We start from the raw sequence: 54421 nt of genomic DNA, 5'->3' as shown, positions 1-54421 counted from the left end.
GTTGCTGGATAACCGGCCGACCGATCGCTTGGTGTGCGATCTCGAACGCGTGGCGGAAGCGCCGACGGGCGACGGCTTGAGCGTCGGCGGCTGCCAGTTCCGCGGCGAACATATCGTCGACGGTCTGTACCATCTCTACTTCGCCGGCGAGTGGTTCAGCCTGCTCTCCTACGCGCACAAACCGGCGGGCGGGCGCGGTTCGGACACCACCTTTTTTGTCGAGCGGGTCGAGCCGCAAGACGGCGGCGTATTCGTGATTGAATGGGATGCCTACAGCGTGGGGCCCGACGGGCGTGCGCCGCGCGTAGCGGCGCCGCCGGTATTGGTTATCGCAGTAAGCTGGCAGGACGCGCCGCTGCGGCTGCCCACGGCCAATAACCGCGTGACCGTGCGCTTGCCCAACGCCACGGCGTAAGGCTTAAGGCAGCACCCTGACTTCGCCGTTGTGCAAGGTCAGCACGGCGATCGGGCTGCCGGGGAAGCACTCTCTAAAGATCCAGTCGCTGGGCCGAAACGCCGCCGCAGGCAGCCCGGCCTGCCACTCTTCCCACTGCGGGGCCGGCTTATCCGGTGGTAAAGAGAAAGAGACCAGCCAACCCGCTTCGCAGCGTACCCTTTGGCCGCTCGGGCGGGTGAAGGTGTGCGCGCTCGCCAGCTCCATTACCGGCGGTAAAACCTCGAAGGCAATGATCGGCACGCCGGCCACGCTCTGCGGCCGAGGAAAACGCACGGCGGTCACGCCGTCCATCGTGATGGGGCTGTTTTCGGTGCCGGGCAGGCGCGGTTCCTGCCGGTTTACCCAGCTGCCTTTCGTCAGCGTGATTTCTCCGAGCGGTTTGGCTTCGTCGAGCGTCAGGTAGCTGCGCCGATTCCAGCGTTCTTCCGCCTGCTGGCTCTTGAGATCCTGGATGGCGATGTCGATAAGCATCAGCACGAACGCCACCGGGTAGATCGCCAGCGCCGAGGCCAGCAGATAGCCGCCCCAGGAAAGCGGCGGGTGTGGGCGGCCGCAGCGGGCAGAAGCGTAGCGCCAGCCCCACCAGGCGAGCAGGATGCCGGCGAGCAGCAGCGCCAACAACAGCGCCACCAGCCCTGCAACGCCGGCGCCATAACCTAACAGCATGGCAAGTTCCTCATGTTCACGGCGTGGTGGAACGATAGCGAACGAAGTAGGGCAGCGCCGGGGGCTCCCCGTCATCGCCATAGTGGCTTTCCGGTTCGATCACGGTTTGGCGTGCGTCGTCGCGCCCGTTGTAGCGGTACTCCAACGGCTGGCGGTAGCGCACGTCGGATGAGCGCAGATCGAAAATCAGCGAAAGGCGCGCATCGCCGTTATCCGTTTGGGCGACCAGCTTGTCGTTGCCTGCCCACAGCTGATACAGCGATTTATCGCCGGTCTCCAGCAGCACCTTCAACTGCCCGTCGGATTGATAACGCAGGAGCTGATACAGCCCTCTTTCCAGCGTCTGTGCGATCAGGTAGATGCCGCCATCCGGGGCCTGCGCGCTTTCCGTCACGCGCACCGTGAGCCAATGCGGTTCGGCCACCTCGCCGGTTTTGCCGTTAACGGCGATGTGCAAGGCGCCGGAGCCGAGCACCGGATTCATCCAGAACAGCACGCGATCGCCGTCAACGGCGGTAAAGATCTCGGGTATGGATTTGCGCTTGCCGGAGGCGTAAGCCGTCGGTGAGTCCTCCTCGCCGCGCTCAAAACCCAGCAGCTGTCGCGCTTCCAACAGCGCCGGCAGATTCAGCGTTTGCCGCCAATGGGCGCCAAAGTCCGGGCTGTAGAATACGCCTTCGGTGCTGATGAGATACAGCGCGCGTTTACCCGGCAGCGCCACCAGTTTGCCGCCGATAAAGGAAGGCCGGTTGTCGTCGCCCTCCGGCCAAGGGATCAGCGCTCCGATGGTGCCCTGTTTCACATCGACCAGCCGGCGCCCCTTGGACAGAAAAAGCACGCACTCTTGCCCGCCGCAAACCGCATTGTGGATAGACTCGTCGAGTTCCCCCAGCATCTGCAATCCCTGCGGGCCGCTGAACAACACCTGGCTGAGATAGTTGGCCGCCCAGCCGTAAAAGCTATTGTAGGCCCCGCGCTCACTCCTTTTGCTGATGAGCAGCAGGGCGCCGTCCTGCGCCGGGTAGCTGTCGATGAGATCGTAATGGGCTATCGTCGGCAATGCTTCGTCGCTCTGGGTCCATTGCCACTGCGCATAGCGTTGTTCAGGGGCGAGGAAATAGACGCCCAGCGCGCTGGCCAAAAACAGCGTCAGGATAATAAGGGGTCTTTTATAAAGCGCTAACGTCATCATTTCAGCTCCGTCACCTGATCCTGCCGCCATAACCTGCGGCGCAGATTGCGCAGGTATTTAAACGTTTTAAACGTGCGGTGCTGGTCAAAAGAGTAAAGGCGGCAGATCTGGGCGAAGCCCTCGATCAACAGCGCGAGGCCGCTGACCATCAGCATCATTAAGAGAAGAATCGGTGGCAATTCGCTGCCGAGACGCTGCAGGGTCCAGGCATCCAGGTAAAAGCCCGCCGGGGTATCGGCGTTATCCGCCACCGCCAGGCCGAGCACAAAGCACGTCACGATCGCGCCGAGAATGAAGACAACGCGCGCGCACAGGTTAAGGCCGGATTCGGTGAAGTAGCGGCGGCCGCCGATGAGGTAGGTCTGGCGATCGCGGTGGTTGATGATCCCACGCACCGTAGGCAACTCGGGGACGGTGTCGTTCTCGCAATACAGCACCTGCAACGGATCGCCTTTGGCGATGAAAAGCGGATGTTGCCGACGAAATACCGGATGCAGTTTGGTATTGGGGACGTTGAGCGCGCGGGTCGTCAACGCGAAGTGCGTCTCCTTCTGGCGCCACGCATAGGTGTCCAAATACTGCACCTGGCGCGGGATCTCATAGTGGCGGAGTTCGTAGCTCAGGGCGTTGACCGTCTCGATGCCGGAGGCCTCGACGCCGTCGGGGAGAGGGACGTCGGTTTGCTGCGCTGCGGGCACTGACGCGGCGTCTGCACTGACGGCCCGGTATTTGATGCCGGGGATTTTCAGGCTGAGCGATCCGGGCGGCGTGGTGTCTTGCCCTTGCAGCACGCGATCCAGCGCCTTGAGCAGGCGCCTGCGGCCGCGATGCCCGATCAGCAGCAGCTCAGAACCGACGAACAGCACCATGCCGATGCCGACAAGGCCGGCGATTACGGCGATAAAGAACAGAACGATGGTCAGCCAGGAATCTTCCCCGTCCATGATGAAAAAGGCTGCCGGAAAACCGCCGGCCAGCGCCGCGCCCAGCATCAGCAGGGCGAAGTATTTCAGCTTGTATTTCAGCGTTCTGTCGGGCTCCAGCCGGCCTTTTGTCTCGTGCAGCAGCCAGTGCAGCCAGTAGCTGCCGTCCTGCAGGCGATGGGCGCCGATCTTCACCCGATCGCCGGCGGCGAGCGTGGCCAGCAGATTTTCGCTGTCGCTGAAGTCGTCACGGTAAAAAAAGAACGTTTGGCCGGCGGCGATGATCCTCACCAGATTGTCGGGCGCCGTCTGTTGGCAGGCACATTGTTCGACGGTCACATTAAAAAATTGGGTTTGCATGTCATTCCCTGTCGGCGGGCGTGGCCCGAAAATTCATCCCTGGCGCCAAATTATTCAGCGCTTTTTCATCAACGGCAGCATGCGCACCAGCGCATTGTCCTTGACGATATAGTGGTGGAACAGCGCGGCGGCGGCATGCAGGCCGATCAGCCAGTAGCCGAACGACGCCAGCGTTTTGTGCCAGCCGATAATCGTCCGCGCCTGCGGCCGATCGGCCACGTCGGCGAACGGCATCGGCAGGCCGAACAGATACCACTCCTTGCCGCCCAGATAGCGCGAATACACCCCCAGCACCGGCAGCGTCAACAGCAGCAGGTAAATCAGGGTGTGCGTCAGGTGCGCCAGGCCGGTTTGCCACTTAGGCGGTTTGGGCGCGATGGCGGGCGAAGGGTGGCGCCAGCGCAGGAACAGGCGGGCGATCATCAGCGCAAACACCGTTACGCCGCAGCTGAAGTGGGTGACAACCAGCACGTACCAGGGGGCGCTGCCCGGTTCGGCAAAGCCGCGCAGCTCGATGGTGACGCAGGTGATGACCAGCAGGATCGCCACCAGCCAGTGCAGGCGAATTTGCCACGGCATGTAGGTGTTCTGCACCGGGTTGCCTTTTGATGTTAAAGGGTCTGTGCGCCGATGGTAACGAAATGTTACAGGTGAGGAAAGCGCCCGTGTGCAGTTTAAGCAAAATGCCAGGGGTTAAACCGCTTATTAAGCTATGAATTTAGTGGGCTAAGTGTTTGGCGGCAGAGGAGGCAGTTGGCATCGTAAGTTGTGAAGCTAATGGACGATAGATTCAGAGGCTGGCAGCTTAATAAGTGGCGAAGCAAATAGCGCCGCAGCCCTCGCCGCGGCGCCCGGGATCAGTTCAATTTGGCCTTGGCGAAATCGCTGCCGTTCACGTCCACCACATAGCCGCTCAGGTTGCTGCGGGTGGCGTAGAACACTTTGCCGGTGGCCAGCGGCAGCCACGGCGCCTGTTTGGCGAAGATCACCTGCGCCTGTTGATACAGCTTGGCGCGCGCCTGTGGCTGGTTCTCCAGAATCGCCTGCTGGATCAGCCGGTCATAATCCTTATCGCACCAGCGCGCCACGTTGGCGCCGCTCTGCACCCCGGCGCAGCCGAGCAGGGTGGCGAAGTTGTCCGGATCGCCGTTGTCCGACACCCAACCGTACAGCGCGCTCTGCTGTTCGCCTTTGCGCAGCCCGGCCAGATACTGGCCCCACTCCCAGGTGACGATCTTGGCCTTCACGCCCACCTTCGCCCAGTCGCTCTGGATCATCTCGGCGATGCGCTTCGAGTTCGGATTGTAGGGGCGCTGTACCGGCATCGACCAGATATCGGTCTCAAAGCCCTGCTCCAGCCCGGCCTGCTTCAGCAGCTCGCGCGCCTTCTGCGGATCGTAGGCGTATTCCGGCAGTTGACCGTTGTAGCCCAGCATGCCCGGCGGCAGCAGCGAGTTGGCCGGCGTGCCGCTGTCTTTGAACACCGCGGCGACGATCGCTTTCTTGTCCACCGCATAGCTCAGCGCCTGGCGCACCAGCAGGTTGTCGAACGGCTTTTTCTGGGTGTTGAACGCCAGATAGCCGACGTTCAGCCCGGTGATGTCGTGCAGCTGCAGGTTGCCGTCGGCCTTGATGGCGGCGAACTGTTCCGGCAGCGGCGCGGGGATAATCTGGCATTCATTGGTTTTCAGTTTGGCCAGCCGGGTTTGCGGATCAGGCGTAATCGAGAAGATCAGGTGCTTGCTGGCCACTTCGCCCTGCCAGTAGTGCGGATTGGCGATGTAGCGGATCAGCGAATCCTGTTTGTACTGCTGCAGCGCGAACGGCCCGGTGCCGATCGGCCAGTTGTCGACGTATTCCGGCGTGCCCTTTTTCAGCATCGCGTCGGCGTACTCGGCGGACAGGATCGAGGCGAAATCCATCGCCCAGTCGGCGACGAAGGCGGCGTTGGGCTGGCTCAGCGTGAAGCGCACGTGATGCTCGTCCACCGCTTCCACCTTGGCGATCAGCTTGTCCAGGCCCATGTCGGTGAAGTATTCATAGTTGCCGCCGGAGACCTTGTGATACGGGTTAGCGGGATCCTTCTGCCGTATCACGGTGAACACCACGTCTTCGGCGTTGAAGTCGCGTGTTGGGGTGAAGTATTTATTGCTGTTGAATTTCACGCCCTGGCGCAGGGTAAAGGTGTAGGTCTTGCCGTCCGGGCTGACGCTCCACTCGGTGGCCAGCGAAGGGGCGGGGGTTTTATCGCTTTCGCGCAGCGTCACCAAGCGGTTGTACAGCACCTGTGAGGTGGCGATAAAGGTCGGCCCGGAGCTGGCGAGCTGCGGGTTGAACGATTCCGGCGAGGCGACGGTGCAGTACACCAGCGCATCGGAAGCGGCCAGCGCGCCGCCCGCCGACAACAGGCCGCAGCCAGCCAGCACCAATCCGGCGATAGGGTGTTTTAAAAACGTCAAGGCAAGATCCTCAGGTGGGGGAGCCGTTAGCGGCGAATTGATTTAACTATAGATAACGGATGGCGCGACGGGTAACAAGCACCTCAGCTGCGCATTCTGTGCGCCGCGCGTTGCCAGGCAAACCGCTTTAATCGGCCGAGCGCTTGCGGTCTGCATCATAGCGCTCGCGGGCGGCGTCCAACTCGGGGAAATGGTATTCCGCCCATCGGTCGAGCGCCGTCAGCGTCTCGACCAGCGAGCAGGCGACGGCGCTGAGCCGGTATTCCACATGCGCCTGATTCCTTTCACTTAAATCCAAGCGTTCGAGCAACCCGTTGCGTTCCAACTGGCGCAGCGTTTGCGTCAGCACCTTCTGTGAAATGCCGTCGATGCGGCGCAGCAGTTCGCCGTTGCGCATCGGCCGCTGCGCCAGCGCGGGCAGGATCAGCATCACCCACTTGCCGGAAATCAGCGCCAGCGCATCGCGCGCGGAGCATTTACTCGAATAGACGTCGCCGGGATAGGCCATGGGGGGTTACCTTCAGGTGCGTAATTGCCAAGGGTGCGATAAAGCCACAGCATAGCAGCACCACCTTACAGCGGGAGACACAGGATGAACGTGCTGATTGTGCTGGCTCACCCCGAGCCGCATTCTTTCAATGCCCATTTGGCCGAACAGGCGCGGCAGGCCTGGCTGGCGCAGGGGCACCAGGTGAAGACGGTTGATCTGTATCAGGAGGGGTTTGATCCGCGTGAAGGCGCAGACCATTACCCCAGCAGAAAGCAGGCGGACAGATTTGATGCGATGCAGGAGCAGCGCCATCACTGGACGACTCAGGCGCTGCCGGCGGAGATCCGGCGGCATATCGAGCTGCTGCGCTGGGCGGACACGCTGGTGCTGCAGTTCCCTTTCTGGTGGTTCGGTGCGCCGGCCATCCTCAAGGGCTGGATGGATCGGGTGTTCGTTTACGGCGGGATCTACGACAGTCGCCACCGCCATGAAAACGGCGTGATGCGCGGCAAACGGGCGCTGCTGACCGTCACCGCCGGCGCCTCCGCTCAGGCCTGCGCGCCGAACGGGCGCGACGGCGATATGCGGCTGATGCTGTGGCCGATCATGCATGCGCTGCACTATATCGGCTTTAGCGTGCTGGAGCCGTTCCTGGTTTATGGCGTGCGCGGCGGGCTGACGGGCGAGGCGCTGCAGGCGCAGAACGCCGCTTTGGCGCAGGTGACGCAGGCGTATCGGGCTGGCTTAGGCGATCTTGCCGCCTGGCCGGCGGTGCGGTTCAATCGCAATGACGATTTTGACGCCGATCTGGCGCTGAAGCCCGGTGCGCCGGTCTACAGCCCGTTCGTGCGGCACCGCGATCCGGTTTAGAAACCGGCCTTCAGCAGTTCCTCGCGCAAGTCGTCGATAATCGCCGGTTCGATGTCGGGGAACTGCTGCTGAATATCGGCGATGGCTTCGGCCACGCTCGGGCCGGCAAAGGTGCCGGAGAAGGGCAGCAGCGGCAGATTGGCGTCGCTGTCCGGCAGCTCGCCGCGGATAGTGCCGGTGATCATGCCCGCTTTTTTTTCCGCCGTGAGGTCGTACTCCCCCACGTTTTTGTCGATCGGTTTCATTGGCCGCCTCGCTGTCGGTGAGTGTTTACCCTGTTAGGTTAAAGCATAGTGTTTCAGGCAATGAATACCAATCAATGTATATAATATTAATATAAAACAATGTGATGCGTATTTTGTCGTTTGACGTTTACCGGGGGCCGGCGCTATGCTCTTGGCGCTAAAGGAACCTTCCTCACTGACAGGGACAGACGACATGAAAAGACTGAAAAGCGCGGCGCTGTTGTTGCCGCTGTTGGCGCTCAGCGCCTGCACCCACCACCTCAGCAGCGCGGAGCGGCATGCCAAGCATTACGTTTATCAAACGCGCGACGACTTCGACCCGCAATTCCGCACCGATGTGAACGGCAGCATTAAAAACGCCGTGCCGATGTTCGAACAGTTCTACCAGCAGGGGAAAAAGGATCGCGCGGCGGGCGTGGCGCGCAGCGAGGCGCAGAAAAAGGCCGATTATCTGGCCAGCCCGGAATTCCTGCAGAACATGGAACACAAAACCATTTTCATCAATCGCGCCTACAGCGGCTCCGACAATCCTAAACGCCGTCAGGTGCTGTCGCAGGAAGCGGTGGGCGCCTACTGGGACGGTTACGAAGGCCGTTGATTGAATCCCACATAAACAGAAGGTAATAAAAACTGGCCTTCTGCCGGTTATTTGATTATAAAAACCGCCGCTAAGGACGATGTTCATAATCGAAACCAGGAGTGTTTATGTTGGCAAACGTTAAGCGTTCGTTCGCCGCCGCCGTCGTATTGATGTTGGCGCTGCCCGCGGTTCAGGCCGCGGATTACCGTGCGGGCGAGCAATACACCCGGCTGGATAAGCCGGTAGCCGCCGCGCCTGCGGTGGTGGAGTTCTTCTCCTTCTACTGCGGCCCTTGCTATCAGTTCGCCGAGACCTACCGGGTAGGCAGCACCGTGGCGCAGGCGCTGCCCGCCGGTGAGAAAGTCACCAAGTATCACGTCAGCCTGATGGGCAAATTGGGCAATGAGCTGACCGAAGCCTGGGCGGTGGCGACGGTGCTGGGCGTGGAAGACAAGATTGAAGGGGCGATGTTCGACGCGGTGCAGAAACAGCGCGCCGTCAATAGCGCCGAAGATATTCAGCGGGTGTTCACGGCGGCCGGCATCGATGCCGCCACCTATGAAAACGCGCGCCACAGCCTGCTGGTCAAAGGGTTGATCGCCAAGCAGAACGAAGCGGTGAAGGCGTTCGAGGTGCGCGGCACCCCGTCGTTCTACGTAGCCGGCAAATACAAGATAGACAATGCCGGCATGGCCAGCACCAGCGTTGAAGGCTACGCCAAAGAGTACGCGGCGGTGGTGCGGCATCTGTTGGATACGCAGCCTTAAGGCGATTCCTCCTCCGGCGCCCGATGATCTGTGATCGCGGCGCCAAATCCCCGGCTCGCCATTGATTGTGTGTTAACGGATTGTTATGGTGGTTTTCTGTTCAACGGCGCAGCACCGCTGCTGTTTGAAGGGAGAGATCATGACGGCATTGGCAACGCTCCGGGACGTCGGCTTCGAAGAGTGGCTGGGGAAAATCAACACCGCCTGCGGCAGATTCTGCGCAAAAACGCTGGGGCCGGGCTTCAGCGGTGCGATGCAGGAATTCCGCGCCCATGCGCTGCGCCTGAGCGTGGTCGACGTGTCTCAAGCCCGGCTGTACCGCACGCCGCGCGAGATCGCCCGCAGCGACGGCGCGCACTTTTTTACCGTCTTCCAGCTGCGCGGCAGCGCGTTGATGGAGCAGGGCGAGAGCCAGACGGTGCTCTCTCCCGGCGACATCACGCTGATCGACGCCTCACGGCCCAGCAGCTTCACCTTCCAGCGCGATTCGCGCCAAATCTCCCTGTTGTTGCCGCGCGGCTGCCTGCCGGTGCCGCCGCCTTGCGCCCAGCGTCTCGGAGCAGAGCTCAGCGCGGTGCGCCTCAGCCGCCAGCTGGTGCTGAGCAGCATGCAGGATCCTCAACTTGCCGCGGCGGAAAGCGAGGCGGTGCTGAATGCGCTGGCGGCGCTGCTGCGCCCGGCGCGGGCGCTCGAACAGGCGCGCCCGGAGGGGCAACAGCCGGTTTTCGACAAGGCGCTGGCGTTGATCGACAGGCATATTCAGTCGCCGCAGCTGCGCCCGGAATGGGTGGCGGCCGAGTTGGGGGTGTCACTGCGCAGCCTGTATCGGCTGTTCGCCCGTCAGGGGCTGGTGGTGGCGCAGTACATCAGGAACCGCCGGCTGGATCTGTGCGCGCAGGCGCTGCGCAGCGCCGCCGGGCAGGAGAAGCTGGCCGGAGTCGGCCTCGACTGGGGTTTTGCCGATCACAGCCATTTCTCGACCGCTTTCAAGCAGCGTTTCGGCATGTCGCCGAGCGAGTACCGTCGGCAGTATCAGTAAGCCAGGGCGCGGGCCAGGCCCGCGCCGCTTCACTCAATAGCGGATGCAGACCGATTTCGACTCGGTGTAAGCGTCCAGCCAATCCGGGCCGAAATCACGGCCGCTGCCCGACTGTTTGAACCCGCCGAACGGCATGTTAGGGTCGATCAGCGTATGGGTGTTGACCCACACGGTGCCGGCCTGAATGCGCGGCGTCAGCGCCATCGCCTGCTGCAGGCTGGTGGTCCACAGGCTGGCGGTCAGCCCGAAGTCGGTGTCGTTGGCCTTGCTCAGCGCCTCTTCGGCGCTCGCCACCCGAATCAGGTTGACCACCGGGCCGAACACTTCTTCACGCGTCAGGTTCAGCCTGTCGTCCGGGTTGATCACCAGCGTCGGCGGAATGTAGAAGCCGTTGGCATCCGGCCCGGCCGCGCCGCCGATAAGCTCGGCGTTTTTCGCCCGGGCGTCGTCCAGGTAGGCCGCCACCTTGTCGCGGTGCGCGAGCGACACCAGCGGGTTGATTTGCGCGCCGGTATCCATCCCCGGCCCGACCGACAGCGATTTCACCGCCTGTTCGAAACCTGCCACCAGCTGGTCATAAATCGGCGCTTCGATATAAATTCGCGAGCTGGCGGCGCACACCTGCCCCTGATTGAGGAAGCTGCCGAGCATCAGGCCTTCGATCACCTGCTGCGGATCGGCATCTTTCAGCACGATGGCCGGGTTTTTGCCGCCCAGCTCCAGCGTCACGCGGGTCAGGCGATCCGCCGCGGCGCGCGCGATGCTTTTGCCCACCGGCGTGGAGCCGGTAAAGCTGACTTTGGCGATCAGCGGATGTTCGGTCAGCGCCTTGCCGCACACGGTGCCGCGGCCGGTGACCACGTTGAACACGCCCGGCGGCACGCCGGCTTCGCTCGCCAGTTCGGCCATGCGCAGCAGGGTGAGCGGGGTGGTTTCCGACGGCTTGATGACGATGGAGCAGCCCGCCGCCAGCGCCGGCATCACTTTCCACATGCCGATCATCAGCGGGAAGTTCCAGGGCACGATGCCGGCGACCACGCCGATCGGCTCTTTACGGGTATAAACCTGATATTTGGCGCCCGGCGGCATCGGAATGGAGACGTCCAGCGTCTGGCCGGTGATTTTGGTCGCCAGCCCGGCGGTGTAGCGCATCCAGTTCAGGGTGCTGCCGACTTCGAAAGCGCGGGCGATGTTGATGGACTTGCCCTGTTCCAGGGTTTCCAGCTGCGCCAGCTCCTCGGCGTGCTGTTCCACCAGATCGGCGAAGCGCAGCAGGATGCGTTCTCGTTCTACCGGCAGACGCTGCGCCCAGACGCCTTCGCTGAAGGCTTTGTGGGCGGACTGCACCGCCAGCGCGACGTCGTGTTCGTTGGCATCGGCGGTGGTGGCGATCTGCTGCCCATTGGCGGGGTTATACACCGCCAGGCGGCCTTCCGCGGCGGACGTGCGCCACTGGCCGTCGATATACAGCCCATGCTGACGATCGAGAAAACGCGACACGCTATCCAGCACGGCTACGGTATTGTCAGACATACATCCTCCGATCAGGCTCATCAGGTTATCGTTAACCCTGCAAGTCTAGATCAGCGGAAAAGCGGCGGCTTTGGTCTGCCTGACATTCGGTTTGCCCTGCGTGTCATTTTGCCGTGACGGAAGGGTAAACTGCGGCCGGCGGGCGCCGGCCGGGAGGGATCACGAGCTCAGGGTTGCCAGACGGGTGGCGAAGCCGAGGAACAGCAGGCCGATGAGGCCGTTGCCGAGCTTCGCCAGGCCTTTCTTGTGGTTGAAGAAATGCGCCAGCATCGCGCCGGAGAAGATCAGCGTGCTCATGTAGATAAAGCTGACGGCTTCGAGGATCAGCGCCAAAATGGTGAACGACAGCCCGGTGTGCGCGTAGTTGAAGTCGATGAACTGCACGAAGAACGACACGTAAAACAAGATAGCTTTCGGGTTGGTCAGGCTCAGCGTCAGCGATTTGCGCAGAATGCTGTGGCCGCCTTCAATCTGCTGCTGTTGCGCCTGCGCCTTCTGCACGAAGGTGGCGTAGAGGATTTTTGCGCCGAGGAACAGCAGGTAAATCGCGCCGAGAAAACGCACCAGGGTAAACAGGAACGGCGTGGTGCGGATCAGCGAAGCCACGCCGATATAGGCGCAGAAGATCAGGATCGCATCGCCGATGAACACGCCGAGCGCCGCGGTGTAGCCGGCGCGCACGCCGCGCGATACGCCGGTTTTCAGTACGTACAGCGTATTCGGCCCCGGCAGAATGATAATGAAGACCACCCCGGCCAAATAGGTCCATAAATTCAGGACGCCAAAACTCTCTAACACAATAACCTCTCCATGCGCGCAACTAACAGGCAAAAACACTGGCCACGCCCGTGACCGGCCGCGATCCTAACGCTGTGCAACCGGGTTGGCAACGTAATAAACTTCATGTTGTTGGTTAAAAATTGTCGAAACATTGTTGAAAACGTCGGCGCCGAATTAAAAAGCAAGAGCCGACGTGTTTCGCCAACGGCCCGTCACTATGCTGGTTAACATCGAAACCGCAGTGAGGAACGGATGATGAAAAACGTAATCGACAGCGCCGACCCGCGCTGGCTGGCGATCGTCAGCCGCGATAAACACGCCGACGGCCGCTTTATCTATGCGGTGAAAACCACCGGCGTGTATTGCTCGCCTTCTTGCCCGTCACGCCAGCCGAATCGGCAAAACGTGGAACTGTTCGACGATGCCGAGCAGGCGGAGGCGGCGGGTTATCGGCCCTGCAAACGCTGCCGCCAGGGGCTGACGCCGTTGACCGAGCAGCATGCGCGGCAGATAGCCGAGGCCTGCCGCTATATCGAACGGGCGGAGAAAGCGCCGTCGCTGCAGACGCTGGCGCGTCACGTCGGGTTGAGCCAATACCATTTCCACCGGCTGTTCAAAGCGATCACCGGCCTGACGCCGAAAGGCTATGCCGACGCGCAGCGCAGCCAGCGCTTGCGCACCGGTCTGACGCAGCAGGAGACGGTGACCGACGCGATCTTCGACGCCGGCTATGGCGCCAATGGCCGCTTCTACCGGCAAGCCAACGCCGCGCTGGGCATGACGCCGAAGGCTTACCGGGCGGGCGGCAAAGGCATGCGCATCCATTTCGCCGTCGGGCGCTGTTCGCTGGGCGAGATCCTGGCGGCACAAAGCGAGGTGGGCATCTGCGCCATTCTGCTGGGGGACGATGCGCAGCGGTTGGTGCAGGATCTGCAGGACAAATTTCCCAATGCCGAGCTGATCGGCGGCGACGCGCAGTATGAAGCGCTGATGGCGCAGGTGGTGGGGTTGATTGAAGCGCCGGAGAACGGGTTGGCGCTGCCGCTGGATATTCGCGGCACCGCGTTTCAACAGCGGGTCTGGCAAGCGCTGCAGACGATACCGGTCGGTGAAACCGTCAGCTATGCCGATATCGCCCGGCGCATCGGCGCGCCCAAAGCGGTGCGCGCGGTGGCCGGCGCCTGCGCCGCCAACGTGCTGGCGGTGGCGATCCCCTGTCACCGGGTGGTGCGCAACGACGGCGCTTTGTCCGGCTATCGTTGGGGCGTCGAGCGCAAGAAAGCCTTGCTGGAAAAAGAGGCGCAGCGATGAGCCGCTCGCTGGCGGCGCGGCTGGCCGAATTGGACTGGGCGGCGATTGAACGCGAACTCGATGCGCAGGGCTGTGCGCGGTTGCCTGGCGTGCTCAGCCAAGAGCTGTGCCGCGAGCTGGCGGCGCTCTACCCGCACGATGCGCACTTCCGCAGCCGTGTCGTGATGGCGCAGCACGGTTTTGGCCGCGGCGAGTACCGCTATTTCGCCTATCCGCTGCCGCTTCCGGTGGCCGAGGCGCGCAGCCTGATGTATGCGCGGCTGGCGCCGGTGGCCAACCGCTGGAATACCTTATTGGGCCTGGCGGCGCGCTATCCCGCCGAACACGAAGCCTACCTGGCCGAATGCCACCGGGCCGGCCAACGGCGGCCGACGCCGCTGCTGTTGCGTTACGAAGCGGGGGATTACAACTGCCTGCATCAGGATCTGTACGGCGAGCGGGTGTTTCCGCTGCAGGTGGCGTTTTTGCTCTCCGCACCCGAACGGGACTTCACCGGCGGCGAATTCGTGTTGACCGAACAGCGGCCGCGGATGCAGAGCCGGCCGGAGGTGGTGCCGCTACAGCAGGGCGACGCGGTGGTGTTCGCCGTGCATCATCGCCCGATGGCGGGGGCTAAAGGCTATTATCGGGTCAATCTGCGCCACGGCGTCAGCCGGGTACGTTCCGGCCAACGCCACACGCTGGGGGTGATCTTTCACGACGCGCTATAGCTTGCGCGCCAGCAGGGTGGCGAAGCGCAGCGAGATACGGTTGCCGGCGGCATCGGTCTTATGCAACTGGCCGACGTCCTCGTTGCATTTGAGGATCTCCCAGTCGCGATAATAATGCTTCAGCTCACCCGGGCTGAAGGTAAACGGAAACGGCAGCGGGCAGGGATAATCCTCGGTATCCATCGCCGCCACGATCAGGTTATGGCCGCCGCGCACGGTGCTGTCCTGCATGTTTTGCACGATAGGCGTAATTTGCTGGCGTTCGAGGAACATCATCACCACGGTGGACAGGATGAAGTCGTATTCGCCGCTGAAGCGGTGGGTATTGAGATCCTGCACTCCGGCGCTCAGGCGGGTCAGCTGCTCGGCGTCGATGATCTGATTGAGGCGGTCTATCGACGGCGCGTGCTTGTCCCAGGCGGTGACGTCGAAACCCTTCAGATTGAGATAGAGCGAATTGCGGCCGCCGCCGCAGCCCAGATCCAGCGCCTTGCCCGGCGCGATGCGCGCCGCCGCCTCGATCACTTCGGAGTGGGTGCGCGTCAGTTCGTATTTCTTGTGGTAGTAATCTTCCGCCGTGCAGTAAAACGCCAGCCGGCAGGTCATATCGTCCGAGAAGGAAACGATGCGGTGCCACTGCTGCGGAGCGATAAACGGCGGCTGGCTTTCGGGGCTGAATTGCCAGGTTTCGGTGGTGGCGCCGTCCTCGGTCATCATGGCGAACGTCAGGCTGCCGCTCAGCACGGTGAGCTTCGCCCAGGTGCCGCTCTGGGTGTTGTGGCGCTGGCGGAAGGCCTCCGGCAGCGTGTCGCTGTTCCATTCCGGCAGGGTTTTATAGCAAAGCAGCTGCTGCTCCATAAGGGGCTCCTCTGGCTGGGCAAGCAAAGTGATTTATATGATGTATATAAAATACATCTTTATCGAGCATTTGAACATAGCGGCCTGACGGAAAGGCGCGGCGATATCTTTATACTGGATTGTGCGCGGCGGCTGGGCTAATTTCAGTGCTGTTCATGTCATCACGTTCAGGGAAAAGATGCCGATACCTCGTTTATTCCACCCGATATCCTTCCGTTTGCTGAGCCTGGCCGCGCTGCTGGCGCTGGCGGGCTGTACCAGCAAAACCACCACCACGGCGCCAACGGCGCGCCCCGCCGACGTCAAAGCCCGACTGATGACGCTGATCCCGGCCAACGCCGGCGATCGTCAGGGCTGGGCCACCGATATTACCGCCGCCTTCGCCGCGCAGGGCATCGAGCCGAGCGATGAGAACCTGTGTTCGGTGCTGGCGGTGACCGAACAGGAGTCGACGTTCCGGGCTAACCCGCAGGTGCCGGGGCTGCCGAAGATCGCCTGGAAGGAGATCGACCGCCGCGCCGATCAGATGCACATCCCGAACTTTTTGGTACATACCGCGTTGAAGATCTCGTCGTCGAACGGCCAGAGCTACAGCGAGCGGCTGGATAAGGTGCGTACCGAGAAGGATCTGAGCGATATCTTCGATGACATGATCGACCGGGTGCCGATGGGGCAGAAGCTGTTCGGTCATTTAAATCCGGTACATACCGGTGGCCCGATGCAGGTGAGTATTGCCTTCGCCGAGGCGCACGCCAAAGGGTACCCTTATCCGGTCGACGGCTCGATTCGCCGCGAAGTTTTCAGCCGGCGCGGCGGTATGTACTTCGGCATTATGCATTTGCTGGGATACCCGGCCGATTACAGCCGGCCGATTTATCGCTTTGCCGACTTCAACGCCGGCTGGTACGCCAGCCGCAACGCGGCGTTCCAAAACGCGGTCAGCCGGGCGAGCGCCATTCCGCTGGCGCTGGACGGCGATCTTATCGACTTCGGCAGCGACAAGCCCGGCTCGACCGAGCTGGCGGTGCGCACGCTCGGCAAGCGCCTGAACATGAGCGACAGCGCCATTCGCCGGGCGCTCGAGAAAGGCGAGACGGCCGGCTTTGCCGACACCGACCTGTATAAGAAGGTCTACGCGCTGGCGGGCGGCAAACTGCCGCGTGAGATGCTGCCGGGCATCCAGCTGGAAAGCCCGAAAATCACCCGCAAGCTGACCACCGCCTGGTTCGCCAAGCGGGTGGATGAACGCCGCCAGCGCTGCATGGCGCGCGCCGGCGGGTAACCCAAAAGAAAACGCCGCCGGTGGCCTGAAACCATCGGCGGCGCGATCGCGCATCAGGCGCTGCGGCGCGGGTTGGTCAGGCCGAAGTTAAAGCTGTTGCAGCGGTTGCAGAACTCTTTCATCACCGGCGGCGTGTCCATCATCGGCACTTTCACCTCGATAAACGCCAGCCGATCCTGCCGCGAGGCGTGTTCCAGGGCCATTTCCAGCTGTTGCGTTGTTTCCACCGCCACGCTGAACGGCTGCGCCTGGGTATTCAATACCGCCGGCAGTTTGGCGTAGTCCCACGGGCCGATGTCGTTGTAGGACGAGTTTTCGCCGAGGATATACCGCTCGATGGTGTAACCGTCGTTGTTGATCAGGAAGATGATCGGCTTTTGCTCGCAGCGCAGCAGGGTAGACACTTCCTGCGCGGTGAGCTGGAAGGAGCCGTCGCCGATGAACAGCAGGTGACGGCGCTCAGGCGCCGCCATCAGGGTGCCGAGCAGCGCCGGCAGGGTATAACCGATCGAGCCCCAGATCGGTTGGTTGACTACCTTGACGCCGCCCGGCATGCGCATGCCGCCGATGGCGGCGCCCGAGGTGCCGTTTTCCACCACCACCACGTCATCCGCCCGGATAAATCGCTGGATCCGTTGCCACAGATAGGCCTGGTCGATGGGGGCGTCGCTCGGCGTCGCCAGCTTTTCACGCGGATCGGGCAGCGGCGCCAGGGGCTGTACCGGCGTGTCTTCGCTCAGATCCAGCAGCGCCTGCAGCAGATCCGCCGTCGCCACCGCCGGGTAGGAGGTGTTGTCCAGCTTCAGCGAGAACGGCTGGATATCTACCTGAGCGGCGGCGGGAATTTGCTGCGAGAAATAGCCGGTGGTGGAGTCCACCAGACGCACGCCGAAGCTCAGCACGCAGTCCGAGTGCGCCATGCGTTCATACAGTTCGGGGCGCGACAGGTTGCCGCTGTAGCCACCCATCCAACCGGCGGTATCTTCCGGAATGATGCATTTGGCGGTCGGCATATTGGTCAGCGGAATGGCAAAGCGGTGAGCGACCTCGATCACCAACCGCTGCAGCTGATAGCGATCCACCATTTGGTCGACCAACATGATCGGGCGCTGCGCGCGTTTTATTTTGGTTAACAGCGCCATCGCCGCTAATTGCACATTATATTTATCGCTGGCCGGCAACTGCGGCGCCGCTGTGGCTGCGGTGATTTCAATTTCGACGTCGCAAATATCGGAAGGCAGCTGTAAATACACCGGTTTCTTCTCTATCCAGGCGCGGGAAATAACGCGCGGAATTTCCTGCGCGGCATTTTCCGGCGTAATCAAGGCTTGAGCAACGGTGAATTGTTTAAAACAGTTCATGACGTTGTCGAAATTGCCGTCGCCCAGAGTATGGTGCAATAGCTGATGATTCTTCATCGCGTGCAGCGGCGGCGTGCCGGCGATGCAGACCACCGGCGAGGATTCGGCATAGGCTCCGGCGATGCCGGACAGCGCGGCCAGATCGCCGACGCCGTAGGTGACGATCAGCGCGCCGGCGCCCTTCATTCGGGCATAGCCGTCGGCGGCGTAGGCGGCGTTCAATTCATTGCAGTTGCCGATAAACGCCAGCCGGTCATCGCTTTCCAGCAGCTCCAGCAGGCTGAGGTTATAGTCGCCGGGCACGCCGTAAATACGATCGACGTTCAGGGCGTGAAGCTGTTGCAGAATGAATGACCCGATAGTTATTTTCATTGATTGCTCCGGATTATTTATCTTTATTTTGTCAGGCGAAAATCAGCAAAAATAAATTGCTGGCGATGTTGTGTCGTTAGCATTAACAGTTATTTAAAGCGTCGGCTTGTTCAAGAGAACGTGGGCAGGCGGTAAATAGGCGGTTTGTATTCGGCGCTTTACGCGATTGGGAAATACATAAAAAGTAGGGTTATCGTGTATTGGGAGGAGGCGGTATTTTTCATTGGCGGTATATCGACAGAAAAGCGGCGGCGCATTGGCATTTATCATGATGCAGGGCGAATCATCCGGTACTTTTGACGCCGCGTTAAATCCCATTGAGCGACACAACGCTTTTTGCCTGGGAAAGAAAAACCGAAGCTGACGTGAAGGGGGATTTTGGTGATCCGCCGCACGCTTATTTCATGAAACCATCCAGTAACCAATAAAAAACAAAAAATTAACAATAGGCGTTTTTTGTTCGCCCGTTTTCGTCAGCTTTGCTTTACGGGGGCCGCAGTGCGCGCCACGTCGGGCCGGCGTTAAAATACGCCGTTGCGGGCGCTAAGATAACGTGGTGGCCATCACATTCCGTGGGAAGTGATACGTAAACTTTTCTCCACGTGCGCGCAGATGGCGTATACCTACCAAAGAGGGCGGTGCCCCAGTGGCACTGACTGACGGGGGAAAGAGCGATGAAAAGCTATCGACATATTCTGGTACTGATTCACGATGAGCGCGATGGGCTGCCGTTGCTGCGTCAAACGGTGGCGATGGTGCGCGGGCTGCCGATCGCCATCACCGTCGGCCACCTTAACGCCGACTATGCGGAGCTGGAGTACGGCAGCGATGCGCTGGTCAAAGATCGCCAGGCGCAGGAGGTGATCGCTGCCAAGGCGATGCTGAGCCGGTTGGTGAGTGCCGTCGATGCGCCGGTTGCGGTCAAGGAAATCGTCACCATCCGGCGCTTTAAGGACGTCAACGATTTCATTCATCAGGCCGGCATCGATCTGGTGGTGGTCGGGCACCAAAACCGCCTGTTCGGCCTCTATTCCTCATATTCTCTGGAATTTGTGAACCGTCTCGATGTCGATGTGTTGGTCAAGCATCTTGCCCGCGAGTAGCGTGCGACAAAGCGGACTTTTCCCACGGCTTTGCCGCCTTAAAGGCGATAGCATGCGGATATCGGTACAATTTGTTATGAATTATTGGGCATTTTCCGGCGCTAAACTTAACCAAAGTACAACGGGCGTTGGATAAATTAGATACAGCTTGATCTTGCCTGGGCTATCGGTAAAAATCTGCGGCCGTATTTTTACAGGAGCTTTACGATGTTTCTCAAACGGACTCTTTTGGCATGTTCTCTGGCGTTGATATTTCCTGCACTGCCTTCTTACGCTGAGGTTGGTACAGAAAGTGGCAATACCGCGCAGGCTGAAAAACCGGGTCTATGGCAGCGTTTTACCGATAACGTGGCGGAGACCTGGAACAACTCGCCTAACCACGATCTCTATATCCCGGCCATTACCTGGCACAACCGTTGGACTTACGATGATGAACATATCGATAAGTACAACGAACGCCCGTGGGGCGCCGGTTACGGCATCTCCCGCTACGACAGCGACGGCGACTGGCACGGCATCTACATCATGGCGTTCAAGGACTCCTTCAACAAGTGGGAGCCGATCGGCGGCTACGCCTACGAGAAGATCTGGCGCCCGCTGGATGACAAGGATTTCCGCCTGGGGCTGGGTTTCACCGCCAGCGTCACTGCGCGCGACAACTGGAAATACATTCCCATCCCGGCGCCGCTGCCGCTGGCCTCTATCGGCTATCAGCGGCTGACGTTCCAGGCGACCTACATTCCCGGCACCTATAACAACGGCAACGTGTTCTTCGCCTGGCTGCGCTGGCAGTTCTAAACTTCCTGAATTCCGAAAAACGGCGCGGCGGCGAGATTAAAGGAACTTGTCGCCGCCAGCGGCGTCGGAAGGGTATCCCGGCGCGCTGCGCCGATTGCATGCCGTTATTACAGGAGTTTCACCACTATGATCACCAAACATCGTTTACTGCTGGCTTTGGCGCTGTCCGCTACCCTGGCCAGCGGCGCTACCCAGGCCGCCGGGCTGATGGATTCCCTCAGCAGCGCGGCGGGCGAACTGAGCAAGTCGGGCGGCGACAGCAGCGGCGGCATGTCGCTCTCCTCGTTGACCGGCCTGCTGAACGGTGGCGACAAGGCGTTGAGCTCCAGCAGCATGACCAATGCCGCCGGCATCCTGCAGTACTGCGTGAAAAACAACGTGCTGTCGGCTAACGGCGCCGAAGGGGTGAAAGATCATCTGCTCAGCAAGCTGGGCATCACCAGCACCGAAAACGCCAAGAGCCAGGATTATCAGCAGGGCCTGGGCGGCTTGCTGCAGACCGGCGAAGGCAAGAGCCTGGATCTGAACAGCCTGGGCACCTCGCAGATCACCGAGAAGGTGAAGCAAAAAGCCTGCGATCTGGTGCTGAAACAGGGCAAATCCTTTATTTCATGATAAGCGAACGGCGGAGCGCTCCGCCGTTCTTTTTTGCATAAGCTGGAAAAATGAAAAAAACGTTGATGCTTTCCCTGCTGGCAGGGATGACGATGTTGCAGGGGTGTTCCGTGAAATCCAACGATGCGCCACCGCCGCCGCAGGTGAAACCGATCGGCATGGCGAACCCGGCCGACGTGTACTGCACCCAAATCGGCGGCAAGCTGAACGCCAAAGAGAATGCGGCAGGCCAGTATTCCACCTGCACCTTGCCGAGTGGGCAGGAAATTGAAAGCTGGGAGCTGTTCCGCCGCGATCATCCGGTGAAAAAGTAACCCTCGCGGCGCCGGCTTTTCCGCCCGGCGCCCGATCAGAATTGGCGATCCCCTATCGACTGCAGCTGCAGGCTGCCGTCCTTTTGTAGCGTCAGCGGCATGCGCCAATCGCGCTGTTTATCCAGGTTGAATGGCCGGGAGCGGAACATGCAGCCGGTCTTGATGTTCTTGATTTTCATCACGTGTTCCGCGTCCGCATTGATTTTCACCTCGAAGCTGCCGGCGGGCGGAATAAAGACTTCCGCCAGCTGCTGCGGCGCCGTCGGCGTTTCCAGCTTGACCAGCACCGCAAAATCGTTGCCCTGATTATCCAGCGTCAGCCGATGCAGACCGGCCGTGGGCAGCCGCGTCGGCTGATGCAGATAACCCGCTGAGGCGGGCCACGGCTGCCCGGCATTGTCATGCAGCGGCCCGCCGCACTGTTCACGCGCCTCGCGCAGCGGCATTTCGCGCTTTATTGCGCGGTTGTAATCGGCGGGGGCGGCGAGGCTGAACTCGTCGTCATATTGGTGGGCGCGCAGATAGCGCTTGGCGCCGAGCACCCCAACGGCGACCAGCATGAAGAACAAAAATATCCTCAGGCGATTTTTGAAAATCAGCCCGAACAGCTTCCCGGGGAGTTGAAACAGCCACCTTGCGATCGTCAATAACATCGTTTTCCCTTAGCGTCCAAGCCGTTACGTCTGCGGTAACTTCGCTTGCCTCAGTATAGCCAACATCCCGCAGGCGAAAATCCTGCCCGGCAATTTTTCTTTCGCTCACGGTTGTACGTTTGTGTTTGTTTGTGTACATTTGTGATCACTTTAGCGTCACCGGATTGACACGATGTCCAAACTGCTACCGAATGAGCGCCACCAGGCCATTCTCGACACGCTTCGCCAACAGGGGCGGGTGCTGGCGCTGGAGATGGCGCAGCGGCTGAATACCACCGAAGCCACCATCCGCCGCGATCTGCGCCAGCTGGCGGCGCAGAATCTGTGCAAACGCATCTATGGCGGCGCGCTGGCGCCGACGCCGGCCGAAGGTCCCGTTGCGGCGCGCATGGCGCTCAGCGGCGATGAGAAGCTGGCGCTGGCGCAGACCGCGCTGGGGTTGATCGGTGAAGAACAACTGATCTTCCTCGACGCCGGCAGCACCCATCTGTATCTGGCGGATCTGTTGCCGCGCGATCGGCGTTTGACGGTGGTGACCAATGCATTGAGCATCGCCGGTAAAATGCTGGAGCGGCCGGGGCTCCGCACCATCCTGATCGGCGGCGAGCTGGATGCGCAGGTTGGCGGCTGCGTGGACGCCAAAGCCGCGGAAGAGATAGACGGTTTCCATTTCGATCTGGTGTTCACCGGCATCTGCGCCTACGACCCGGACGGCGGCTTTTCCGCGCTGAGCTACCAGGACGCCACGTTCAAAAAGCGGCTGCTGACCCGTGCCGGCAGCGTAGCGGTGCTGTGTACCCGCGACAAACTCAATACCTACGCCCCTTACCCCTTCCTGCCCGCCGGGCGGGTGGATCATCTGGTGACGGCGCGCGGCGCGCACCCGCAGCTCGAGCTGCAGGTGGCGCAGGGCGGCGGCCAGGTTTGGCACAGCGATTTACCGACCGGAGAATGATGATGAAAATAGCCCATGTAGCCCTGTGGACCCGCGACATCGACGCGCAGCTGGCGTTCTGGCAGCGCTATTTCAACGCTGAGGCGGGCGAGGAGTACGTCAGCCGCAACCGGCCGGGGTTTGTTTCCCGCTTCGTCAGCCTGGCGGCCGGGCCGACGCTGGAGATCATGCGCGTGCCGACGCTGTTGCCGGCGCAGGCCCAGGAAGAGCGGGTGGGCTGGGCGCACATCGCGCTGTCGCTGGGGGATGAGCGGCAGGTCGATCGGTTGGCGCAGCGCGCGCAGCAGGAGGGCATCCTGCAGTCCGCGCCGCGCTGGACCGGCGACGGCTTCTACGAGGCCGTCATCCGCGATCCGGACGGCAACGCGATTGAAATCACCGCCTGATCACTCCTCTTCGATGCTGGTGAACTGCTCGCCCAGATAATCGAGCAGCAGCCTTACCGCCGGCAGCAGCCCGCGGCGCGACGGGTAAACCGCATGCACCACGCCGCCCTGCGGCTGCCAGCCGGGCAGCAGCTGGACCAGTTCGCCGCGCAGCATGTCGTCGCGCATCATCATCGCCGGCAGCTGAACGATGCCGGCGCCGGCGATGGCGGCGGTGCGCAGCATCAGCATGTCGTCGGTGACCAGCCGCGGCGTGTGTTCCCACTCCACCCGTTCACCCTGCGGGCCGGTCAGCCGCCATTGGTGCTGAGCGCGCGCAGGGCCGAGATCGAGCGTCGGGTATTTGCGCAGGTCTTCCGGCGCGTGCGCCGGCCCGAGGGTACGCACCAGCGCCGGGCTGGCGGCGACGCACCAGGTGCGCTGCGCCAGGATCTTCAGCACCAGATCGCTGTCTTCCAGCGGCGGCGGCCGCACGCGGATCGCCAGATCCAACCCTTCCCCCACCACATCCACCCGGCGGTTGGTCGCTTCCAGATGCACCGTCACCTTCGGATAGTCGGCCATAAAGGCCGCCACCATGCTGCCGACGCGGGTGTGCAGGATCGCCACCGGGCAGGACATGCGCACCGTGCCGCAGGGCTCGGCGCGCGTCTGTTCGATCGCCTGCTGCGCCGCTTCCGCTTCCACCAGCATCGCCTTGCAGTGCGCGTAATAGTTTTGGCCGACCTCGGTCACTGAGAAACGCCGCGTCGAGCGCTGGATCAGGCGCACGCCGAGGCGCTCTTCCAGCAGCGCCACGCGGCGGCTGAGCTTGGATTTGGGAATGCCCAACGCCCGGCCGGCGGGGGCGAATCCCTGGTGATCGACCACGCTGGCGAAGAAAAACAGATCGTTCAGATCGGTCAGCATCCTATCCCTTATCGTTCTACCAGTAGAACGCTGAGTGTACATCTTGCCTACTACTGCAGCAAACCCCGACGGATTAAACTTCTGCCATCAACTTAAGGCCGTGAGGCCTGAAACGGGAGTTCAAGATGAAAAAAATCCTCGGTATTCACAACAGCCCGGAAGCACATTGGGTCGGTAACGGTTTCCTGGTGAATTCGCTGTTCTCTTATAACGATTTGGGGGCGGAAATGAGCCCGTTCCTGCTGCTGGATCACGCGGCGCCAACCAAATTCCGCTCTGCCTCCGGCACCCGCGGCGTGGGTCAGCATCCGCATCGCGGTTTTGAAACGGTGACCATCGTCTATCAGGGCGAAGTGGAACACCGCGACTCGACCGGCAGCGGCGGGGTGATTGGCCCCGGCGACGTCCAGTGGATGACCGCCGCCTCTGGCATTCTGCATGAAGAGTTCCATTCGCGGGACTTTTCGCGCAAGGGCGGCACCATGGAAATGGTGCAGCTGTGGGTCAATCTGCCGGCCAAGGACAAAATGGCCGAGCCGGGTTACCAGACGCTGCTGAACGCCGATATTCCGGTGGTTCCGCTGGCGGACGGCGCCGGGCAGGTGCGGGTGATCGCCGGTGACTTCGGCGGCCACGCCGGCCCGGCACGCACCTTTAGCCCGCTCAACGTGTGGGATATGAAGCTGAATGCCGGCCACACCACCACGCTGACGGTGAAAGAAGGCCATACGCTGGCGCTGGTGATGCTGCACGGCGCGATCCTGGTCAACGGCGAAGAGGTGGTGCGCGAAACCCAAATGGTGCGTTTCGACCGGGCGGGGGATGCGATCACTATCGAAGCCAACAACGACGTCGCGCTGCTGGTGCTGAGCGGCGAACCGATCGATGAGCCTATCGTCGGCTACGGCCCGTTCGTCATGAACAGCGACGCGGAAATCCAGCAGGCGTTCCGCGACTTCAACAGCGGCAAGTTCGGCAGCATGAACGCTGAAGCGAGCGCCGGCTGACCGCAGGCGCCCGAGCCGGGAAGCGTTCCCCGGCTCAGGCGCTACACTTAGACCTCAGCGCCCCGTCCCAGCGGCGGGGCGCTTCATCCGCAACATCAACCCCCACGGGAGTAAAACCATGACTGCAAACTACAAACGCCTCGACAAGGACCAGGCCGCCGTATTGCTGGTGGATCATCAGGCAGGGCTGCTTTCGCTGGTGCGCGATATCGATCCCGATCGGTTTAAAAACAACGTGCTGGCGCTGGGTGATTTAGCGAAGTACTTCAATCTGCCGACCATTCTGACCACCAGTTTCGAAAACGGCCCTAACGGCCCGCTGGTGCCGGAACTGAAGGCCCAATTCCCCGATGCCCCGTTCATTCCCCGCCCCGGCCAAATCAACGCCTGGGACAACGACGACTTCGTCAAGGCGGTAAAAGCCACCGGCCGTAAGCAGCTGATCATCGCCGGCGTGGTGACCGAAGTGTGCGTGGCATTCCCGGCGCTGTCGGCGCTCAATGAAGGCTTTGAGGTCTTTGTGGTGACCGACGCCTCCGGCACCTTCAATGAGCTGACGCGTCAGTCGGCCTGGAGCCGCATGGAAGCCGCCGGCGCGCAGCTGATGACCTGGTTCGGCGTCGCCTGCGAACTGCACCGCGACTGGCGCAACGACATCGAAGGCCTGGGCATGCTGTTCTCCAACCATATCCCGGACTACCGCAATCTGATGACCAGCTATAACACGCTGACAAACGGTAAGTAACGCGACGCTACTTTACCCCGCCTTTCGCCTTTCATCACGTTAGACGCGGGATGTAAGCAAAACGTAGCGGGGCGAAAAGGTAGCGAAAAGCGGCTTTCTCATTAGCCGGGAGCGGGGTAGCGTAATCCCGAACCCGGCAAATGAGGCTAATTCAATGAAACAAGCAATCAAGATCCTGGCGCTGCCCTGCATGGGCATGGCGCTGTTGTTCAGCGCGAGCGCGATATCTGCCCCCGAGGCGCCTGCGGCCAAAGCGGTGCCGCCCGCGGCGGATGAGCCGATGCGCATGCCGCCTTTCCCGGGCGGGCACCCGCCCAAGCCGGGGTTCTGCCACGGCGGCGAACTGTTCTGCGCCACCTCGGCCAGCGACAATCCGGTGGAAACCATCAATAAACTGACGGCGGTGATCCCGGCGGGCAGCGCCAAACATTACGAGGTGCGCGTCGCGGTGGTCGCCGTGCCGGACGCCCCGCCTGCGCGTTAACGGGCCGTCATCCCGCTCTGGTTCGCACGCTCAAGGCGCGTTAGGCTAAGGCGTGCGTTTAACGGGAGGCGGAATGACCCCTTTATCACCATTGCCCTATCTCCAGCCCGGCGATCGCGCGCTGTTGTTCGACGGCGAATGCAATCTGTGTCACGGGCTGGTGAGGTATCTTATTCGCGCCGATCGGCAGCGGCGCATTCTGTTGGCGACGGTGCAATCCGTCGAAGGGCAGGCGATCCTGCAGGCGTTGGGGTTGCCGACCGATCGTTTCGATTCCGTGGTCTATGTTGAGCAGGGGCATTATTGGCTGCGTTCGGCGGCGCTGTTCCAGGCGCTGCGCCAATTGGGGTGGCCGTACCGCGTACTGGCGCTGGCGCGTTACCTGCCGCCGCGGCTGGCGGACAAGATCTACGATGCGGTCGCCGGCAATCGCTACCGGCTGTTTGGCCGCAACGACGGCACCGGCCTGCCGGGCGCCGATCAGCCCGGGCGCTATCTGCCCCGGCGGCGGGAACCGCCGGCCTGAGCTTTACGCTTCTTTACCATCCAACCGCTTGAAATATCAACACTCCAGCTCCATATAATGGAACGTTCAGCCAACAAGGAGCGCGTATGGGAATCAGTGAAGAAGAGCACATCCGCCGTTTGACCCAGGAGAAGAACGACATGGGCAATACGGCAAAATGGGTGGCGATCGTTTCCGCCGTGTATTTTGCCTTGATGGTGTTTTACGGCCACCCGACCGGGGTGTTGGCGATGTCGGGCGCGGTGTTCATCGTTTCTACCACCACCTGGCTGAAAAAGCGTCAGAAGGTCAAATCTTACCGCATGGCGTTGGCCAAAATCAGCGACGATCAGCCCTGATAGTCGCCGCACTTTAGCGTATACACCAGGCTCGGCGCCGCGCCGGGCACGTCATCCAGCGTATCCACACGCTGCATGCCAATTTTTTCCAGCACTCGCCACGAAGCCTGATTCTCTGCGCGCACAATGGCGGAAATCTCACCCAGCCCCAGCCCGACAAACCCGTATTGCAGTGAAGCCCGCGCCATCTCGGTGGCCAGCCCCATGCCCCAGACGCAGGTGTCGAAGCGATAGCCGAGGTTCACGGTGCGCTGCGCGCCGAGCGGTTTCCAGGACAACCCGCCAAACCCGATAACCCAATCCGGCCGTTCGCGCAGGGCGAGCGCCCAGGAGCCGTAACCGTGTTGCCGCCAGCCGGCGAGCCGCTCCTGCAGCGCCGAAGCGGCCTGCGCCTCGCTGGTGAGCGGGCCGGCGGGGTTGAAGCGTTGGGTTTGCGGATCGCCAAAGATGGCGTAGAAACGTTCGAGGTCCGCCATCACCGGCGGCCGCATCTGCAGGCGTTCGCTGAAGTACGGAGCTGAAGGATTAAAGCTCGGCATCGTTTCTCCCGGCCGGATCAATGAACAGCGTTCACTGTAGTCCAGATCGGCGAAACGGGAAATCCCCCCTCTGCGGGTGAGAGGGGGAGAGAGGCATTACAGGAAGGAATCGTCGTCGTCGTTGTAATCGTCGTCGGCGTAGTCCTGGTCGTCCTGGTAGTTGGCGTTCTGGAAGCCGTTGTCCTGATTCAGGAAGCTGCCGCCGTCGCCGCTGTTGAAGGTATCAAGGTTGTTGGAGGCGTCGAAATTGCGCATCGCGCTGTCGTCCAGCGGCGCCGGGGTTTCTTCGAAAATGTTCACGATTTCCTGCGGCTGCGAATGGCGGAACATGCCGGTTAGCATGTCGGCCAATACCACGCCGCCGGCGACGCCCGCCGCCGTTTGCAAGGCGCCTCCCAGGAAGCCGCCGGCGCGTGAAGGCGCCGCCTGCTGCGGTTGGGCGTAGGCTGGCTGCTGCGGCTGCGCGTAGCCCCCCTGCTGCGCGTTGTTCCAGGCCGCCGTATTTTGCTGCTGCGCCTGATACTGTTCACGCGGGCTTGGCGTATTGCGGCTGCCGCCGCCGAACAGGCCGGCCAGGAAACCGCCGCTGCTCTGTTGGCCGTTGGCGGTTTGCTGCAGCTGCGCAACCTGGGCTTCCAGCTCTTTGACCCGCTGGTCCATCTGCTTGAGCGCCGCTTCCTGAATGATCATCGCCTGCGCCATGTAATAAGGGGCGGAAGGCTGCTCGCGAATATGCTGATTGATTTGCTGTTCTGCCTGGAGATCCCGTGGGCCCGTCTTGGTCTCGGCTTCTTTCAGGCGGCCAAACAGACCATCGATAAGGCGTTGTTCTTCGGATTGCATAGGCGTACCTCGGGAGATAAATAACGGTGCTGGATGATCGTTGTCATCGGTAACAATCACCCTAGCGCGTTTACATGAACCAATAAATAAATGACGGGTAAACCTGTCTATGAATTTGTTACCAATTACGGCAGCGGGATCAGCATCACCAGCTTCAGGCCGCCGTGCTCCGCCGGGTGGAAGGTGAGCTGGCGATAGCGCAGCGCGCCTTGCTGAGGGTGCTCGAACGCGCGCTCGCCGCCTTCGCGCGCCATCACGTCATGCTGTTTCCACCAGTGATTAAAGTCCGCGCTGTTGTGCGTCATGCTGCGCACGAAGGCGCGCATCTCTTCGGTGTTTTGATGGTGGCTGGTTTCGGCGCGGAATTCGGCCACCACGCGGCGAGCGCGCTCTTCCCAATCGCTGACCAGCGTTTTCGCCAGCGGGTGGAAGAACATGAAGTGCAGCAGGTTGGGGCTGTTGGCCACATCCAGCCAGCCGCTGAACAGCGCCGCCGCCTGCGGGTTCCAGGCGACGACGTTCCAGGTCACGTCCAGCAGGTAACAGGGCACCGTCATCTGGTGCACGCTTTGCAGCACCGCGTCGTTGGCGGTTTCGCGGTGAGTTTCCTGCTCGGGATCGGCGACGCGCGCCAGGGTAAACAGGTAGTGGCGTTCGGCGGGGCCGAGCCGCAGCGCCTTGGCGATGCGCGCCAGCGTGAAGGGGGAAATGGACACCTCGCGCCCCTGTTCGATCCAGGTATACCAGGTGGCGCTGATGCCGCTGATTTGCGCCAGCTCTTCGCGCCGCAGGCCGCTGGTGCGGCGGCGCGAGGAACTGGGCAGGCCGAGCATTTCCGGCGTGATGCGTTCGCGGTGTGCGCGCAGAAACGCGCCGAGGGCCTTTGGCCCGGATAAGGCTTCTGATGACATAGCGTGGTACCTATTTATACCAGGATAACTGCTCATATTGTACCCGTATAGTAGCCTGATTATAGTAGCCGAAAGTCTTCAGGCACAGGCGCAAGCCAGATAATAACGGGAGCAAACATGAGCATCAGCAACAGCCATAAAAACGCGGTAGACCGGCAGTTCGGCGAGCAGGCCAACGCCTACTTAACCAGCGCGGTACACGCGCAGGGCAAGGATTTGCAGCGCCTTGCACAGTTACTGGAACCGCACGCCGGCGCGCGCTTGCTCGATCTGGGCTGCGGCGCCGGGCATGCCAGCTTCACGGCGGCGGCCAGGGTAGCGCAGGTGGTGGCCTACGATCTTTCGGCGCAGATGCTGGCGGTGGTGGAGCAGGCGGCGGCGGAAAAAGGCCTGAACAACATTCAGCTGCAGCAGGGCGTGGCGGAGTCTTTGCCGTTTGAGGACGCCGGCTTCGATCTGGTCATCAGCCGCTATTCGGCGCACCACTGGCACGACGTCGGCCAGGCGCTGCGTGAGGTCAGGCGGGTACTCAAGCCGGGCGGCAGAGCGATCTTTATGGACGTGGTCTCGCCGGGGCATCCGCTGTTGGATATCTATCTGCAAACCGTGGAAGTGCTGCGCGACACCTCACACGTGCGCAACTATGCGCCGGGCGAGTGGCTGACGTTGCTGACCGAAGCCGGGCTGGTGGTCCGCGAGGTGACGTCGGATCGGTTGATGCTGGAGTTTGGCAGTTGGGTGGCGCGCATGCGCACGCCGGCGCATTTCGTTACCGCGATCCGTGCGCTGCAGCAAAGCGTGTCGCAGGAGGTGGCGGCGCACTTCGCCATTCAGCCGGACGGCTCCTTTACCAGCGATATCATGATGTTTGAAGTGACGAAGGGCTGAAAGCAACGGGGCAGCCGATGAAGGCTGCCCCGCGAAACGCTATCGGCTGCGATGCGCTTATTTTTTATCTTCCAGCAGGCAGCGGTAGATCAGGCCGCCGATAATGCCGCCGACCAGCGGCACCAGCCAGAAGACCCACAGCTGCTGCAGCGCCCAGGTGCCCTGGAAGATCGCTACGCCGGTGCTGCGCGCCGGGTTGACGGAGGTGTTGGTCACCGGGATGCTGATCAGGTGGATCAGAGTCAGCGTCAGGCCGATCGCCAACGGGGCGAAGCCTGCCGGCGCGCGCTTGTCGGTCACGCCATGAATAACGATCAGGAAGAAGGCGGTCAGCACCAGCTCAATCACGATAGCTGATTGCAGAGAATAACCGCCCGGAGAGTGTTCGCCGTAACCGTTGGAGGCGAAACCGCCTGCGGTGGCGTCGAAACCGGCTTTGCCGCTGGCGATCAAATATAGCACCGCCGCTGCGGCGATACCGCCGATCACCTGAGCGATCACGTAAGGGATCACGTCTTTCGCCGCGAAACGGCCGCCGGCGAATAAGCCGACGGTGATCGCCGGGTTAAAGTGCCCGCCGGAAATATGGCCGACGGCATAGGCCATCGTCACCACGGTCAGACCGAAAGCGAGCGCGACGCCGAGGAAACCAATACCCAGCTGTGGGAATGCCGCTGCTAATACTGCGCTACCACAACCACCAAACACCAACCAAAATGTGCCAAAAAATTCGGCAAAAAGTCGCTTTGACATAGATTCCATCCTGCGGAATTGACTAACGGGCGTTAGCACTAAAAACTATAGAACAGCTTTCTCAGTTCATGCAGATATTCTATAGAATTTTCTTAATGCACCTTGAATAACGGCGGTATTAAATCCCCGGTATTTTATTTTGTCTATGAGAAAAACGCCGTTTTTCCCCGTGCCGGCGCGCGTTTGCCGATTTTTTTATCTTTGCCATAAGAATTTACCCTAAGCGAAATGACACGCTATTTTCTGGAGATTTTTTCCAGCGGTTTTCCCCATTCAATACGCTCAGGTTAATTGCTAATTTCTATTTGCCAGCCAACTTTATTACCGATTGTGCATTTGACGAATGGCCTGTTGTCATCTAAGTGTCATGCTAAATTAATATCTTCTTCTGCCTGATAACGCTTCATTCAACCTCGGGTAAAAATCATGAAAATAAAATCGCTCTCCCTGCTGTTGGCTTCACTGTTTCCTGTATTCACCTACGCTGCCGACATTGAGGTGGCGCGTTATGTGGTCGGCTTTCCCGGCGGGGAACGCGTCGCCTATCAGGGGGCGTTCGCCAAGAATTTCCCGCAGGGGCTGCCGGTGGGGATCGGCTCAGGGCTGACGTTCAACAGCAAGCAGGGCGACGATCTGGTGCTGACGACGCTGACCGATCGCGGCCCGAATGCCGATGCCCCTGCGGTGGGCAAGCAAGAAGCCAAGATTTTCGCCAATCCGCAATTCGTGCCCCTGTTGATGGACATTCGTATTGGCGGCGGCAAGGCCGTGGCCGAGAATGCGCGGCCCTTGCATGACGAAAAAGGGCCGATCAGCGGGCTGCCGTTGCCGGGCGAGCTGATTGGTTCCACGAACGAAGTGGCGTTGAATGACGCGCTGCAACCGCTGTCCGGCGATCGCCGCGGGTTGGATACCGAAGGCATCATCGGTGACGGCAACGGCGGCTATTGGCTGTGTGACGAGTACGGCCCGTTTCTGATCCATGTCGACGGCAAAGGCAAAATTCTCGCCAAATACGGCCCAACGCCGCAGGCCGGCGAGCAGGCGGTGGCGAGCGGTTTACCGAACATCCTGAAGTGGCGCCAGCCCAACCGCGGTTTTGAGGGGCTGACCCGAATGCCGGATGGGCGCATTCTGGCGGCGGTGCAGAGCACGCTGGATGTCGAGGGCAAAAGCAAAAACAAGGCGCAGTTTATCCGGCTGGTGAGCTTCGATCCGCGCAGTGGCAAAACCGCCATGTACGGCTATCCCATCGATATCGACAGCTATAAAAAAGCCAAAGACGCCAAGATTGGCGATGTGGTGGCGTTGGACAACCAGCGCGTCCTGTTGATTGAACAGGGAAGCGATAAAGATAAAACAATGATCAACAAGATCTATCTGGTGGATCTCGCGCAGGCCAGCGATCTGAGCGCGTTTGACGACCAGGGGAAAGCGCTGGAGTTCGACGATGCGAAAGAGCTCGCCAAACGCGGCGTGAAGCTGGCGCAGAAACAGGAAGTGGCGGATCTGCGCCAGTTGGGCTGGCGCCAGGAGAAAGCCGAAGGGTTGGCGCTGATCGACGATCGCAGGCTGGCGGTGATCAACGACAACGATTTCGGCTTGCAGGCCAAGCTGGTGGATGCGTCGCCAAAGAGCAAGAAAATCGGCGACTACCAGCTGGAGAAGGAAGGGCGGCTGAGCCTCGACGGCGACAAGACCGACGCCCGCATCGAATTGCGCCCGCTGGAGCAGCCGGAGTCGCTGAGCGAGCTCTGGGTGCTCACCTTGCCGCACCCCTTGAAGTGACCGATATCGGGGGCGATAGCGCCCCCTTTTGCTTCAGGCTTCCGCGTGCCGCTGCGGCGTTCTGCCGCGCGAGATGCTCCCCCACACCGTCAAAATCAGCGTAGCTCAGCGCGCCTCGGCGGGTAAAAAATCTTAAATAGCGGCGGCGCGCGTTCTTTCTTTCGTCCTGTCTTTAATTGTTCATCAAATAGGGGTAAGGTGAAGCCTGTAAAGTCATTCCTGCCTGAAAATACATACTCGCTCTCACTTCCTCCTTATTCTCCTCACAATGATTGATGTTCTTTACGTTGCGTGACGTCCGTTTTCATTGGCTAGCGGATAATTAACATCACTGACAACGAGCTAATAAACAAGAACACCTGGAGTCAATCATGAAACTTATCCCAAGCATCGCAGCCGTATTGATCGCCGCCGCTTCCTTCTCCACTTTCGCCGCGCCGCTGTCGTCGGTGAAACAGGTCAACAGCGAGCAGGCCGCCAATCTGCAAAGCGTCGGCGTAGTGTCGGTTTCCGGCATTAGCGGCTCACCGCATGACGCCATCACCGCCCTGAAAGAAAAAGCCGCGGCGGACGGCGCCAGCCATTACCGCATTATCGGTCTGGATACCCCCGGGGATTCCAGCAACTGGCGCGGCAATGCGGAAATTTATCGCTAAGCGTTGGTTTTTTTACCCTCTGGCCGCGGCTGTGCGGTCAATAAAATAAACGGTCGTAATAATTATCTGAACAGCCGGGGCATAAGCGGCTTATTTTCAGGTCATTATTACGACCGTTTTTCTTTTTCCACCGCGGCTGAGGTTGCATTTTTTTACAACTGTGTCCGCCGCTTTCGGAATCATGTTAATGATTACTTAAGAAATTCGGCTCACATTGAGGGCTTAACCCAAGGAGGCCTCAATGTTAAATGCGACCCGGCTGCAACTGATGAATCACTTCGCTTACCTGCAGCAATTTATGGCTTCGCCGCGCACCGTCGGCACGCTGGCGCCTTCTTCTCCGTGGCTGTGCCAGGCGATGTTGAATCAGATTGAATGGACCCGGGCGTTGTCGATCGCGGAGCTGGGCGCGGCGGACGGCGTACTGACCAAACGCATTCTGGGGCGGATGCGCGCCGATGCGGCGCTGGAGGCTTTCGAGATCCAACCCCATTTCGTGCATCGGCTGCGTGGAATAGACGATCGGCGGCTGCAGGTGATGGCTCATTCGGCGACCCGGATGGCCACGGATTACGACGTGGTGTTTTCCTGCCTGCCGCTGCTGTCGATCCCGGTCAGGATCAGCGTGCGCATTCTTCAGCAGGCCCGGCAGCGGCTGCTGGCGCGCAACGGCACGCTGGTGCTGTTCCAATACAGCCACCTGTCGGAAAAATTGCTGTCGCGCTATTTTCACTGGAAGCGCCTGCGGGTGGTGCGCAACTTCCCGCCGGCGCTGGTGTATGTCTGTACGCCGCGTTAGCTACAGCGTTTTCTCCATCACCACCACGTCTTCGTCATACTGCCGCCGGCGTTCCAGAGGCTGCCAACCCCAGCCGGCGTACAGCGCTTCCGATTTATCGGTGATGAGATGCAAGACCGAGTGATGGCGCTGCCGCGCCGCCTCGACGATGGCCATTTCCAGACGGTGGGCGATGCCCTTGCGGCGGTGATCGGGATGCACGAAACGCCGGCCAGCCACGGGGTGAGATCCTGGCGCTGATGATCGTCGCTGGGCCACAGGCTGGCCATGCCCACCGGGCGATCGCCATCGATCATCATCAATGTCAGGTGATCGTCGCTCGGCCGGCTGCATTGGGCGAAGCGCAGCTGGGTGCGCTCCAGCGTTCCGCCGCGCTGTGAGCCCCACTGGCCGAAGGCCCAGGCGGCGCACACATCGGCAAACTGCGGGCACTCCGACAGCGGAATGATGCGTTGAGTCATGGTGATCTCCCGGTTTTTTGCTGTTTCTCCGTTCTATTTAACCGATTTTTCCGCCATTTTTTTAACTTTTTAAAGCCGCTCTTTCAGCGGTTTCGCGGTGTTTCGGCGCGCGCCCGGCGCCGTTCCCGGATTTCTTTTGGCAATTGCGGCGCAGGATTGCAAGTGCTAATGAGAGTGATTATCATGCGCACACTATTCCCCGTGTCGGTTCAATCATGCGCAATTCCCTCATTTTACTGCTGCTTTCCCTGTGCTTTGGCGTGTTTTCCGCTCAGGCGAAGACGGTGACCGATATCACTGGCCGCCAGGTCGTGGTGCCGGACAACCCGCAGCGCATCGTGGTGGGGGAGAGCCGCATGCTGTATACGCTGGCGCTGCTGGAGCCGGGCAACCCGGCGCAGCGCATCGTCGGCTGGCCGGCGGATCTGGCGCGGTTCGACGCGCAAAGCTGGCAGCTCTATACGCAGAAATTCCCGCAGATCGCCGCGATCCCCATTATCAGCGGCAATAATTTTCGCCAGGTCAACATCGAAAGCCTGCTGCAACTGAAGCCGGATCTGGTGATCCTGGCGCGCTACGCGCGTGAAGACGGCGACAACGATCTGCTGGTTTCCGCGCTGAACAAGGCCGGCGTGGCGGTGATCTACGTCGATCTGCGCATCGATTTGCTGAACAACACCGTGCCGAGCGTGCGGCTGCTGGGCGAAGTGCTCAATCGCCGGCAGCGCGCCGAGCAGTTCATCGCGTTTTATCAGCAGCATATGGCGGTGATCCGGCAACGGCTGGCGGGTTATCAGGGGGCGAAGCCCAAAGTGATGCTGCACCTGCATCTGGGGCGGCGCGATACCTGTTGCACCACCGCCGCACACGGCAACCTTGGCGATCTGCTGACCTTCGCCGGCGGCGACAACATCGCCAACGCCAGCGTGAAAGGGGTGTATGGCGAACTGAACCCGGAAACCATTCTGAGCGCCAATCCCGACGTGTACCTCGCCACCGGCATGGCCGGCCCACAGGGCAAACGGCTGTCCGATCTGCGCCTTGGGCCGCAGGTCAGCCAACAGGACGCCGCCGACAGCTTCCGCCGGCTGATCGCCAAACAGCCAATGCTGGCCAGCCTGCAGGCGGTGAAAAACCATCGCGCCTGGAGCGTCTGGCACAATTTTTACCTCAGCCCGTACCACGTGGTGCTGGTCGAGATGTTCGCCAAAGCGTTTTACCCGGATCTGTTCGCCGACATTAACCCGCAGCAGACCTTCCAACAGCTGTATCAGCAGTTTTTGCCGTTACCTTTTTCAGGGACCTATTGGAGTTAGTTAGATAATGAATAACAACAAGCTCGGCTGGTGGTGCGCATTGCCTTTGGCGGCCTGCGCAACATCGCCGACGTGGGCGGCGGAAAAAGCCGCATCGAAAGAAGAAAGCCTGGTAGTGATTGGCCGCAAAGACGCCGACGGCGTGCAGAGCTATCAGCCGTTAACCAGCGTCACCGGCACCCGCAGCGAAACCAGCCTGCTGAACGTGCCGCAGGCGATCGACGTGGTGCCGCAGCAGGTGATTACCGATCAGGCGGTCAGCAGCCTGGACGAAGCGCTGTACAACGTCAGCGGCATTACCCAGGCCAACACGCTGGGCGGCACTCAGGACGCGGTAATGAAACGCGGCTTCGGCGATAACCGCGACGGCTCGATTCTGCGCGACGGCGTGCGCTCGGTACAGGCGCGCAACTTCACGCCGACCACCGAGCGGGTGGAGGTGCTCAAGGGGCCGGCCTCGATGCTGTACGGCATGGGCGAGCCGGGCGGGATGATCAACATGATCACCAAAAAGCCCCAGCTGCAGCAGCATACCCACGTGGAAGGTTGGGGCAGCAGCTTCAACGGCGGCGGCGGCCAGCTCGACGTTACCGGGCCGCTCGGCACGTCGGGGTTTGCCTATCGCATGATCGTCGATCACGATGAAACCGATTACTGGCGCAACTTTGGCCGCAATCGCCAGACGGTGATCGCGCCCTCGTTGATGTGGTACGGCGAGAACACCACCGTGCGCTTGGCCTATGAACATATGGAATATCTGGTGCCGTTCGATCGCGGCACCATTATCGATTCGCGTACCGGCAAACCGGTGAATACGCCGCGCGATCGCCGTTTCGACGAAGCCTATAACGCCACCCGCGGCGATCAGGACAGCGTTACCCTGCAGATCGATCAAACGCTCAACGAGCGTTGGAAAAGCTCACTGACCTACGCCTACAGCCGCAACAGCTACAGCGACAACCAGGCGCGCGCCACGGCGCTGAACCCGGAGAGCGGCGTGTTGAGCCGCCAGGCCGACGCGACCGCCAACGCCGTCAGCCACGCCAACGCGGTGCAGCTGACGCTCAATGGCGACGTGGACTGGGGCAGCATCAACCACCAGATGCTGTTCGGCTTCGATTTTGAAGATAACCGCACCTACCGCGGCGACATGATCCGCGGTAAAAAGAACAGTGATTTCAATATCTATCATCCGGTATACGGCCTGATGCCGCCGTCGACCGCGGTCAGCGCCAAAGACAGCGACCAGCGGGAAAACCTCACCAGCTACGGCTGGTTTATGCAGGATTCCATCCAACTGACCGATAAATGGCTGGTGATGGGCGGGCTGCGTTACGACGCTTTCGACGTCTATGCCGGCAAGGGGCGGCCGTTCCAGACCAATACCGACAGCTCGGACAGCAAGCTGGTGCCGCGCGCCGGGGTGGTCTACAAGCTGACGCCTTATGTGTCGCTGTACAGCAGCTATACCGAATCGTTCAAGCCGAACTCTTCCATCGCCACCCAAATTGGTTCGCTGCCGCCGGAGCAGGGCAAGTCGTGGGAAGTCGGCGGCAAGCTGGCGCTGCCGAACGGCGTTACCGGCACGCTGGCGCTGTTCGACATCACCAAGCGCAACGTCATGGTCAATGAGCTGGTGGAAGGTGAAACCGTGACGCGCACCGCCGGGCGCGTGCGTTCGCAGGGCGTGGAGCTGGACGTGGCCGGCAATCTCACCGATTCGCTGAGCCTGATCGGCTCCTATGCGTATACCGACGCGCGGGTGGTGGACGATCCGGACAACAAGGGGAAAGAGATGACCAACGTGGCGCGCCACACCGCCTCGCTGTTCCTGACCCAGAATCTGGGCAGCCCGGGCCTGTACAGCGGCGATGAGGTGCGCATCGGCGCCGGCGCGCGTTACGTGGGCCGCCGCCCGGGTGACGCCGCCAACAGCTTCTACCTGGATAATTACACCGTTGCCGATGCGTTCGCCGCTTATACCATGCCGATCAACGGCTATCGGGTGAAATGGCAGCTGAACGTGAAGAACCTGTTCGATAAAACCTACTACCCGTCCAGCGGCGGCAACCTGCGCGTGGCGGTGGGGGAACCGCGTGAGGTGGTGCTGCGCGGCAGTGTCGATTTCTAAGCCACGGGCGGTGAAATTTGCTTAAATAACCACCCCAACGTTAAGGAGAACCCATGAGCCTGCAGATTCGTTTGGCGCAGCAGCGGGATATTGTGCACTTGATGGCGGTTGAACGTTCGGCGGCGCAGCTGTTTCGCCAGCAGCCGGAATGGCGCTTTATCGCCGAAGGCGAGGTGATGCCCCCGCAGCAGCATGCCGCATTTATCGCCGAGCGCCGTGAATGGCTGGCGGAAAGCGACAACGGCGAGTGCGCCGGTTTTATTGCCGTGCAGGCTCAGGGGGAAGATTGGCACATCGCCGAATTGTCGGTCGCCGGCACCTGGCAGCGGCAGGGCGTCGGCCGTCGCCTGATCGGCGCGGTGGCGCAAGAGGCCAAACGGCAGGGCGCGGGCCGCCTGACGCTCACCACCTTCATTGAGGTGCCGTGGAATGCGCCTTACTACCGGCGGCTGGGATTCCGGCCGCTCGACGACGCGCGGCTCACGGCTGCTCTGCGGCGGCACCTGGATGAGGATCTGGCGCACGGCTTTGCCGCAGGCAGTCGCTGTGCCATGGAATTTACACTATCGTAAATATTGAAATACAGAGCGGGCAGGGTATGATGCTGCCACCACGCCATCGCACCCGCTCGGTATTTTGGTATGCAATGCACTCAAGTCACCGCATAAGGGACAACCCGTAATGACACAAACCCTGTTCATGATAGGCGCTCGCGGAGCCGGCAAGACCACGGTAGGCAGCGCATTGGCGTTGGCGTTGGGCTATCAGTTCGTCGATACCGATCTGTTTATGCAGCAGGCGGCGCAGATGAGCGTGGCGGAAATGGTCGAGCGCGAGGGCTGGCTGGGGTTCCGCCGCCGCGAGACCATCGCGTTGCAAACCGTGACCAAGCCGTCAACTATAGTTGCCACCGGCGGCGGGGCGATCCTGGCGGAGGAGAACCGTCAGTTTATGCGCCAGCATGGCACCGTTATCTACCTGCGCGCGCCGGCCAGCGTGTTGGCGCAGCGGTTGGAAGAGTACCCGGAAGATGCGCAGCGCCCGACGCTCACCGGCAGACCGATCGCCGAGGAGATGCTCGAGGTGCTGGCGGCGCGCGAAGCGCTGTATCAGGACGCCGCGCATTACGTGATAGACGGCGCCGCCGATCCGCAGCGGGTGGTGGAACAAATCCTCGCGGTGTTGCCGCGTGAGACGGTGAAGTAACCCTTTCTTCTCTTCGGGCGCCGGGCGCCCGTTTTCCTATTCCGTTTGCCGAGCCGGCGCAAAGTACGCCCCGGGCGTGACGCCGAAGCGGCGACGAAAGGCGGCGATATAGGCGCTGACGTTATCATAGCCACAGGCGTCGGCCACCTCGCCGACCGCTTTGCCGCGTGATAATCCCTCCAGTGAACGCAATACCCGCGCCTGCTGGCGCCACAGCGCGAAGCTGATGCCGGTTTCCTGCAGAAAGCGGCGGCTCAGGGTGCGCGGGCTGAGCCCGGCCCAAATGGCCCAGTCGCGCTGGCTGCGCGGGCTGGCGGGATCGTTCAGCAGCGCCCGGGCGATGTTCAGCAACCTGGCGTCCTGCGGCAGCGGCAATTGTAACGGCGCGCGGCTTGCCGCGTGCATTTCGTCCAGCAGCACCTGCAGCAGCCGCCGTTGCGGCGCGCTCAGCGGGCCGGCGGGGAACTGCGCGATGCGCTCCACCAGGGCCTGCAACAGCGCAGAGGCCGTAAACAGCTGCGGCAGCTGCGGCATCTCCGGCACGCTTTCCACCGGCAGATACAGACTCCAACCCGCCACGTCGCCGCAGGCCAGCGCCTGATGGGCGCATCCCGGCGGCAGCCAGCCCAGCGTACCGCCGGTGATCGCCCATTGCCGGCCCGGGAGTTCCATTGCCAGCATGCCGCGCGTCAAGAGATAGATCTGGCCGCCTTCGTGCCGGTGCCAGGGCGTCAGGTGCTTTTTTTCATGCTGAAGGCGTTGGCTGCGGATCTGCGTCATATTGGCCGTTTAACGTTACTTAAAGTCTTGATGTGGCTATTATGCCATCGCCTGGCCGGGATAGGATCGCCGTTCACCCTATTTCGGAGAAACCTGATGACTCAACTTACCCCACTGAACCTGGTGCTCGATACGCTGCAGCAGGTCGTCGCCAGCCCGGAGCACCGGCCGACGCAGCTCGCCGCCCGTTTCAGCGCAGACTACCGCCAGCAGGTGGATGGCAAGGTGCTGAACTTCGAGCAGTTTGAGCAACACATGGCGCTGCTGAAGCGGCAAACCCGGCGCATGACGCTGAGCGTGATCGCGGCGGCGGAGCGGGGCGAGGCGGTGCTGACCCACCATCTGGTCGAGGTGGAAAAGCGCGACGGCTCCTGCAGCCGCGTGCGGGTGCTGGCGCACTTCACCGTGCGTGAGAGCCGCATTTGCGCCTGCGACGAACTGACCGAGCTGCTGGCGGGCGCGCCCGGCGATCGCGATCTTGGCTCGCGCGTGTCGGAATGAGGGCGGCTGCTATACTTGCTACTGTGTGAAACACACGGGAGAACGGCATGCGCGAAAATGATCAACCTGCTTATCCACGGAGCGCCCGCGTCGTAGAGGTGTTTCGGGGCGACCCGAACCTGCATCTGCGCCGTTTTGAAGTGCGCACCGACGACATTGAGCCGAATACGCTGCTCAGTGAACATGAAACCGAGCAGGAAGCGCTTGACGCCAAGCATCGCTATGAGGACGAGGCGTTAGAGCTCTGACCTGCAGCCCAGCGGAAACCGGCGCCAGGCCGGTTTCCCGTTTATCCCCGCCTTAGCACATATTTCCCAGAACAATATTGATAATGATAATCATTTATGTGATTTTTATCGCCCCTATTGGGTGTTTCACTTCTGGGAAAAGAGATGTCCAATTCCGAGTTGCAGGCGCTGTTTCTGCGCCATATGCGGCCGCTGCAAGCCTATTTGAACGCCAAACTGCGCGACCCTCAGCTGGCTGCGGACTTGGCGCAGGAAAGTTTTACCCGCCTGACCGAGCAGTATCCGCAGGGTAATATTCTCGATATCGAGGCCTACCTGTACAAAACCGCCAAAAACCTGATGCTCGACCATCTGCGCCAGCAGCAGCGGCGGCAGACCGAAGCGGTCGAAGACGACATTCTGGCGCAGTATCCCTCCGGTGAACCGGCGCTTGAACAACTGGCGATCGATAGTCAATTGCTGCAACTGTTGCAACAGGCGCTGGCGGGGATGCCGCCGCGCACGCAGCAGATTTTCCGCCTTAACCGGCTCGATGGCCTGACCCAGGCGCAGGTGGCGGCGCAGCTGGGCGTGTCGCTCAGCACGGTGGAAAAACACCTGGCCAGCGCGCTCGAGCGGCTGATGGCGCGGATGGAAGAACAATAATGGCAATTTTTTTACGGGTTTATCCGCGCTCAGACGTCTTAACCTATAACCAGAAAAAACAGAGGTCTATGCCATTATGAAACCGCTAACCGCACAGGCGCGACAGCAGGCGGCCGCCTGGGCCGTGAGCCTGGCCGAAGGGGCGTTGCCGGCCGATCGGCGGCGAGCGCTGGACGCCTGGCTGGCCGCCGATCCGCAGCATCCGGCGGCGCTGCGTCAGGCACGCCTGCTGTGGACGACGTTGGGGCAACTGCCGCCAGAGCAGCGGCAGGCGTTACAACCGCAGGTGGCGGCGCTGAAAACACCATCTCGCCATCGATGGCCCCGCTGGGCGGTGGCGGCGGCGGTGGCGATCGCCGTTTCCTTCGGCGTATATCGCGGGCCGGATCTGTGGATCGGCATGCAGGCGGATTATCAAACCGTTCGCGGCGAGGTGCGCGAAGTGGCATTGCCGGACGGCAGCAGGGTGGCGCTGGACAGCGGCAGCGCGATCGCGCTGGCGTATTCCACAGGCGAACGCAAGGTGCGGCTGCTGAGCGGCGCCGCCTATTTTATCGTCGCGCCGTTAGGTGGGGCGGAAAGCCGCCCATTCAGGGTGGAGGCGGAAAACGGCGTCACGCAGGCGCTGGGCACCGAGTTCAGCGTGGCGCGCACCGAACAGGGCGTGGACGTCAGCGTGCATCAGCACAGCGTGCGGGTGACGCTTGAGCGCGGCGAGCGCTCGCTGGTGGTCGCGCAACGCCAGGCGGCGCATTACCGCAACGGGCAGCTGCAGCTGACGCGGCAAACGGCCGGCGATGACGCCTGGCGGCGCGGCTGGCTGGTGATCGACCGCCAACCGCTGCCGCAGGCGCTCGCGCAGCTCAACCGCTATCGCGCGACCCGCATCGTGGCGGTCAATCCCGCGCTAAGAGCGCGCACGGTGAGCGGCGTGTTTGCGCTCAATAAACTCGACGACGGCGTCGGTGCCATTCGTCAGGAACTCTCCGCCCGCCAACTGAATCTCCCTGGCATCACGCTGCTTTACTGAGCGGCGCAGGCGGGCCGGGATGCCCGTTTCGCCGCTATTTTCACTTTCTGTAAAAAATCTTTACGGGTTTTTGCCTCCCGGAACGTCCTTATTTTTAAACGAGATTGATTTCCATTATCACTTGGTTTGGCATTCTTTCGGGTGGAACACACACGCATGTTTATTCACAAGGGAACCACGCCGGCCGGCCGATTGGCCACGGCGGTACGCGCCGCGCTGGCGGCGATGATGTTGACTCAGCCGGCTGTGGCGCTCGCTGCCCAGGCTGAGGCGAACGGCGCGCAGGCTGCACAGCAAAAGCATTTCAACGTTGCGGCGCAGCCGCTGCAGAGCGCCATGTTGCGCTTCGCCGAGCAGGCCGGCATGCAGGTATTTTTCGACGAGGTGAAGCTCGACGGCATGCAGGCGGCGGCGCTGAACGGCAGCATGAGCGTTGAACAGGGCCTGCGGCGCTTGATCGGCGGCAATCCGGTGGCTTTCCGCCTGCAGCCGCAGGGGCAGATCGTATTGAGCCGGCTGCCGACGGCGAACGGCGACGGCGGCGCGCTGGCGCTGGACAGCCTGACGGTGCTGGGCGCCGGCGGCATCAACGCCAACGATTGGGTTTACGACGAACCGCGCTCGGTCAGCGTCATCAGCCGCGAACAGATGGACAACCGCCCGGCGCGACACGCGGCCGATATTCTGGAGCAGACGACGGGGGCCTATTCCAGCGTCAGCCAGCAAGATCCGGCGCTGTCGGTCAACATCCGCGGCATACAAGACTACGGCCGGGTGAACATGAACATCGACGGCATGCGGCAGAATTTTCAAAAGAGCGGCCATGGCCAGCGTAACGGCACCATGTACATCGATTCCGAACTGCTGTCCGGCGTAACCATCGACAAGGGCACCACCGGCGGTATGGGCAGCGCCGGCACGCTCGGCGGTATCGCCACCTTCAATACCGTCAGCGCGAGCGATTTCCTGGCGCCGGGCAAAGAGCTGGGCGGCAAGCTGCACGCCAGCACCGGCGATAACGGCACCCACTTCATCGGCAGCGGCATACTGGCATTGGGCAACGAAACCGGCGATATCCTGCTGGCCGCCAGCGAACGCCACCTCGGCGACTATTGGCCCGGCAACAAGGGCGACATCGGCAACATTCGCATCAATAACGACACCGGCAATTACGATCGCTACGCCGAGAGCATCAAGAACAACAAAATCCCCGACACTAATTACCGCATGCACTCGCGGCTGGCCAAGGTGGGCTGGAATCTGCCCGCCAACCAACGCCTGCAATTGAGCTATCTGCAGACCCAGACCGAGTCGCCGATCGCCGGCACCTTGACCAACCTGGGCACCCGGCCGCCTTATGAACTGGGCTGGAAGCGCACCGGTTACAGCGACGTGATGGCGCGCAACGCGGCGTTCGACTACAGCCTGGCGCCGGAAGGCGTCGATTGGCTCGATTTTCAGGCCAAGCTGTATTACGTCGATACTCAGGACGACAGCGACACCTACAGCACCAGCTCGCTGCTGGACAACGGCTACGCGACGCGCACCCGCCTGCGCACCTATGGCGCGCAGGCGCAAAACACCTCGCGTTTCAGCCTGGCGCCGGGGCATGACTTCCGCGCCAACTACGGGCTGGAGTTCTATTACGACAAAGCGACCAGCGACTCTTCCCGTGAGGGTATGGAAGGGGTGACGCCGGCCGGCAACCGTTCGGTCGGCAGCCTGTTCGCCAACCTGACCTACGACTACGACGGCTGGCTGACGTTGGAGGGCGGGCTGCGTTACGACCGCTATCGCCTGCGCGGCCAGACCGGCCTGAGCTATCCGGATTTGGCCAAGGATGGGCAACGCTACACGATTGACAATCCTTGCAAAGCGTTGCGTCTGACCGGCTGTTCAACCACTACCCGCGAAGATTGGGACGTGGATCGCGATCAGGGCAAGCTGTCGCCGACGCTGGCAGTGGCGGTGCGCCCCGGCGTGGAATGGCTGGAGCTGTATACCACCTACGGCAAATCCTGGCGGCCGCCGGCGATCACCGAAACGCTGACTAACGGCAGCGCACACAGTTCTTCCACGCAATACCCCAACCCGTTCCTGCAGCCCGAGCGCTCGCGCGCCTGGGAAGTCGGGTTCAACGTGCAGCAGCCGGATCTGTGGTTTGAGGGCGATCGGTTGGTGGCCAAGGTGGCCTACTTCGACACCAAAGTGGATAACTACATCAACCTGGCGATAGACCGCAATAAACCGGGGCTGGTGCAGCCGAGCATCGGCAATGCCGCTTACGTCAACAACCTGTCTAAAACCCGCTTCCGCGGGCTGGAGTACCAGCTCAACTATGACGCCGGGGTGTTCTACGCCGACCTGACCTACACCCACATGATCGGCAAAAACGAGTTCTGCTCGAACAAGGCCTGGCTGGGAGGGCGTCTGCGCTACGGCGACGGATCGCGCCGCGGCAACTTCTATGTTGAGCCGGATGCCGCTTCCAATGACTTCGTCACGTGTGACGGGGGGACGCAGTTCGGCACCGCCGCCTACCTGCCGGGCGATCGCGGCTCGGTGACGCTGGGCGGCCGCGCCTTCGATCGCAAGCTGGACGCCGGGGTGACCGTGCGCTTCGCGCCGGGCTATCAGGACAGTTCGGTGCCGTCCAATTATCCGTACCTGGCCGACTGGCCGAAGTACACCCTGTTCGATCTGTACGCCAGCTACAAGCTGACCGACAGCCTGACGCTGCGCGGCTCGGTGGAGAACCTGACCAACCGCGCCTACGTCGTCAGCTATGGGGAGACGCTGGCCAATACCCTGGGGCGCGGCCGCACCGTGCAGGGCGGGGTGGAATACCGTTTTTAAGCAGTAAAAGGGCGTTGCTCATCCTTGAGCACAAGGGCTGCCTCGCAAGAGGCGCCGTTCATCAATGGAGATAGAGAAATGGCATTTTCAGTCAACTATGACAGCAGTTTCGGCAGCTACAGCATCCATAACTATCTGAACGAGTGGGCGTCGTCATTTGGCGATATCAACCACACCAACGGTAACGTCACCGACTCCAACAGCGGTGGCTTCTATGGCGGCAGCCTGTCCGGCAGCCAATATGCCGTGACCAGCACCGCCAACAACATCACCTCGTTCGTGGCGGGCGGGAATCTGACCTACACCTTATTCAATGCCCCGGCGCACACCCTGTACGGCCAACTGGACTCCCTGTCGTTCGGCGATGGCCTGAACGGCGGCGGCTCCACGCCGTACAACATCCAGGTGCCTGACGTCAGCTTCGGCGGCCTGAACCTCAGCAGCCTGCAGGCGCAGGGCCACGATGGCGTGGTGCACCAGGTGGTGTACGGCCTGATGTCCGGCGATACCGGCGCGCTGGAAACCGCGCTGAACGGCATCCTCGACGACTACGGCCTGAGCGTCAACTCCACCTTCGATCAGGTGGCGGCGGCGACAGCGGTGGGCGTGCAGCACGCCGACAGCCCGGAACTGTTGGCGGCCTGATCGCGGCCGTTTGCCCGCCGGCGCCGCGCGCCCCGGCGGGCATTTTCTCGTTTTTAGCCGATGGAAAACGCCATGAAAAACGCCGTCAGGCGCGGAGAAGTGATGAGCGTGCTGGCCGCATACCGGCGTGGATTTTGGGGCATCGCGCTGTTTACCGCGGTGATCAACCTGCTGATGCTGGCACCGGCGCTGTACATGCTGCAGGTCTACGATCGTGTGTTGCCGTCGGGCAACCGCATGACGCTGGCAATGCTGACCCTGATGGTGGTCGGCCTTTACCTGTTTATGGGGCTGCTGGAGTGGGTGCGCAGCCAGGTGGTGATCCGCCTCGGCGCCCAGATGGATATGCGCCTGAATCAGCGGGTCTACGACGCCGCCTTCGAAACCAATCTGAAAACCGGCAACCCGCTGGCGGGGCAGGCGCTGAACGATCTGACCAACCTGCGCCAATTTGCCACCGGCAATGCGCTGTTCGCCTTTTTCGATGCCCCCTGGTTCCCGGTTTATCTGCTGGTGGTTTTTCTGCTTCACCCCTGGCTTGGCGCGTTGGCCAGCGCCGGGGTGATCATGCTGGTGCTGCTGGCCTGGCTCAACCAGCGGGTGTCGCAGGCGCCGCTCGCGGAGGCCGGCCGGGTCGCGCTGAGCGCCACGCAACAGGCCAACGGCAACCTGCGCAATGCGGAGGCCATCGCCGCCATGGGGATGCTGACCGATTTGCGCCTGCGCTGGCTGCGGCAGCATCAGCAGTTCCTGCTGTTGCAGAACCGCGCCAGCGAGAAAATCGCCGCCGTCACCGCCTGGTCGAAAACCGTGCGGCTGGCGCTGCAGTCGCTGATGTTGGGCTGCGGCGCGCTGCTGGCGGTCAATGGCGACATTACGCCGGGCATGATGATCGCCGGATCGATCCTGATCGGCAGGGTGCTGGGGCCGATCGATCAGCTGATCGGCGCCTGGAAGCAGTGGTCGTCGGCGCGCCAGTCCCTGCAGCGGCTGGAGGTGATGCTGGCCGCCAACCCGCCGCAGGCGGCGAGCCTGCCGCTGCCTGCGCCCAGCGGCACATTGGCCGTGAATCAGCTGACCGCCAGCGCGCCCGGCGGGTGCGCGCCGGTGTTGCACGGCGTCAGTTTTCGTCTGGAGGCCGCAGAGGTGCTGGGCGTCATTGGCGCGTCCGGCTCCGGCAAAACGCTGCTGATGCGCCAACTGGTCGGCGCGCTGACGCCGCTCAGCGGCGACGTGCGGCTGGACGGTGCGGATCTCCGGCGGTGGGACAAACAGCAACTGGGGCCGCATATCGGCTATCTGCCGCAGGATATCCAGCTGTTCGCCGGCACCCTGACGGAAAACATCGCCCGCTTTGGCCAGGTTGACGCCGAGAAGGTGGTGGCCGCTGCCGCGCTGGCCGGCGTGCACCAATTGATCCTGCATTTGCCCAAAGGGTATGAAACCGAGCTGGGCGAGGGCGGCAGCGGCCTGTCCGGCGGCCAGCGTCAACGGGTGGCGCTGGCGCGCGCGCTGTATGGCTCTCCGGCGTTGGTGGTGTTGGACGAACCGAATGCCAACCTCGATCGTGAAGGGGAAGAGGCGCTGCAGCGGGCGATCGAAGCGCTGAAGGCGCGCGGTACCACCATCGTGTTGGTCACCCACAAACCGGCGATCCTGGCGACGACCGACAAATTGCTGGTGCTGGCCGCCGGCCAGGTGCAGCACTTCGGCCCCAGCGACGCGATCCTGAAAAAACTGCCTGCTTTTGCACCCGCGGCCGTACCGGCCAATGCCGGCCGCAGCAGCGGCGGCTTCAACGTCAACTACGCCAACTTTGCCAAAACGGCCAGCGGTGAACGAAAAGTATGAGCAATCAGAGTGTGATCCCCGGCGATATCGACGCCCTTTCCCGGCAGTTCGACGAAGGGCGCCATCTGCGGCTCGGCGGCTGGCTGGTGCTGCTGGGATTTGGCGGCTTCCTGCTGTGGGGGCTGTTGGCGCCGTTGGATAAGGGCGTGCCGGTTTCCGGCAGCGTGGTGGTGGCCGGCAACCGCAAGGCGGTGCAGCACCCGAGCGGCGGCGTGGTGTCGCAAATTCAGGTGCATGAAGGCGACCGGGTCCGCGCCGGGCAGGTGCTGCTGCTGATGGATACCGTCGACAGCCGCACCCAGCGCGATGCGCTGCGCAGCCAGCAGTTGAGTAACGCCGCGCAGCGGGCGCGGCTGCAGGCCGAGCGCGACGGCCTGCAAGCGATCGCTTTCCCGGCATTGCTGCAGGCGCGGCGGGAGGAGCCGGAGGTGATGTCGTTGATGCTGCTGCAACAGCAGCTGTTCACCAGCCGCCGCGCGGCGTTGCAGAGCGAGCTGGCGGCGATCGCGGAGAGCATCGCCGGATCGCAGGCGATGCTGGAGGGGATCCGGCAGTCTTACGCCAGCAAACAGCGGCAAAAGGCCATGTTGCAGGAGCAGCTGGGTGGCATGCGCAAGCTGGCGGCGCAGGGATATGTGGCGCGCAATCGGCTGCTGGATCTGGAAGGGCAGTATGCACAGATCGACGGCCAGGCGTCCGAGGACACGGGCAATATCGGCCGCCTGGGGCGCCAGATCCTGGAGCTGAAGCTGCGGGCGATCCAGCGGCGGGAAGAGTATCAGAAAGAGGTCAGCAGCCAACTGGCCGAGGTGCGGATGAAGCTGGACGAACTGGATAACCGCCTGGCCAAGGCGGAGGCCGATCTGGGCCATACGCAGGTGAAAGCGCCGGTGGCGGGCACCGTGGTGGGGCTGAGCGTGTTCACCGAAGGCGGCGTGATCGGCGCCGGCCAGCAACTGATGGAGATCGTGCCCAGCGATCGGGGGCTGCAGGTGGAGGCGCGTATCCCGGTCGAGCTGATCGACAAGGTACAGGTGGGGTTGCCGGTCGAGCTGTTGTTCTCGGCGTTTAACCAAAGCACCACGCCGCGCGTTGAGGGCAAAGTGACGTTGGTCGGGGCCGATCGCCTGACCGACGAGAAAAGCGGCGCGCCTTATTACAGCGTGCGCGCCAAAGTCAGCGAAGAAGGATTGCAACGTTTGAACGGGTTGGAGATCCGCCCAGGGATGCCGGTCGAAGGGTTCATCCGCACCGGCGAGCGTTCGATGATGAACTACCTGTTCAAACCGCTGACCGATCGCCTTCATCTGGCGCTGACGGAAGAGTGAGCATGTCGGTTTCTCCGCTGCCTTTCGCCGCGCCCGGCGCCGCCATGCCCTGGCGCCGTTGCCTGGTGCTGGTGCTGGCGCTGCACCTGCTGGCCGTGGCGCTGCTCTGGCCCTGGCGAGACAAGGCCGCGCCGGCGTGGGTGCCGCCGCCGGCGGTCATGGTGGTGATGGCCGCCGCACCGCAGGCCCCGGCCGAGGTAAAACAACCGCCGGGACAAAGGACGCCGCCGCCTCAGGTTGAACCGCCGGTGCCGCCGGAACCCTTGCCGACGGTGAAGGTGCCTGAAGCCGTACGGCCGAACATCGCCGTACCTCCGAAGCAAAAAAAACCGCCCAAGCCGGTGAAGAATTCCCCCCTGCCGCGCACACCGCCGCAGGAGAAAACGATCGCGCTGCCGAGAATTCAGGAGCAAAGCGCTGGCGCGCCACCGCCGGGCCGGGCGGATAAAACGGCCGCGCCGCAAACTCGCCTGACGCCCTATGCTCAAGCGGGGGTGGACAACTGGCGCAGCCGCATCAGCGGCCGCCTGAATCGTTTTAAACGTTACCCCAAAGACGCCTTGCGGCTGAAGCGCCAGGGCGTCGGGCAGGTGCGTTTCACGTTGGACAGGCAGGGCCATGTGCTGGCGGTGACGCTGGTCAGCAGCACCGGGTTGCCGTCGCTGGATCGCGAAATCCAGGCGCTGGTCAAACGCGCTTCGCCGTTGCCCACGCCGCCGGCGGACGCTTACGTCAATGGCACGGTGGAATTGACGTTGCCGATCGATTTCAGTTTGCGCGGCGCGGGTTTTTGAGCCGCGACAATATCTCCTCCTGATAAACTCATTTTTCAGCAGCTTGTCCTGTTATTTATTATTTTCAAAGCGTATCGTTATTTTATTCGGCGCGGCTAAGTCGGCGTTCTACGCAATATTTTCATTTAAAAAGCACGAATGCCTTTTATTTTGCGGCTGACAAAAAATAAACAGCTTGACGCTGCGGAGTTCGGGTTTTAGTTTTTAATTATAAAACAGGAACTGAGTTCCATATAGTGGAACAAGGCGGATCATGACAACGCTGGAAAATGCCGCTGCGGTATTAAAACTCTTTTCTCAACAACGCATGATGCATGGCCAACCGGGCATTGCATTCAGCGATGTGGTGGATCAATTGGCGCTGCCGAAAAGCACGGTCTCGCGCCTGCTGCAGACCATGGAAAATCAGGGCATGCTGGAGCGCGATCCCGATAGCCGGCGTTACCGCATCGGCGCGCTGTTGCTGGCGGCATCCAGCCACTATCTGTCGATGCCGCTGGTGGACAACCTGGCGGCCAGCATGACGCAGCTGTGCCGCCAGACGGCATGTACCGGCTACCTCTCTGTGCTGGAGGGGCAGGAGATCATGGTGATGCGCATGTTCCCCGGGCGCCACTTTTTGCAGGTGGTTACCCCGGCGGGTTACCGTTCACCGGCGGCGGAAACCTCGGTCGGCCGGGCGATACTGGCGCGTGAAAGCGACGAGCAGGTTCGGGCGCGTTACGCCGGCGGTTACCGGGTGACTTCGCCCAATGCGCCGCAAACGTTGGATGCGCTGTTGCAGAAGTTGCAGCAGGTGAGGCGCCAGGGATGGTCGCTGGCGCGCAATGAAACCCTGAACAGCATCAGTTCGCTGGCGACCGCGCTGGTGAACAAGCACGGCAGCGAGACGGTGGGGCTGTGCCTGTCCTTCCCCTCGCAGGGCGAGGAGCAGCCGTTTGTACCGGAAGTCCTGGTCGAATTAACCGCAGTCAGCCGCCAACTGGCGGAAAAATATGGCGATGATTATTGGCAGCAGATCAAATAACGCGCCTGAGCAATCGTGTTGCATCATAATTAACGAGCGCCGACACCAGGGAACTCATTAATTATATTTCACCGTATTTTATTGGTAAGAAATAGACAGGCTGAATAAGAAGATAATCACGTTATGACGCCGGTAGTTCCAAATAATGGAACTGCCGCGGCGAGCTATCGCCTGGCGTTATTTCCGCCACGTGGCAGGGAATATTCAGGGAAACCAAGCATGAAATCAAATAATCCGCTAAAAGAGGCCGGCACGCTGTTGGTCATGGCGCTGCTTTCGGTGGTGGGGGCGATCATCGGCGTTCAGCTAATCACCACGCTGGGCGTGACGCCCAACACCTCGATCATCGGTGCACTGATCGCCATGCTGTTGGCACGCATTCCGCTGCAAATGTTCCAACGCTACCGCTCGGTGCACACCCAGAACCTGGCGCAGACGGTGATCTCCTCCGCCACCTTCGGCGCGGCCAACTGTCTGCTGATGCCGATTGCGGTGCCTTACGTGATGGGGCAACCGCAGCTTATTCTGCCGATGTTCTGCGGCGTGGCGGCGGCGATGCTGCTCGACGCCTATCTGCTTTATCGCCTGTTCGATACCAAAGTGTTCCCCGCCGCCAATGCCTGGCCGCCGGGTGTCGCCGCCGCGGAGGCGATTAAAGCCGGCGATCGCGGCGGCAAGCAGGCCTGGCTTCTGGTGGTGGGCGTAGGGGTGGGCATCGCCGGATCAATGCTCAAGATACCCATGGCGGCCTTCGGCACCGCCTTTATCGGCAATATCTGGGCGCTGAGCATGTTCGGCATCGGGCTATTGCTGCGGGCTTATGCCGAGCCGGTGGCCGGTTTCGATATCAATGCCCATTTTATTCCGCACGGCGTGATGGTCGGCGCCGGCCTGGTGGCGCTGATCCAGGTTGCGCAGGTGATCCGCAGCCGCCGCGCCGATAGCGCCGGTTATACCCAACCGGACAGTGCGGTAAGCACAGCGCTCGGCCTGGGCGCAGTCGGCTACATCGCCATCGCCGCGTTTTTGGCTCTGGTCGGCGGGCTGTTTAGCGAGATGTCGCTGCCGATGCTGGCGCTGTTCGTGATTTACGCGGCGTTCGCCGCTTTCGTTCATGAGCTGATCGTCGGTATCGCCGCCATGCACTCCGGCTGGTTTCCGGCGTTCGCGGTGGCGTTGATCACCCTGATCGTCGGTATCCTGATCGGTTTCCCACCGCTGGCGCTGTGCATCCTGACCGGCTTTACCGCCGCTACCGGGCCGGCTTTCGCCGACATGGGCTTTGACTTGAAAGCCGGCTTCATCCTGCGCGGCTACGGCGAGGATCTGCGGCAGGAACTGCTGGGGCGCCGCATTCAGCTGTTTGCGGCGCTGATCGCCTTCCTCATCGCCATTCCGGTGGTTTACCTCTCTTACCACAGCTATTTCCTGCAGGACCTGATCCCGCCGGTCGCGCGCGTTTACGCCAAGACCATCGAGGCCGGTGCGCAGCCGGGCATCGCCTGGAGCCTTTTGATCTGGGCGATCCCCGGCGCCGTGGTGCAGCTGATCGGCGGCCCCAAGCGCCAGCTCGGCGTGCTGCTGGCAACCGGCCTGCTGATCAACAACGCCTTGGCTGGGTGGGCGGTGCTGGTGGGCATCGCGTTGCGCGTGGCGATCCTGCGCCGTTGGGGCGATCGCGGCCGCACGCCGATGGAGATCATGGCGGCCGGGTTTATCGCCGGCGACGCGCTCTACAACTTCTTCAGCTCGATTTTTTCCAGCAAGGGCAAATAGCCCCCTACCGATGACATTGGTGAGGTAAAACGACCATGAGTTTGCAACAAACGCTGCAGGTTTTTGAATTGATTGATAGCGCATTCGTCAGCGGCCAGGACGTCGTCGATCTGTTTGCGCCTTACCCGGCGATCCGCGCCAGCACCCTGCGCGCCGAGGGGCCGAAGGGCGGCACCGATTTCGTGCGCATCGAGATCCCCGGCAGCGCAGGCAAATTCGCTGGCGGTGCGGCGCCGACGCTGGGCATTATCGGCCGCCTGGGCGGCATCGGCGCGCGGCCGACGCGTATCGGGCTGGTGTCCGACGGCGACGGCGCGATCGCCGCCATTGCCGCCGCGCTGAAGCTGGCGGAGATGCAGCGCAAGGGCGACACGCTGCCGGGGGATGTGATCGTCACCACCCATATTTGCCCGAACGCACCGACCCGGCCGCACGATCCGGTCGATTTTATGGATTCGCCGATCGATGACGTGACGATGAACGATAATGAAGTGGTGCCGGAGGCTGACGCCATCCTGTCGATCGACACCACCAAAGGCAACCGCATCATCAACCACAAAGGCTATGCGCTATCGCCGACGGTGAAAGAGGGCTACATCCTGCGGGTGGCGGAAGATCTGCTGCGCATCATGGAGATGACCAGCGGCCGCCCGGCGGTGACCTTCCCGATCACCACGCAGGACATCACCCCTTACGGCAACGGCGTGCATCACCTCAACAGCATCCTGCAGCCCTCGACCGCTACTGCGGCGCCGGTGGTCGGCGTGGCGATCTGCAGCGAATCGGTGGTGCCGGGCTGCGGCACCGGCGCCAGCCACGAAACGGATATCGCGCTGGCGGTCAAATTCGCGGTGGAAGTCGCCAAAGAATTCGGCCGCGGCACCTGCCGGTTCTACGATGCCGCCGAATATGGCCAGCTGCTGGCGCTGTACGGCAGTCTGAGTCACCTGCAAAAAAGGAGATAGCCCCATGACGGCTTCATTCGCCACGCTGACCATCGGTCAGGCGCCGCGCAGCGATATCATGCCGCTGCTGTCTGCTTATCTGCCGGCGGAGCGGGTGAGGCACGTCGGTTTGCTGGACGGCCTGGATGCTGGGCAGATCGCCGAGCGTTATGCGCCGCAACGGGGCGATAAGCTGCTGGTGTCGCGCCTGTTGGACGGCACGCAGGTGACGCTCTGTGCCGCTCGCGTCGAAAGCGGGTTGCAGCAGAAGATCCGCGAGCTGGAGGCGGCGGGATGCCAGGTGATCCTGCTGCTGTGCACCGGCGAATTCGGCCGATTGCAGGCGGAGCAGGCGCTGTTGCTGGAGCCGGATCGCATCATCCCGCCGTTGATCTCCGCGATCGTCGGCGAACACCGCGTCGGCATCGTGGTGCCGGTGGCGGAACAGGTTGGGCAGCAGGCGCGCAAATGGCGGCAGCTGGCGACGCCGCCGAGCTATGCCGTCGCCAGTCCTTATCTGGCGGATGACGCCGCGCTGGAGCAGGCGGCTTGCGCACTGCTGCGGCAGGGGGCGGAGGTGGTGGTGCTCGATTGCATCGGTTATCACCAGCGCCACC

The 54421-nt window shown here is 61.7% G+C and carries 59 protein-coding genes and 1 pseudogene (2 of these 60 only partly in view); 40 read left to right on the top strand and 20 right to left on the bottom strand.

What is annotated here, in order from left to right; genetic code table 11:
- On the top strand, positions 1 to 415 hold the 3' portion of the coding sequence (locus ACJ8HN_RS13335) for a hypothetical protein (protein ID WP_442523524.1). The gene continues 701 nt to the left of window position 1, outside the view; the window shows 415 of its 1116 coding nt (coding positions 702–1116); its start codon lies off the left edge, out of view; the stop codon is at positions 413 to 415.
- Between the two features lie 3 nt (positions 416 to 418).
- Here ACJ8HN_RS13335 and ACJ8HN_RS13330 read toward each other — a convergent pair whose 3' ends face one another.
- The 6 genes from ACJ8HN_RS13330 to ACJ8HN_RS13305 all read right to left on the bottom strand — a co-directional run bounded on the left by ACJ8HN_RS13330 (position 419) and on the right by ACJ8HN_RS13305 (position 6565).
- Positions 419 to 1123: a hypothetical protein gene (locus tag ACJ8HN_RS13330; RefSeq protein WP_442523523.1), complete on the bottom strand. Its 705-nt coding sequence runs from the start codon at positions 1121 to 1123 to the stop codon at positions 419 to 421.
- Between the two features lie 16 nt (positions 1124 to 1139).
- Positions 1140 to 2315, bottom strand: a complete 1176-nt coding sequence (locus ACJ8HN_RS13325) for a hypothetical protein (RefSeq protein WP_103772636.1) — start codon at positions 2313 to 2315, stop codon at positions 1140 to 1142.
- Entirely contained in the window at positions 2312 to 3598 is a 1287-nt protein-coding gene (locus tag ACJ8HN_RS13320; RefSeq protein WP_442523522.1) for a hypothetical protein, read from the bottom strand. Before ACJ8HN_RS13320 ends, ACJ8HN_RS13325 begins: the two co-directional genes overlap by 4 nt.
- 54 nt (positions 3599 to 3652) lie before the next feature.
- Positions 3653 to 4177, bottom strand: coding sequence for a cytochrome b561 (gene cybB / locus ACJ8HN_RS13315; RefSeq protein ID WP_080298874.1), 525 nt, complete (start codon positions 4175 to 4177; stop codon positions 3653 to 3655).
- Between the two features lie 278 nt (positions 4178 to 4455).
- Complete coding sequence (locus ACJ8HN_RS13310) at positions 4456 to 6057, bottom strand: ABC transporter substrate-binding protein (protein ID WP_442523521.1); 1602 nt, start codon at positions 6055 to 6057, stop codon at positions 4456 to 4458.
- 127 nt (positions 6058 to 6184) lie between these two features.
- The gene (locus tag ACJ8HN_RS13305) at positions 6185 to 6565 is read right to left on the bottom strand and encodes a winged helix-turn-helix transcriptional regulator (protein WP_033647398.1); all 381 of its coding nucleotides are present in this window, start codon (positions 6563 to 6565) and stop codon (positions 6185 to 6187) included.
- Between the two features lie 84 nt (positions 6566 to 6649).
- On the opposite strand from ACJ8HN_RS13305, the gene ACJ8HN_RS13300 reads away from it, so the two are divergent.
- The gene (locus ACJ8HN_RS13300; RefSeq protein ID WP_060456773.1) at positions 6650 to 7417 is read left to right on the top strand and encodes an NAD(P)H-dependent oxidoreductase; all 768 of its coding nucleotides are present in this window, start codon (positions 6650 to 6652) and stop codon (positions 7415 to 7417) included.
- Here ACJ8HN_RS13300 and ACJ8HN_RS13295 read toward each other — a convergent pair.
- Positions 7414 to 7662: a hypothetical protein gene (locus tag ACJ8HN_RS13295; RefSeq protein WP_019454278.1), complete on the bottom strand. Its 249-nt coding sequence runs from the start codon at positions 7660 to 7662 to the stop codon at positions 7414 to 7416. The genes ACJ8HN_RS13300 and ACJ8HN_RS13295 overlap by 4 nt on opposite strands.
- Positions 7663 to 7855: 193 nt before the next feature.
- On the opposite strand from ACJ8HN_RS13295, the gene ACJ8HN_RS13290 reads away from it, so the two are divergent.
- The 3 genes from ACJ8HN_RS13290 to feaR all read left to right on the top strand — a co-directional run bounded on the left by ACJ8HN_RS13290 (position 7856) and on the right by feaR (position 10048).
- Positions 7856 to 8260 carry an Exc2 family lipoprotein gene (locus ACJ8HN_RS13290; RefSeq protein WP_049196454.1) on the top strand — a complete coding sequence of 135 codons (405 nt, stop codon included), beginning with the start codon at positions 7856 to 7858 and terminating at the stop codon, positions 8258 to 8260.
- A gap of 107 nt (positions 8261 to 8367) precedes the next feature.
- Positions 8368 to 9009: a DsbA family protein gene (locus tag ACJ8HN_RS13285; RefSeq protein ID WP_041033539.1), complete on the top strand. Its 642-nt coding sequence runs from the start codon at positions 8368 to 8370 to the stop codon at positions 9007 to 9009.
- A 139-nt stretch (positions 9010 to 9148) separates the two neighbouring features.
- On the top strand, positions 9149 to 10048 hold the full coding sequence (gene feaR, locus ACJ8HN_RS13280) for a transcriptional regulator FeaR (RefSeq protein ID WP_442523520.1): 900 nt from the start codon (positions 9149 to 9151) through the stop codon (positions 10046 to 10048).
- Between the two features lie 33 nt (positions 10049 to 10081).
- On the opposite strand, the gene ACJ8HN_RS13275 is transcribed toward feaR, so the two are convergent.
- Complete coding sequence (locus ACJ8HN_RS13275) at positions 10082 to 11581, bottom strand: aldehyde dehydrogenase family protein (protein WP_442523519.1); 1500 nt, start codon at positions 11579 to 11581, stop codon at positions 10082 to 10084.
- 159 nt (positions 11582 to 11740) lie between these two features.
- A complete protein-coding gene (gene leuE / locus ACJ8HN_RS13270; protein WP_016928933.1) occupies positions 11741 to 12379 on the bottom strand; it encodes a leucine efflux protein LeuE in 639 nt (212 codons plus the stop codon).
- A 237-nt stretch (positions 12380 to 12616) separates the two neighbouring features.
- Here leuE and ada point away from each other — a divergent pair, with 237 nt between their 5' ends.
- Both ada and ACJ8HN_RS13260 read left to right on the top strand, forming a co-directional pair.
- On the top strand, positions 12617 to 13672 hold the full coding sequence (ada, locus tag ACJ8HN_RS13265) for a bifunctional DNA-binding transcriptional regulator/O6-methylguanine-DNA methyltransferase Ada (protein ID WP_103773701.1): 1056 nt from the start codon (positions 12617 to 12619) through the stop codon (positions 13670 to 13672).
- A complete protein-coding gene (locus ACJ8HN_RS13260; RefSeq protein ID WP_103773702.1) occupies positions 13669 to 14382 on the top strand; it encodes a 2OG-Fe(II) oxygenase in 714 nt (237 codons plus the stop codon). The genes ada and ACJ8HN_RS13260 overlap by 4 nt, the downstream gene beginning before the upstream one ends.
- Here ACJ8HN_RS13260 and tehB read toward each other — a convergent pair.
- On the bottom strand, positions 14377 to 15240 hold the full coding sequence (tehB, locus tag ACJ8HN_RS13255; protein ID WP_442523518.1) for an SAM-dependent methyltransferase TehB: 864 nt from the start codon (positions 15238 to 15240) through the stop codon (positions 14377 to 14379). The genes ACJ8HN_RS13260 and tehB overlap by 6 nt on opposite strands.
- Positions 15241 to 15418: 178 nt before the next feature.
- Here tehB and ACJ8HN_RS13250 point away from each other — a divergent pair, with 178 nt between their 5' ends.
- Positions 15419 to 16522 (top strand): DUF1615 domain-containing protein, encoded by a 1104-nt coding sequence (locus ACJ8HN_RS13250; RefSeq protein ID WP_442523517.1) that lies wholly within the window; start codon positions 15419 to 15421, stop codon positions 16520 to 16522.
- A gap of 53 nt (positions 16523 to 16575) precedes the next feature.
- Here the strand turns inward: ACJ8HN_RS13250 and ACJ8HN_RS13245 are convergent, their stop codons facing one another.
- Complete coding sequence (locus ACJ8HN_RS13245; RefSeq protein WP_164134456.1) at positions 16576 to 18255, bottom strand: alpha-keto acid decarboxylase family protein; 1680 nt, start codon at positions 18253 to 18255, stop codon at positions 16576 to 16578.
- Between the two features lie 674 nt (positions 18256 to 18929).
- Between ACJ8HN_RS13245 and ACJ8HN_RS13240 the strand changes: the two genes are divergently transcribed.
- From ACJ8HN_RS13240 to ACJ8HN_RS13225, 4 genes are all read left to right on the top strand, one after another.
- Positions 18930 to 19358 carry a universal stress protein gene (locus tag ACJ8HN_RS13240; protein ID WP_033647383.1) on the top strand — a complete coding sequence of 143 codons (429 nt, stop codon included), beginning with the start codon at positions 18930 to 18932 and terminating at the stop codon, positions 19356 to 19358.
- A gap of 207 nt (positions 19359 to 19565) precedes the next feature.
- The gene (gene pagP, locus ACJ8HN_RS13235; RefSeq protein WP_025301698.1) at positions 19566 to 20156 is read left to right on the top strand and encodes a lipid IV(A) palmitoyltransferase PagP; all 591 of its coding nucleotides are present in this window, start codon (positions 19566 to 19568) and stop codon (positions 20154 to 20156) included.
- 126 nt (positions 20157 to 20282) lie between these two features.
- Positions 20283 to 20771: a DUF2501 domain-containing protein gene (locus tag ACJ8HN_RS13230; RefSeq protein ID WP_442523516.1), complete on the top strand. Its 489-nt coding sequence runs from the start codon at positions 20283 to 20285 to the stop codon at positions 20769 to 20771.
- 50 nt (positions 20772 to 20821) lie between these two features.
- Entirely contained in the window at positions 20822 to 21085 is a 264-nt protein-coding gene (locus ACJ8HN_RS13225) for a putative hemolysin (protein ID WP_004940597.1), read from the top strand.
- A 35-nt stretch (positions 21086 to 21120) separates the two neighbouring features.
- On the opposite strand, the gene ACJ8HN_RS13220 is transcribed toward ACJ8HN_RS13225, so the two are convergent.
- On the bottom strand, positions 21121 to 21645 hold the full coding sequence (locus ACJ8HN_RS13220) for a hypothetical protein (protein ID WP_223307172.1): 525 nt from the start codon (positions 21643 to 21645) through the stop codon (positions 21121 to 21123).
- On the bottom strand, positions 21587 to 21877 hold the full coding sequence (locus ACJ8HN_RS13215) for a hypothetical protein (protein WP_223307171.1): 291 nt from the start codon (positions 21875 to 21877) through the stop codon (positions 21587 to 21589). Before ACJ8HN_RS13215 ends, ACJ8HN_RS13220 begins: the two co-directional genes overlap by 59 nt.
- Positions 21878 to 21910: 33 nt before the next feature.
- On the opposite strand from ACJ8HN_RS13215, the gene ACJ8HN_RS13210 reads away from it, so the two are divergent.
- Positions 21911 to 22693, top strand: a complete 783-nt coding sequence (locus tag ACJ8HN_RS13210; RefSeq protein WP_033647381.1) for a DeoR/GlpR family DNA-binding transcription regulator — start codon at positions 21911 to 21913, stop codon at positions 22691 to 22693.
- Positions 22694 to 22695: 2 nt separating this feature from the next.
- Positions 22696 to 23079: a VOC family protein gene (locus ACJ8HN_RS13205; RefSeq protein WP_033647378.1), complete on the top strand. Its 384-nt coding sequence runs from the start codon at positions 22696 to 22698 to the stop codon at positions 23077 to 23079.
- Here ACJ8HN_RS13205 and ACJ8HN_RS13200 read toward each other — a convergent pair whose 3' ends face one another.
- Positions 23080 to 23988: a LysR family transcriptional regulator gene (locus tag ACJ8HN_RS13200; RefSeq protein WP_033637243.1), complete on the bottom strand. Its 909-nt coding sequence runs from the start codon at positions 23986 to 23988 to the stop codon at positions 23080 to 23082.
- Positions 23989 to 24113: 125 nt separating this feature from the next.
- Here ACJ8HN_RS13200 and ACJ8HN_RS13195 point away from each other — a divergent pair, with 125 nt between their 5' ends.
- From ACJ8HN_RS13195 to ACJ8HN_RS13175, 5 genes are all read left to right on the top strand, one after another.
- A complete protein-coding gene (locus ACJ8HN_RS13195) occupies positions 24114 to 24995 on the top strand; it encodes a pirin family protein (RefSeq protein ID WP_047569096.1) in 882 nt (293 codons plus the stop codon).
- A 118-nt stretch (positions 24996 to 25113) separates the two neighbouring features.
- Positions 25114 to 25740, top strand: a complete 627-nt coding sequence (ycaC, locus tag ACJ8HN_RS13190; RefSeq protein ID WP_442523515.1) for an isochorismate family cysteine hydrolase YcaC — start codon at positions 25114 to 25116, stop codon at positions 25738 to 25740.
- A 154-nt stretch (positions 25741 to 25894) separates the two neighbouring features.
- A complete protein-coding gene (locus ACJ8HN_RS13185) occupies positions 25895 to 26224 on the top strand; it encodes a hypothetical protein (RefSeq protein ID WP_033653306.1) in 330 nt (109 codons plus the stop codon).
- 73 nt (positions 26225 to 26297) lie between these two features.
- Positions 26298 to 26750, top strand: a complete 453-nt coding sequence (locus tag ACJ8HN_RS13180) for a thiol-disulfide oxidoreductase DCC family protein (protein WP_442523514.1) — start codon at positions 26298 to 26300, stop codon at positions 26748 to 26750.
- An 86-nt stretch (positions 26751 to 26836) separates the two neighbouring features.
- Complete coding sequence (locus ACJ8HN_RS13175) at positions 26837 to 27088, top strand: hypothetical protein (RefSeq protein WP_025301707.1); 252 nt, start codon at positions 26837 to 26839, stop codon at positions 27086 to 27088.
- Here ACJ8HN_RS13175 and ACJ8HN_RS13170 read toward each other — a convergent pair.
- The 3 genes from ACJ8HN_RS13170 to ACJ8HN_RS13160 form a co-directional block, all read right to left on the bottom strand.
- Positions 27079 to 27627 (bottom strand): GNAT family N-acetyltransferase, encoded by a 549-nt coding sequence (locus ACJ8HN_RS13170; protein ID WP_442523513.1) that lies wholly within the window; start codon positions 27625 to 27627, stop codon positions 27079 to 27081. The genes ACJ8HN_RS13175 and ACJ8HN_RS13170 overlap by 10 nt on opposite strands.
- A 96-nt stretch (positions 27628 to 27723) precedes the next feature.
- Positions 27724 to 28470 (bottom strand): DUF2076 domain-containing protein, encoded by a 747-nt coding sequence (locus ACJ8HN_RS13165; protein WP_442523512.1) that lies wholly within the window; start codon positions 28468 to 28470, stop codon positions 27724 to 27726.
- A 125-nt stretch (positions 28471 to 28595) separates the two neighbouring features.
- Positions 28596 to 29381 (bottom strand): helix-turn-helix transcriptional regulator, encoded by a 786-nt coding sequence (locus ACJ8HN_RS13160; protein ID WP_033647368.1) that lies wholly within the window; start codon positions 29379 to 29381, stop codon positions 28596 to 28598.
- 117 nt (positions 29382 to 29498) lie between these two features.
- Between ACJ8HN_RS13160 and ACJ8HN_RS13155 the strand changes: the two genes are divergently transcribed.
- The gene (locus tag ACJ8HN_RS13155; RefSeq protein ID WP_039567018.1) at positions 29499 to 30269 is read left to right on the top strand and encodes a class I SAM-dependent methyltransferase; all 771 of its coding nucleotides are present in this window, start codon (positions 29499 to 29501) and stop codon (positions 30267 to 30269) included.
- A gap of 57 nt (positions 30270 to 30326) precedes the next feature.
- Here ACJ8HN_RS13155 and aqpZ read toward each other — a convergent pair whose 3' ends face one another.
- Positions 30327 to 31022, bottom strand: a complete 696-nt coding sequence (aqpZ, locus tag ACJ8HN_RS13150; RefSeq protein ID WP_025301712.1) for an aquaporin Z — start codon at positions 31020 to 31022, stop codon at positions 30327 to 30329.
- Positions 31023 to 31448: 426 nt separating this feature from the next.
- On the opposite strand from aqpZ, the gene ACJ8HN_RS13145 reads away from it, so the two are divergent.
- The 3 genes from ACJ8HN_RS13145 to ACJ8HN_RS13135 all read left to right on the top strand — a co-directional run bounded on the left by ACJ8HN_RS13145 (position 31449) and on the right by ACJ8HN_RS13135 (position 34265).
- Positions 31449 to 32810: an esterase-like activity of phytase family protein gene (locus tag ACJ8HN_RS13145; RefSeq protein ID WP_442523511.1), complete on the top strand. Its 1362-nt coding sequence runs from the start codon at positions 31449 to 31451 to the stop codon at positions 32808 to 32810.
- A gap of 371 nt (positions 32811 to 33181) precedes the next feature.
- Positions 33182 to 33466, top strand: coding sequence for a YdgH/BhsA/McbA-like domain containing protein (locus ACJ8HN_RS13140; protein ID WP_033647361.1), 285 nt, complete (start codon positions 33182 to 33184; stop codon positions 33464 to 33466).
- A 241-nt stretch (positions 33467 to 33707) separates the two neighbouring features.
- Entirely contained in the window at positions 33708 to 34265 is a 558-nt protein-coding gene (locus tag ACJ8HN_RS13135; protein ID WP_033647359.1) for a class I SAM-dependent methyltransferase, read from the top strand.
- Here ACJ8HN_RS13135 and ACJ8HN_RS13130 read toward each other — a convergent pair.
- A pseudogene (locus ACJ8HN_RS13130) lies at positions 34266 to 34726 on the bottom strand (GNAT family N-acetyltransferase). It abuts the gene before it with no gap.
- A gap of 215 nt (positions 34727 to 34941) precedes the next feature.
- Between ACJ8HN_RS13130 and ACJ8HN_RS13125 the strand changes: the two are divergent.
- The 4 genes from ACJ8HN_RS13125 to aroL all read left to right on the top strand — a co-directional run bounded on the left by ACJ8HN_RS13125 (position 34942) and on the right by aroL (position 39379).
- Positions 34942 to 36042 (top strand): ABC transporter substrate-binding protein, encoded by a 1101-nt coding sequence (locus ACJ8HN_RS13125; protein ID WP_442523510.1) that lies wholly within the window; start codon positions 34942 to 34944, stop codon positions 36040 to 36042.
- Between the two features lie 7 nt (positions 36043 to 36049).
- A complete protein-coding gene (locus ACJ8HN_RS13120) occupies positions 36050 to 38173 on the top strand; it encodes a TonB-dependent siderophore receptor (protein ID WP_442523509.1) in 2124 nt (707 codons plus the stop codon).
- A 53-nt stretch (positions 38174 to 38226) separates the two neighbouring features.
- Positions 38227 to 38745 (top strand): GNAT family N-acetyltransferase, encoded by a 519-nt coding sequence (locus tag ACJ8HN_RS13115; protein WP_442523508.1) that lies wholly within the window; start codon positions 38227 to 38229, stop codon positions 38743 to 38745.
- Between the two features lie 109 nt (positions 38746 to 38854).
- Entirely contained in the window at positions 38855 to 39379 is a 525-nt protein-coding gene (aroL, locus tag ACJ8HN_RS13110) for a shikimate kinase AroL (RefSeq protein WP_033637260.1), read from the top strand.
- Between the two features lie 36 nt (positions 39380 to 39415).
- On the opposite strand, the gene ACJ8HN_RS13105 is transcribed toward aroL, so the two are convergent.
- Positions 39416 to 40159, bottom strand: coding sequence for a helix-turn-helix domain-containing protein (locus ACJ8HN_RS13105; protein ID WP_033647351.1), 744 nt, complete (start codon positions 40157 to 40159; stop codon positions 39416 to 39418).
- 96 nt (positions 40160 to 40255) lie between these two features.
- On the opposite strand from ACJ8HN_RS13105, the gene ACJ8HN_RS13100 reads away from it, so the two are divergent.
- From ACJ8HN_RS13100 to ACJ8HN_RS13040, 13 genes are all read left to right on the top strand, one after another.
- Complete coding sequence (locus tag ACJ8HN_RS13100; RefSeq protein WP_442523507.1) at positions 40256 to 40660, top strand: nuclear transport factor 2 family protein; 405 nt, start codon at positions 40256 to 40258, stop codon at positions 40658 to 40660.
- 47 nt (positions 40661 to 40707) lie between these two features.
- Positions 40708 to 40908, top strand: a complete 201-nt coding sequence (locus ACJ8HN_RS13095; protein ID WP_004940491.1) for a YaiA family protein — start codon at positions 40708 to 40710, stop codon at positions 40906 to 40908.
- Positions 40909 to 41052: 144 nt separating this feature from the next.
- The gene (locus ACJ8HN_RS13090; RefSeq protein ID WP_033637263.1) at positions 41053 to 41553 is read left to right on the top strand and encodes an RNA polymerase sigma factor; all 501 of its coding nucleotides are present in this window, start codon (positions 41053 to 41055) and stop codon (positions 41551 to 41553) included.
- Between the two features lie 76 nt (positions 41554 to 41629).
- Positions 41630 to 42583, top strand: coding sequence for a FecR family protein (locus ACJ8HN_RS13085; RefSeq protein ID WP_164050061.1), 954 nt, complete (start codon positions 41630 to 41632; stop codon positions 42581 to 42583).
- A 156-nt stretch (positions 42584 to 42739) separates the two neighbouring features.
- Entirely contained in the window at positions 42740 to 45439 is a 2700-nt protein-coding gene (locus tag ACJ8HN_RS13080; protein WP_442523506.1) for a TonB-dependent hemoglobin/transferrin/lactoferrin family receptor, read from the top strand.
- 78 nt (positions 45440 to 45517) lie between these two features.
- Positions 45518 to 46084, top strand: coding sequence for a heme acquisition protein HasA (locus tag ACJ8HN_RS13075; RefSeq protein ID WP_004940479.1), 567 nt, complete (start codon positions 45518 to 45520; stop codon positions 46082 to 46084).
- 72 nt (positions 46085 to 46156) lie between these two features.
- The gene (locus ACJ8HN_RS13070) at positions 46157 to 47935 is read left to right on the top strand and encodes a type I secretion system permease/ATPase (protein WP_442523505.1); all 1779 of its coding nucleotides are present in this window, start codon (positions 46157 to 46159) and stop codon (positions 47933 to 47935) included.
- Positions 47932 to 49263, top strand: coding sequence for an HlyD family type I secretion periplasmic adaptor subunit (locus ACJ8HN_RS13065; RefSeq protein ID WP_442523504.1), 1332 nt, complete (start codon positions 47932 to 47934; stop codon positions 49261 to 49263). The genes ACJ8HN_RS13070 and ACJ8HN_RS13065 overlap by 4 nt, the downstream gene beginning before the upstream one ends.
- A 2-nt stretch (positions 49264 to 49265) precedes the next feature.
- Positions 49266 to 50057, top strand: coding sequence for an energy transducer TonB (locus ACJ8HN_RS13060; protein ID WP_442523503.1), 792 nt, complete (start codon positions 49266 to 49268; stop codon positions 50055 to 50057).
- Positions 50058 to 50310: 253 nt separating this feature from the next.
- Positions 50311 to 51084 carry an IclR family transcriptional regulator gene (locus ACJ8HN_RS13055; protein WP_442523502.1) on the top strand — a complete coding sequence of 258 codons (774 nt, stop codon included), beginning with the start codon at positions 50311 to 50313 and terminating at the stop codon, positions 51082 to 51084.
- Positions 51085 to 51303: 219 nt separating this feature from the next.
- Positions 51304 to 52860, top strand: a complete 1557-nt coding sequence (locus ACJ8HN_RS13050) for an OPT/YSL family transporter (RefSeq protein WP_442523501.1) — start codon at positions 51304 to 51306, stop codon at positions 52858 to 52860.
- A gap of 35 nt (positions 52861 to 52895) precedes the next feature.
- A complete protein-coding gene (locus ACJ8HN_RS13045) occupies positions 52896 to 53825 on the top strand; it encodes a DUF1177 domain-containing protein (RefSeq protein WP_033647333.1) in 930 nt (309 codons plus the stop codon).
- A 4-nt stretch (positions 53826 to 53829) separates the two neighbouring features.
- Positions 53830 to 54421 carry the 5' portion of an AroM family protein gene (locus ACJ8HN_RS13040; RefSeq protein ID WP_039567007.1) on the top strand. Its footprint extends 86 nt past the window's final position, so only the first 592 of its 678 coding nucleotides appear in the window; its start codon is at positions 53830 to 53832; the stop codon falls past the right edge of the window.

The organism is Serratia sp. CY29653, assembly GCF_052169255.1.
Classification (GTDB): domain Bacteria; phylum Pseudomonadota; class Gammaproteobacteria; order Enterobacterales; family Enterobacteriaceae; genus Serratia; species Serratia sarumanii.
This window is presented reverse-complemented; position numbering and strand designations above follow the sequence as displayed.

Coding starts and splice junctions, on each gene's coding strand:
- ACJ8HN_RS13330 (WP_442523523.1), bottom strand. CDS start 1,123: ATGCTGTTAGGTTATGGCGCCGGCGTTGCAGGGCTGGTGGCGCTGTTG.
- ACJ8HN_RS13325 (WP_103772636.1), bottom strand. CDS start 2,315: ATGATGACGTTAGCGCTTTATAAAAGACCCCTTATTATCCTGACGCTG.
- ACJ8HN_RS13320 (WP_442523522.1), bottom strand. CDS start 3,598: ATGCAAACCCAATTTTTTAATGTGACCGTCGAACAATGTGCCTGCCAA.
- cybB (WP_080298874.1), bottom strand. CDS start 4,177: ATGCCGTGGCAAATTCGCCTGCACTGGCTGGTGGCGATCCTGCTGGTC.
- ACJ8HN_RS13305 (WP_033647398.1), bottom strand. CDS start 6,565: ATGGCCTATCCCGGCGACGTCTATTCGAGTAAATGCTCCGCGCGCGAT.
- ACJ8HN_RS13300 (WP_060456773.1), top strand. CDS start 6,650: ATGAACGTGCTGATTGTGCTGGCTCACCCCGAGCCGCATTCTTTCAAT.
- ACJ8HN_RS13295 (WP_019454278.1), bottom strand. CDS start 7,662: ATGAAACCGATCGACAAAAACGTGGGGGAGTACGACCTCACGGCGGAA.
- ACJ8HN_RS13290 (WP_049196454.1), top strand. CDS start 7,856: ATGAAAAGACTGAAAAGCGCGGCGCTGTTGTTGCCGCTGTTGGCGCTC.
- ACJ8HN_RS13285 (WP_041033539.1), top strand. CDS start 8,368: ATGTTGGCAAACGTTAAGCGTTCGTTCGCCGCCGCCGTCGTATTGATG.
- feaR (WP_442523520.1), top strand. CDS start 9,149: ATGACGGCATTGGCAACGCTCCGGGACGTCGGCTTCGAAGAGTGGCTG.
- ACJ8HN_RS13275 (WP_442523519.1), bottom strand. CDS start 11,581: ATGTCTGACAATACCGTAGCCGTGCTGGATAGCGTGTCGCGTTTTCTC.
- ada (WP_103773701.1), top strand. CDS start 12,617: ATGAAAAACGTAATCGACAGCGCCGACCCGCGCTGGCTGGCGATCGTC.
- ACJ8HN_RS13260 (WP_103773702.1), top strand. CDS start 13,669: ATGAGCCGCTCGCTGGCGGCGCGGCTGGCCGAATTGGACTGGGCGGCG.
- tehB (WP_442523518.1), bottom strand. CDS start 15,240: ATGGAGCAGCAGCTGCTTTGCTATAAAACCCTGCCGGAATGGAACAGC.
- ACJ8HN_RS13250 (WP_442523517.1), top strand. CDS start 15,419: ATGCCGATACCTCGTTTATTCCACCCGATATCCTTCCGTTTGCTGAGC.
- ACJ8HN_RS13245 (WP_164134456.1), bottom strand. CDS start 18,255: ATGAAAATAACTATCGGGTCATTCATTCTGCAACAGCTTCACGCCCTG.
- ACJ8HN_RS13240 (WP_033647383.1), top strand. CDS start 18,930: ATGAAAAGCTATCGACATATTCTGGTACTGATTCACGATGAGCGCGAT.
- pagP (WP_025301698.1), top strand. CDS start 19,566: ATGTTTCTCAAACGGACTCTTTTGGCATGTTCTCTGGCGTTGATATTT.
- ACJ8HN_RS13230 (WP_442523516.1), top strand. CDS start 20,283: ATGATCACCAAACATCGTTTACTGCTGGCTTTGGCGCTGTCCGCTACC.
- ACJ8HN_RS13225 (WP_004940597.1), top strand. CDS start 20,822: ATGAAAAAAACGTTGATGCTTTCCCTGCTGGCAGGGATGACGATGTTG.
- ACJ8HN_RS13220 (WP_223307172.1), bottom strand. CDS start 21,645: ATGCTGGTCGCCGTTGGGGTGCTCGGCGCCAAGCGCTATCTGCGCGCC.
- ACJ8HN_RS13215 (WP_223307171.1), bottom strand. CDS start 21,877: ATGTACACAAACAAACACAAACGTACAACCGTGAGCGAAAGAAAAATT.
- ACJ8HN_RS13210 (WP_033647381.1), top strand. CDS start 21,911: ATGTCCAAACTGCTACCGAATGAGCGCCACCAGGCCATTCTCGACACG.
- ACJ8HN_RS13205 (WP_033647378.1), top strand. CDS start 22,696: ATGAAAATAGCCCATGTAGCCCTGTGGACCCGCGACATCGACGCGCAG.
- ACJ8HN_RS13200 (WP_033637243.1), bottom strand. CDS start 23,988: ATGCTGACCGATCTGAACGATCTGTTTTTCTTCGCCAGCGTGGTCGAT.
- ACJ8HN_RS13195 (WP_047569096.1), top strand. CDS start 24,114: ATGAAAAAAATCCTCGGTATTCACAACAGCCCGGAAGCACATTGGGTC.
- ycaC (WP_442523515.1), top strand. CDS start 25,114: ATGACTGCAAACTACAAACGCCTCGACAAGGACCAGGCCGCCGTATTG.
- ACJ8HN_RS13185 (WP_033653306.1), top strand. CDS start 25,895: ATGAAACAAGCAATCAAGATCCTGGCGCTGCCCTGCATGGGCATGGCG.
- ACJ8HN_RS13180 (WP_442523514.1), top strand. CDS start 26,298: ATGACCCCTTTATCACCATTGCCCTATCTCCAGCCCGGCGATCGCGCG.
- ACJ8HN_RS13175 (WP_025301707.1), top strand. CDS start 26,837: ATGGGAATCAGTGAAGAAGAGCACATCCGCCGTTTGACCCAGGAGAAG.
- ACJ8HN_RS13170 (WP_442523513.1), bottom strand. CDS start 27,627: ATGCCGAGCTTTAATCCTTCAGCTCCGTACTTCAGCGAACGCCTGCAG.
- ACJ8HN_RS13165 (WP_442523512.1), bottom strand. CDS start 28,470: ATGCAATCCGAAGAACAACGCCTTATCGATGGTCTGTTTGGCCGCCTG.
- ACJ8HN_RS13160 (WP_033647368.1), bottom strand. CDS start 29,381: ATGTCATCAGAAGCCTTATCCGGGCCAAAGGCCCTCGGCGCGTTTCTG.
- ACJ8HN_RS13155 (WP_039567018.1), top strand. CDS start 29,499: ATGAGCATCAGCAACAGCCATAAAAACGCGGTAGACCGGCAGTTCGGC.
- aqpZ (WP_025301712.1), bottom strand. CDS start 31,022: ATGTCAAAGCGACTTTTTGCCGAATTTTTTGGCACATTTTGGTTGGTG.
- ACJ8HN_RS13145 (WP_442523511.1), top strand. CDS start 31,449: ATGAAAATAAAATCGCTCTCCCTGCTGTTGGCTTCACTGTTTCCTGTA.
- ACJ8HN_RS13140 (WP_033647361.1), top strand. CDS start 33,182: ATGAAACTTATCCCAAGCATCGCAGCCGTATTGATCGCCGCCGCTTCC.
- ACJ8HN_RS13135 (WP_033647359.1), top strand. CDS start 33,708: ATGTTAAATGCGACCCGGCTGCAACTGATGAATCACTTCGCTTACCTG.
- ACJ8HN_RS13125 (WP_442523510.1), top strand. CDS start 34,942: ATGCGCAATTCCCTCATTTTACTGCTGCTTTCCCTGTGCTTTGGCGTG.
- ACJ8HN_RS13120 (WP_442523509.1), top strand. CDS start 36,050: ATGAATAACAACAAGCTCGGCTGGTGGTGCGCATTGCCTTTGGCGGCC.
- ACJ8HN_RS13115 (WP_442523508.1), top strand. CDS start 38,227: ATGAGCCTGCAGATTCGTTTGGCGCAGCAGCGGGATATTGTGCACTTG.
- aroL (WP_033637260.1), top strand. CDS start 38,855: ATGACACAAACCCTGTTCATGATAGGCGCTCGCGGAGCCGGCAAGACC.
- ACJ8HN_RS13105 (WP_033647351.1), bottom strand. CDS start 40,159: ATGACGCAGATCCGCAGCCAACGCCTTCAGCATGAAAAAAAGCACCTG.
- ACJ8HN_RS13100 (WP_442523507.1), top strand. CDS start 40,256: ATGACTCAACTTACCCCACTGAACCTGGTGCTCGATACGCTGCAGCAG.
- ACJ8HN_RS13095 (WP_004940491.1), top strand. CDS start 40,708: ATGCGCGAAAATGATCAACCTGCTTATCCACGGAGCGCCCGCGTCGTA.
- ACJ8HN_RS13090 (WP_033637263.1), top strand. CDS start 41,053: ATGTCCAATTCCGAGTTGCAGGCGCTGTTTCTGCGCCATATGCGGCCG.
- ACJ8HN_RS13085 (WP_164050061.1), top strand. CDS start 41,630: ATGAAACCGCTAACCGCACAGGCGCGACAGCAGGCGGCCGCCTGGGCC.
- ACJ8HN_RS13080 (WP_442523506.1), top strand. CDS start 42,740: ATGTTTATTCACAAGGGAACCACGCCGGCCGGCCGATTGGCCACGGCG.
- ACJ8HN_RS13075 (WP_004940479.1), top strand. CDS start 45,518: ATGGCATTTTCAGTCAACTATGACAGCAGTTTCGGCAGCTACAGCATC.
- ACJ8HN_RS13070 (WP_442523505.1), top strand. CDS start 46,157: ATGAAAAACGCCGTCAGGCGCGGAGAAGTGATGAGCGTGCTGGCCGCA.
- ACJ8HN_RS13065 (WP_442523504.1), top strand. CDS start 47,932: ATGAGCAATCAGAGTGTGATCCCCGGCGATATCGACGCCCTTTCCCGG.
- ACJ8HN_RS13060 (WP_442523503.1), top strand. CDS start 49,266: ATGTCGGTTTCTCCGCTGCCTTTCGCCGCGCCCGGCGCCGCCATGCCC.
- ACJ8HN_RS13055 (WP_442523502.1), top strand. CDS start 50,311: ATGACAACGCTGGAAAATGCCGCTGCGGTATTAAAACTCTTTTCTCAA.
- ACJ8HN_RS13050 (WP_442523501.1), top strand. CDS start 51,304: ATGAAATCAAATAATCCGCTAAAAGAGGCCGGCACGCTGTTGGTCATG.
- ACJ8HN_RS13045 (WP_033647333.1), top strand. CDS start 52,896: ATGAGTTTGCAACAAACGCTGCAGGTTTTTGAATTGATTGATAGCGCA.